A 55,736-nucleotide genomic window follows, 5' to 3' on the forward strand; every position below is an offset into this window, starting at 1 on the left:
GCCCAGGCCGAGTTCGGCCATCATCGCTTGTTGTACTTCCAGGCCCTTGTCACCCAACGAGGCCAGGGTCCCGGCAGCGCCAGCAAACTGGCCAACTTCGACCCGTGGGCGCAACTCGACCAGGCGCTCGGCGTGACGGTCGAACATGCTCAACCAGACCGCGCATTTGTAGCCGAAGGTGATCGGCAGCGCGTGCTGCAGGTGGGTACGGCCTGCCATCGGCGTGTCACGGTATTTTTTCGCCAGATCTGCGAGCAGGCCACGCACGGCCTGGATATCACGCTCGACGATCGCCAGTGCCGCACGCACCTGTAGCACTACGGCGGTGTCCATGATGTCCTGGGTGGTAGCGCCCCAGTGCACGTAGCGGCCGGCTTCGCCGCACGTCTTCGACAGTTGTTCCACCAGCGGCAGGATCGGGTAGCCGACGATTTCTGTCTCGTGCTGCATCAGCGCCAGGTCGAGGGAGTCGTAGGTCGACAGCTTGGCGATCTGCTCGGCAGCTTCGGCCGGGATCACGCCGCAGCGCGCTTCGGCACGGGCCAGAGCGACTTCCACTTCGATGTAGCGCTCGATCAGGGCTTTGTCGGAGAACACGTTGCGCATTTCGGCGGTGCCGAACATGTCGCGGAACAGGGCGGAGTCGAAGACGGTGCTGGACATGGAGTAATCCCGATATGTTTGTTATTGGTCGGACATATTGTTAATGTCCGTACATAATTCTTACGTCCTCGCTGGTACACTGTCAACTCGCTTAAACCAGTGGGCTGATTGAAGGTATGAACCAGACGCGTTATGCGCTCGTTGCCAAGGACTTGATGGAAGGGATTGCCAGTGGCCGATTCCCTCTAGGCAGCCTGTTGCCGACCGAATTCGAGCTATGTGAGCTGTACGCGGTCAGCCGCCATACCATTCGCGCTGCGATTACCCAGTTGCAGAACCAAGGGCTGGTTTCGCGGCGCAAGCGCGTGGGTACGCGGGTCGAGTCGGTGTCGCCCAAGGGCGGGTACTCGCAGTCGCTGGCCTCGGTGACCGACCTGGTGCATCTGGCCGAAACGCAGATGCGCAGCATCCAGCACGTCAGCCATTTTGTGGCTGACATCGCCCAGGCGCGGCGCTTGGGAATGGAGCCGGGCGGGCATTACTTCTGCGTATCGAGCATCCGCGTAGATGCCGACAACCGCCGTGCGCCGCTGTGCTGGACCGATGTGTATGCGCAGGAGTCATACGCCGAGGTGATTGCCTTGGCCGAGGAGCATCCGGACGAGTTGATTGCTGCGCTGATCGAGCGCCATTTTGGTCGCCATATCGACGTGGTCGATCAGCAGGTGCGCGCGGTGCTGTTGACCCCGGAGGTTGCCAAAAACCTCAATGCCGAGCCGGGTTCGCCGGGTTTGAACATCATTCGTCAGTACCGTGATGGCGACGGCGCGCTGATGGTGGTTTCGGAAACCGTGCATCCGGAGGATCGGTTTACGCTGGTGTCGCAGATGAAGCGGGAGCGGTAGAGCCTGTACCGCATTGGCCCGCTGTAGGAGCGGCCTTGTGTCGCGAAAGGGGGGCGAAGCGCCCCCAAAAATTTCAGCTCCGCCGCTGACATCGCCGGGCCCGCTGCGCGCGCCTTTCGCGACACAAGGCCGCTCCTACAGTTGACCACGTATGGCGCAGTCGGCAGCTTCAGTTATCCAGCTCGGCAACTTTGACCGCCGCCGGTTGAAACCACACCGGCCACGAGCTGCGATGTCGCGCTTTCTTTTCGCTCCGAGTAGCGATCCACCAGGTAGCTCTCACGACCGCGAACCAGCAGAGTGAATTTCACCAGTTCCTCCATCACATCGACTATCCGGTCGTAGTACGGTGAAGGCTTCATTCGATCTGCCTCGTCGAACTCCAGATACGCCTTGGGCACAGACGACTGATTCGGGATGGTCAGCATGCGCATCCACCGACCCAGAACCCGCATCTGGTTCACTGCGTTGAAGGACTGCGAGCCGCCGCACACCTGCATCACCGCGAGAGTCTTACCCTGTGTGGGGCGTACGGCACCCATGGTCAGAGGAATCCAGTCAATCTGCGCTTTGAACACCGCAGACATCGCTCCGTGTCGTTCCGGAGAGCACCACACCTGACCGTCTGACCACAGAACCAGATCGCGCAGCTCCTGCACCTTAGGGTGATCGACTGGCGCGTCATCCGGCAACGGCAGTCCGGACGGATCGAAGATCAGCGTCTCGGCACCCATTTGTTGGAGCAGACGTGCAGCTTCATGCGTCAGCAAACGGCTGAACGACCGCTCTCTGGTCGACCCATAGAGCAGGAGAATGCGTGGTTTGATGTTCGAACCATCTGGGAAACCCAATTTTTCAGCGCTCGGCATATCCATCAGCGACAGATCAAGAGCTGGAAAAGTATCGACAGAGTCCATATCAAATTCGCTCATCACAGGGCTCCGATCCGATCCAGAGCCTGCTTCAGATCAGCGCCCTGAAGCGTTTTCAGATTCAAGGTGAAGAGCGCGGTAAATCGCCTCTTGATACGTTCAACGGTCGCATCAAATGCGGCCTGAACCTCCTCATCAGAGCCGTCGACCTCAGACGGGTCGGACAGCCCCCAGTGGCTTTTGATGGCCGGGCCGAAATACACCGGGCAAGGTTCGCCGCCCGCCTTGTCGCACACGGTGATGACGATATCGGGTGGTGTGTCTACGAAGACTTCCGAGCCTTTGCTGTACAGGCCGGACGTGTCGATTCCCAATCCTTGCAGAGTGCTCACCGCTCGCGGATTGAGTTTGCCGCTCGGGAAGCTGCCCGAACTGATGGCCGTGAAGCCGTCTGGGGCGACATGGTTGAACAGCCCCTCGGACAGGACGCTACGACAGCTATTGGCCGTACACATGAACAGAATCTTCATAAAGCAACTCCTAAGCGCTGATGCTCAAGCGCACGGCAAGTGCTGCCAGTGTCGTAAGCAAAATGGGAAAGGTGAGTACGCAGCCAACCTTGAAGTAGTAACCCCAGGTGATGCGGATGTTTTTCTGGGCCAGGACGTGCAGCCAGAGCAGCGTGGCCAAACTGCCGATGGGGGTGATCTTCGGGCCGAGGTCGCAGCCAATGATGTTGGCGTACACCATGGCCTCGTGTGCGAGTCCCGATACCCCACTGCCCTGGATCGACAAGGCACCGATCAGCACGCTGGGCATATTGTTCATCACGGATGACAGCAACGCGGCGGTGAAACCGGTACCCAGCGTGGCAGCCCACAGGCCATGGTCGGCGAAGGTGCCAAGCAGCGAGCTGAGTCCTTCAGTCAGCCCGGCATTCTTCAGCCCGTAGATCACCAGATACATGCCAAGCGAAAACAGGACGACTTGCCAGGGGGCGTTGAACATCACTTTGCGTGTCGAGATCACATGCCCCTTTGCGGCAATGATCAGCAGCACCAAGGCGCATGCGGCGGCGACAGCACTGACAGGAATACCAAGCGGCTCAAGGACGAATAACCCGAGCAACAGAAGTACCAGCACCCACCAGCCTGCAAGGAACGTATGGCGATCTTTGATGGCTTTTTCTGGCCGCTTTAGTTGCTCGGGCGAATACGCCTGCGGCACCTCCTTTCGATAAAACAACCAGAGCATGCTCAGGGTCACCACGACACTGACCAGATTCACCGGCCACATGATCGAGGCGTACCGGGCGAATCCGATATCGAAAAAGTCGGCAGAGACGATGTTCACCAAGTTCGAGACAACCAGCGGCAGGCTGGCAGTGTCGGCAATGAAACCGGCAGCCATCACGAAAGCTAAGGTCGCCGCTGGACTGAAGCGGAGCGCGGTCAGCATCGCGATCACGATGGGAGTCAGTATCAATGCTGCGCCGTCATTGGCAAACAGGGCCGAAACCGCTGCCCCCAAGAGCACCATCAGTGCAAACAGGCGTGCGCCGCTGCCTCCTCCCCAGCGAGCCACATGAAGTGCTGCCCACTCGAAAAAGCCCGCCTCATCCAGCAGAAGGCTGATGATGATCACCGCGATGAACGTTGCCGTGGCGTTCCACACTATGTGCCAGACCACTGGGATATCGCTGAGCGTGATGACACCGGTCAACAATGCGAGTACCGCCCCGGCAGACGCGCTCCAGCCAACGCCAAGTCCACGGGGTTGCCAGATCACCAGTACCAGCGTGACCAGAAATATTGAAATTGCCAACAGCATGTCAGTTCTCCAGAAACACTTAGCAGCAGGAAGCCTGGCGTACTGGGCGACCTTCCATCGAAGCAAGGCGACCTTGGTCATCGCCGAGCCAGGAACGGTTAGCCTCAAGGGTCGTTTGGAGCACCTCCACTGCCCACTGAGGGAGTTCTGGATGAAGGCGGTAATAGATCCATTGGCCCTGACGGCGATCTTCCAGCAGCCCGCAGGTGCGCAACTGAGCGAGGTGCCGGGACACTTTTGGTTGGTGATCGTCGAGCGCCCAAATCAATTCGCAGACACATAGCTCCCCCTCGACAGCGAGCATCAGCATGATTCGGGCGCGAGTTTCATCACCGAGGCATTTGAAGAAAGTGTGGGGCTGAAAGGACATGGCCAACCTGTATATTTGTTTATTCGTATATTCGAATTTACAGATATGAATACCTCAGTGGAAGCAGCTTCTTTGCTTAAGCCGAGCAAGCGCGCGGATGCAGGTCGTGCAGATTGCTTGCTTGGTGAGTTGGCAAGCGCGTCAGTACGTCCTTCAGGTATCTGTACGGATCATGCCCGTTCATGCGCGCCGACTGGATCAAGCTCATGATAGCCGCCGCTCGTTTACCACTGCGCAGCGAACCGGCGAACAACCAGTTGGAGCGACCGTCGATAGGCACAGCACCATCATCAAGCTCCGCGCAGCGCATCCACCAAGGGCTGGAGCTGCACGCCGGTTTGCCCTACCCATTGAGCCAGTGTTGAACGCGGGATGGCCAAGCCTGCTCGGCCAAAAGATCCTTTCTTGCCGGTACAGCGGCAGATGGTCGGAGAACTTGGCGCTGGAGTTGGCAGCCGCAGACACATTCGCTGCTCTCCGGCTCGGCACCAATTCCCCTCAGCTTCAGGTGGCAGCCAACTGCCTCAACCTGCGACTCAACCCTGGCGTGGTACCCGTAACTCGCTTGAACGCCCGACTGAAGGCCGCCTGGGACGTATAGCCCAACCGCTGCGCGACCTCTTCAATAGGTACTCTTTCCAGCGTCAGCCACTGGCTGGCGAGCCGCATTCGCACTTCGGTAACGTAGCGCAGTGGGCTCATGCCAATCGTCAGTTGGAAGCGCTCGGCAAAGACCGAGCGGGAGGTATTGCATTGCTCCGCCAACTGCTCGACGGTCCAGTCTCGGCCCGGTTGCTGATGAAGTGCCAGAAGTGCACCTGCCAGCCGCGGATCGCGCAGAGCGGCAACCAGGCCGGAGGCGTTGCCGCAGGCGCACTCGACCCAACCGCGAACGACCATGGCGGCGACCACATCGGCCAGTCGCGCGAGGATGCCGGCGAAGCCAACGCGTGCGGCGCTGACCTCGCGCTCCATGGTGGTGAGAATAGGCACCAGCCCGGGGTAACGCTGGCCGCCGGCGTCAATAAGCATCAGGCCAGGCATCAGCTTGCCAAGGCCATGGAGGCTGCCCAATTCGAATTCCATGCATCCACTGAACAACAGCGTGGTCGGCATGGAGCCGGGATCGGTTCCGGTGTCCACCGCGCTTACGGTCTCGCCGAGAGGCTCGCCGTCCAACAGATCAATGTCCTGCACGGGTACCTGCGTATGCGAGAGCAAGTGATGGGCCGCGCCATGGCAGATGAAGACGGCGTTACCGGCGGACAGCGCATAGGTCGTCCCGTCTTCCATACGTAGCACCGCGTTGCCGACCGCCAGGAAGTGGAACCAAGCATGCCCGGGTTTGGCAGCGAAGGCCAAGCCGAAGGCTGGGCCCGCCTGGATACGGCGGTACTCGACACCGCGCAGGCGCATGCCGCGCAACAGCTCGTTGATGAGGTCGGAAGAGAGGGCAAATTGGTCTGTCGACATCGGCTCGGTGTTTTAATCAAAAAATTGAGTTTTTCGATCATAGATCATCCGGAATCTCGCGCCTAGACTACCGGTCGCAATTGAAGATTGGGAGATCCATGCAGTGACTGACCTTTTATGCAATGCCGTACCCGACAGCCGTCGCGGCGCCGCGCCGGATGCAGAACCTACAACTCCAGCGTGGATGGCCGTATTCTCGTTGGCGATGGGCGTGTTTGGCTTGCTGACCGCTGAGTACCTGCCGGCCAGCCTGTTGACGCCGATGGCAACCGAGCTGGGGGTGTCCGAAGCGCTGGCTGGCCAAGCGGTAACGGTGACAGCGGTGGTAGCGCTGTTCGCTGGCCTGTTGGTGCCAGGCCTGACTCGAAGTATCGATCGGCGCTGGGTGTTGCTGGGGTTTTCCACGTTGATGATCGCATCCAACCTGCTGGTCGCCGTTTCCTCCAGTTTCGCGGTGCTGTTGTTGATGCGTATCTTGCTCGGCATCGCGCTTGGTGGGTTTTGGAGCATGGCGGCAGCGGTGGCGATGCGCTTGGTGCCCGTGGCTTTGTTGCCGCGAGCGCTCTCGATCATTTTCAGCGGCATCGCCGTCGGGACGGTGGTCGCGGTCCCGCTGGGTAGTTATCTGGGCGGGCTCTATGGCTGGCGCAGCGCGTTCTATGCAGCGGCAGCAGTGGGGGTGGTGACCCTGATTTTCCAGTCGCTTACGCTGCCGAGCCTTGCGCCACGTCGGCCGGCACGCCTGCGTACGGTGCTTGAAGTGCTGCAGCGCCCAGGCATTGCTATGGGGATGTTCGGTTGTGTGCTGGTGCACAGCGGCCACTTCGCGATGTTCACGTATATTCGGCCATTCCTCGAAGATACGACCGGCATTGGCCCGCAGGGCCTGTCGCTGATGTTGCTGGGTTTTGGTGTGGCGAACTTTGTCGGCACGTTGGTGGCCGGGTGGATGCTCACTCGTCACCCATTGGCCACCCTGGTGTTGATGCCAGCGTTGGTAGGCGTTGCGGCACTGGCGCTGGTCTTGTTGCCAGCTTCGGTGCCAGGGCAGGCTGTACTGCTGGCGGTCTGGGGCCTGGCCTTTGGGGGTGTGCCGGTGGCATGGTCGAACTGGGTCGCCAGCGCGGTCCCTGATCAAGCGGAGAGCGCTGGCGGCATGGTGGTAGCGTCTGTGCAGTCGGCCATCGCCACAGGCGCAGCCGCGGGTGGGGCAATGTTCAGCCTCGGTGGCAGCGCAGGCGTATTCGTGGCGGCGGCCGTGCTGATGCTGCTGGCCGCGTTGCTGATTGCACTGCGTGTGCGAGTTCCTGCGGTAGATGGAGCTGTGCTGAAAGGGGGTTTGCCTTGATGGGCATTTTCGCCACAGTTTTATCTCGCTATCTGTATCAGCGGCCCCGTTTGGCGAGAAGCTAAACAAGGTTGCGGTCAATTTCATAGATTTCTTGGCGGACTTCGTCCAGAGAGGTGCAAGGTACATCCATCTCTAGCTTTTCATTTCCACCCGGTTTACAGGGACTATCGCGTATCTGTCCTCCAGAACCGGCTCGTAGCAGTGACGCCAGAACCATGTCCTTCCTTGCCCCTCTAACCGTGATCGGGTATTGAATCTTCATCATTGATCCGAACCATGCCCTCAATGCCTGATCTATTCTCAGTGGCAGGTGGTGCGGATCATCACGGCCTGGCCTTCGCTGTACGAGATCGAGATAAGAATGACTCTGCAAAAGCGCAACAACGTAAACATCTCCGGCAGCGGCAGCGCGACCTTGATCCTTTCGCACGGCTTCGGTTGCGACCAAACCATGTGGAAATTGCTGCTGCCGCACCTTGCTTCGCGTTTTCGGGTGATCAGCTACGACTTGGTTGGTGCAGGCCAGTCGGATCTTGCTGCTTACGACCCTGAGAAGTATTCCTCGCTGTGGGGCTACGCATCGGACCTCAACGAGCTTATCGACGCGTACGCCGAAGGCCCGGTTATCCTGGTTTGCCATTCTGCAAGCGCAATGATTGGTACCCTGGCTCAGCGCCAGCAGCCAGGGCGCGTCGCGGCGATGGTCATGATTGGCGGATCGCCCAGCTATATCGACTCGGGCGACTATGCCGGTGGCTTCCTGGCTGAGGAGGTCGATGCGTTGCTCGAGGCCATCGACGACAACTATCAGGGCTGGTCAACCACCATGGCGCCGGTGTTGATGGGCGAACCTGGGGAGCCTGCGCTGGGTGAGGAGTTGCTCAGCAGCTTCAAGCGTACCGATGGGCAAATCGCTCGGCATTTTGCGCGGGTGATCTTCTTGGCTGACCACCGCGCCGACGTTGTCGGGCTGGACACGCCTACGCTGATTCTGCAGTGCACACGCGATCCGGTTGTGCCGGTTGCGGTGGGTAAGTACCTGAATCGCGTGCTGCCCAACAGCCAACTGAGCCTGATCGAGGGCATGGGCCATTACCCGCAATTGAGCGCGCCGAGTGCGTGCACGGCGGCCATCGATGGCTTCCTCGCCCAGCTCGATTTCGACCATGGATGACACCCTCCTGGTCTGTGACGAATCGTTGTTCGAGCGCGCGCCTTGCGGGCTTGTCGTCATGACCGTGGAGGGCACGATATTGCGTTGCAACCAGACGTTCAGCCGGTGGCTTGGCTATGACATGGCCACGTTGACCGCGCAGAATTTTCATGACTTGCTGACGGTGGGCGGGCGCTTGTTCCAGCGCACCCACTGGGGGCCGTTGCTCAACAGCCAAGGCTCGGTGGCGGAGGTCAAGCTAGAGCTGCGCCATCACGATGGCCATGCGCTGGCGATGCTGCTCAATGGCGTGCGCCGAGAAACCCGCGAGGGTGTGCGTTACGAGCTGGCGCTGTTCGGCACTGCCGAGCGCGATCGCTACGAGCGCGCGGTGCTGGCGGCTCGGCAGCGTGCCGAGGAATTGCTCGCGCAGAAGATCGCTGCGGAAGCGGCGTTGCAGGAGGCCAAGGCAGAATTGGCCGAGGCATTCGAGAAGGCGCAGCGGCGTGCTGCCTTTGCTGAGCAGATGGTCGCGATTGCCAGCCATGATCTGAAGAACCCGATGATGGCCATCAAGATGGCCGCGCACATGCTCGAGCATGGGCAGCGCTCCGAACGGGAGCAGCGCCTACTTGATGGCATCAGCACCTCAGCCGAGCGGGCGCAGCGGATGATTGTTGACCTGCTGGATTTTGCCTCGGTGCGGATTGGGCAGGGCATCAAGATCAGCCGGCATCAGGTCCCCCTCCCTGAGTTTGTGGACCAGTGTGTAAGTGAGCTGAGGATTGCCTTTGCTGATGCGCACATCCGGCATCTGTCGCGCGGGTGCGGCACGCTTGAAGTGGATCAGGATCGTCTGCAGCAGATGATCGGTAATCTGGTTGCCAACAGCGTTGCTTATGGTGATCTGAGTTTTCCGATCACCTTGAGCACTGACCTGTCCGCAGCAGGCGCGACCTTGAGCGTTCACAACCATGGCGAGCACATCGCCGAGGCGGTGATCCCGACGTTGTTCGAGCCCATGATGCGGGCCAATGAGTATGACGGTTCGATTCGGTCGGTCGGACTGGGGTTGTTCATTGTCAAGCAAATTGCCGAGGCGCATGGCGGGACGGTGAGCATGGTTTCGGATGCTGTGGCGGGGACTGCGTTCACGGTTAGCTTGCCCGTGCAGGCCGCTACAAGTTAGTGGGCTGCCAAACCTGGCCCTAGCGCCAGTTGCATCAAAACCGCTCCTTTTGTCGTAACGTGCTATGGCCTGCAAGGCCGCAGTCAGCGGCGTCAGTTATCCACCTCAGCAACCGCTACCTCACGCTGAACAGACTCCGAACCTGCAGCCCGCCGCACCACAACCACCGGCTCAACCTTGACCACCGGCGCCGGTTGAAACCACACCGGCCACGAGCTGCGGTGGCGGTTCTCGACTTCGACGCAAGGGATCAATCGCTCGCGCAGCACATCGGTCTCGCCCACAGTCTTGGCCACGCGGTACTTCACGCCATGCACGCACTCGCGATCACCGAACTCGCAGCGGTTCAGCGAGGTGCCGCCGCAGGGGCCGTTGGCGAGGCCTTTGGGGCAGGATTCTGGGCAAATGTAGAGAGTGTCTTGTAGGCGACAACTGCCGCAGGTGTCGCAACCAACCAACGGTCTTTTGATGCCGCGCTCAAGGCCATGCAGCAGGCTTGCTGCGCCAGGTTTCGACCACAAAGGTCTAGTCACAGCCCAGCCAAACGCACGACTGGCCCGGTTCTCGCGGCCGAACAACAACCCGTGCATGCCCGACAACAAGTGATAGCGAACCTGCTCCCGCAGGCTGGCGCTGACCTGTGACTGGCCAAGCCGCCAGTGCGCGCCGGGCGGGGTGAAGGTCACTGCGGGCAGGTCCGGCATCTGCCAGCTGGCGGTCCAGGCAGGCGCCCATTGTTCCAGGGTATGAACACTTGCCAGCACTTGCTCCAGCTCATGCTCCAGCGCTTGCAACTGGGTAATTTCATGCACACCGGACAGGTGCACGCCGGCATACCCCATCAGCTTCAAACCCACCACCTGCAACGCCAGCCGCTGAATACTCCGCGCCTGGGCATACGCCTTGGACAGCGCCAGCTCGGCAGCCAGTACATCGCGCATCGATGGTGTGACGACGGCGCCGGCAACGTGTTCGAGCATCTGCGCGCGGCCGTGGGTGAGCGCCATAAGGCAGGCGATCAGCGGTTTCGGTGTGCGCTGACGAGCCATCCACTGCAGCGCTTCCTGATGTTTTTGATCGTCGTAGCCTAGCTGCAGGGTTAGGAAGTCAGCACCGGCACTGAGCTTTTTCTCAGCCTTGAGATACTGCGCAGCGCCTTCTTCTTCGCGGTACTTGAACGGGTTGAGAGCTGCACCGAGCAGCCAGTCGGGTCGGGCCTGGCGGGCGATCTGCAGGGCGGCGACGGACTCGAGGTAGCGCACCGGCTGTTGGCCGGGCGTGTGACCGGGCAGACGATCGCCGGTAAGGATCAGCAACTGGTCGAGGCCGGCGGCGTCCATGTGTTGCAGCTGGCTGAGCAGGTCGTGGCGCTCGCGGGCCTTACCGGAGAAATGCAGCAGGGCGGGTACGGGTGTGGCGAGCGAGTTGAAGGCGTCCAGCGGTGACATATCCAACGGGCTGCCGACGCGGTCGCCGATGGACACGGTCAGTGGCCAGCCGCACAGCTGTTTGCGGGCCATGATCGCTTCAAGCGCGGCGAAGCGCTCGGCAGAGGGCTTGGGCACGAATTCCATGATGCAGACGAAGGCGTGCTCATGCAGCGCGGTTTTCAGCAGGCTCATGCGGGGCTCGGCACCGGCAGTGGATCTGGCCGGCATTGTGCGGCAGATGGGTGAGGTTGGCTTGTCTGATTGCGCTGGTGACAGGTGTGGAAAAGACATGCCATGGCGCGGCTGGGCCAATCTTAAGTCGGTGTACGTCAAAGCGCTGTATGAGAATTTCTTGAGATGATCATAAATTATATGAGTTTGTCTCAGCATCGCATTGCGCACAGACTTGCCCCATTGAAATTCAACGGCAAGGAACACCTCACATGGCACTGGCACACAACCTCGGCTTTCCACGCATCGGCTGTGATCCCGAACTGAAGAAGGCCCAACAGGCGTTCCTCACGGGCGCGCTGGATGACGCCGGCCTGCGTGCGGTGGGCCGTGAGTTGCGTGCCAAGCACTGGCAGATGCAGAAAGATGCCGGCATCGAGCTGCTGCCAGTCAGCGACCACGCGCTGGAGCTGACCCAGTGGTTCGACAGCAACAGCCACCACCTGGCCCCGCAGCTCAGCGTTGATCAGCAGTTCGCCCTGAGCTGGGAGCCCCTGCTTGAAGAGGTGAACGAGGCCAAAGCGCTCGGCCATGCGGTCAAGCCAGTCGTGCTCGGCCCGCTGACTTACCTGTGGCTGGGTGAATGCCAAGGTGGCGACTTCGACAAACTGGAATTGCTCGGTCGCCTGCTGCCGTTGTACGACCAGATCCTCAACCAGCTGGCTGTGCAAGGTGTGGAGTGGGTACAGATCGATGAACCGATCCTGGCGCTGGAACTGCCGCAGGCCTGGAAGAATGCCTACGAGCGGGTCTACAACATCCTCCAGCGGGCGCCGCTGAAAAAGCTGGTCGCGACCTACTTTGGCGGCCTGAACGCCAACCTCGGCCTGGCCGCCAATCTCCCGGTCGACGGCCTGCACATCGACCTGGTGCAGGCCCCTGAACAATTCCCGACCATTCTTGATCGCCTGCCGGCGTACAAGGTGCTTTCGCTGGGCGTAGTCAGTGGCCGTAACAGCGGGCACTGGAATCTGGACGATGCGCTGCACGTCCTGCGCCTCGCCGCCGAGCGCCTGGGCGACCGGTTGTGGGTAGCGCCGTCGTGCCCGCTGCTGCACAGCGCTGACGCGCAAGATGATGCCGAGCTCAACAATGAGCTCGCCCTCGCCGCCGACAAGTGCCAGCAGGTAGCACTGCTGACCAAGGCGCTCAACCACACGGACGTAGCCCAGGCTCGTGCCGCGTAGCAGGCGAGCCACTGCTCATATCCAGATACAACCTGGCTTTGCCGCACCTGCCGAGTTCTGTTTCGATGCCGCTCGGCTATCCGGCCTACAGGGAGTGTTGGGATGAAAGTTCTAGTGGTGGGTGCCAGCAAAGGGCTGGGCAAGGCATTGATCGACGGGCTGGGAGCAACGGGCGATACGCTGATCGGGGTGTCACGCACGCAGCCTGAACCGTTGCCGGTTCGCGATGGCATTGCAGTGCAGTGGATCGCAGCGGACATGGGCCAGCCCAAGTTGGCGGCCCAGCAGATTGCACATGCAGTAGAGGCGGGCGGTATCGATGCCCTGATCTACAACCTTGGTTTGTGGGAAACGCAGGCGTTCGAAGCCGGCTACAGTTTTGCAAGCGACGATGATGAGCAGCTGGAGCACATGGTCAGCTGCAATATCACCGCGACAATCCTGCTGATCAAACGTCTGCTGCCGGTTCTGTTGCGCAGCCAAGCGCCGCGCATCATCCTCACCGGCTCGACCTCCGGCCTGAGTCAGAGCGGTCGCCCTGAAGTTACCTTTGGCGCATCGAAATTCGCTTTGCGCGGTATCGCCGAAGCGCTGCGCGAAGGCTACCGAGATCAACAGCTCGGCGTCACCTGCCTCAATCTCGGCTACCTGAATACCGAAGACGGCCTTGAAGTGCCGTTGGCCGAAGCCGCAGCACGCGGGGCAGGGGAGTTGATTCCGGTGCACGATGTGGTGCTGATGGTGCGCACATTGCTCAGCTTGTCGCCAGCCAGCTACGTGCGTGAGCTGACTCTGCCAGCCATCGCTGACGAGCGCTTCTGAACCTTCTTGAGCAACCAGGCTGCCGGCACACGCCGCCAGCCCGGTTCACGCAATCGCCGACCTAGCGCTCGATCGCCAGCGCCACGCCCTGACCACCACCAATGCACAGGGTCGCCAGGCCTTTCTTGGCATCACGCTTGATCATCTCGTGCAGCAGGGTCACCAGCACCCGGCAACCAGATGCGCCAATTGGATGACCGAGGGCAATGGCGCCGCCATTGACGTTGACCTTGTCGGCATCCCATTCCAGCGACTTGCCCACCGCCAGCGCCTGCGCGGCGAAGGCTTCGTTGGCTTCGATCAGGTCCAGATCGGCCAACTGCCAGCCGGCTTTGGCCAGGCAGCGCTGGGTGGCCGACACCGGGCCAATGCCCATGATCGCCGGGTCGACCCCAGCACTGGCGTAGCTGGCAATCCTGGCCAGCACCGGCAGGCCCAGCTCGGTGGCTTTGGCCGCGCTCATCAGCAGTACCGCCGCTGCGCCGTCGTTGAGGCTGGAGGCGTTGCCGGCGGTGACGCTGCCGTCTTTCTTGAACGCCGGGCGCAGTTTGGCCAGTGCTTCGGCGGTGGATTCGGGGCGGGGTTGCTCGTCGCGCTCGACCACCTTTGGCTCGCCCTTTTTCTGCGGCAGCACGATGGGCGTGATCTCGTCCTTGAAACGCCCGGCTTCGATGGCGGCGACGGCCTTGCGCTGGGATTCGGCGGCAAAGGCGTCCTGCTGTTCACGGCTGATGTCGAACTTGTCGACCAGGTTCTCGGCTGTGATGCCCATGTGGTAATCGTTGAAGGCGTCCCACAGGCCGTCGCTGATCATGCTGTCGATCAACTGGCCATGGCCCATGCGCTGGCCGGTGCGGGCCGAGGGCATGACGTAGGGCGCCAGGCTCATGTTCTCCTGGCCGCCGGCTATGACCACATCGGCATCGCCACAGCGAATCGCCTGGGTCGCCAGGTGCAGCGCCTTGAGGCCCGAGCCGCAGACTTTGTTCAGGGTCAGCGCCGGCACGCTGAACGGCAGGCCTGCCTTGACCGCAGCCTGACGCGCCGGGTTTTGCCCGGCACCGGCGGTCAGCACCTGGCCGAGGATCACCTCATCGACCTGCGCCGGGTCCAGCCCGGTCTGCTCGAGCAGGCGCTTGATCACCGCAGCGCCCAGATCGACGGCTGGCACGCTGGCCAGAGCGCCCTGGAAACTGCCGATGGCGGTACGGGTGGCGGCGACGATGACGACTTCATGCATGTTGTTGTTCTCCGATGAAGGTGGCGCGACGAGGCGACGTATTACCACCCAGCATCGGTGTAAACGGTTCATTTGTTAAGTTTGTTTTTCTTTGGCATTGATCCGCAAAGCTAATCAATCACCCCGTTAGACGGCAGGGCACTGATGAGTGACGCAGTGAATGTCACCGCCGCCTGCGGCAATCGCGTCGATGCGCAGCGGCGCAGGGTTTACTGCAGGCGTTGTCGGCGCAGCGGGTCAGGGGCCCGGCGTGGGCGTGCCTGGTGCACCGCGACAGCCAGGATGACCCGCTGGCGCGGGCCTTCATGCAGTGGCTGCGTGAGCAGCTGGGGCGATCTGCGGTTGGAACCACCCCCGTCAGCCCGTAATATGTGTCGGATAACTTGCGGGGGTAGTCTCACCCTCAGATCAAACGGAGCCGGCCCGCGCGGCGCGGCTCCCTAGCCTAAACCTGACGAGGTACAGACATTGGCCATCATTCATCCCAAGGTTCGCGGTTTCATCTGCACCACGACCCATCCGAAGGGCTGCGAGCTCAACGTCCGTGACCAGATCGAAGCCACCCGCAAGCTGGGCGTGCGCGATGATGGTCCGAAAAAGGTCCTGGTGATCGGTGCTTCCAGCGGCTACGGCCTGGCAGCACGCATCACTGCAGCCTTCGGCTTCAAGGCCGACACCCTCGGCGTGTTCTTCGAAAAGCCAGGCACCGAAACCAAGCCAGGCACCGCCGGCTGGTACAACGCTGCTGCATTCGACAAGTTCGCCAAGGCTGAAGGCCTGTACAGCAAGTCGATCAACGGTGACGCCTTCTCCGATGAAGCCCGCGCCAAGGTCATCGAACTGATCAAGAACGAAATGGGCGGCAAGGTTGACCTGGTCATCTACTCGCTGGCCTCGCCTGTGCGCAAGCTGCCACAGACTGGCGAAGTGATTCGCTCGTCGCTCAAACCAATCGGCCAGCCGTACAAGTCGACTGCCATCGACACCAACAAAGACGTGATCACCGAAGCCTCGATCGAGCCGGCCACCGAGCAGGAAATCGCCGACACCGTTACCGTCATGGGTGGTCAGGACTGGCAGTTGTGGATCGACGCTCTGGCTGATGCCGGCGTGCTGGCCGAGCAGGCGCGTACCGTCGCGTTCAGCTACATCGGCACCGAAATCACCTGGCCGATCTACTGGCACGGTGCACTGGGCAAGGCCAAGCAGGACCTGGACGACACTGCCCTGCGCCTGGACCAGAAGCTCGCCAGCGAGATCAAGGGCGGCGCCAACGTTGCCGTGCTCAAGTCGGTGGTCACCCAGGCCAGCTCGGCGATCCCGGTAATGCCGCTGTACCTGTCGATGGTGTTCAAGATCATGCAGGAAAAGGGTGTGCACGAAGGCACCCAGGACCAGCTCGATCGCATGTTCCGCGACCGCTTGTTCCGGGAAGACGGCGCGCCGGCTGAAGTCGACGAAAAAGGCCGCCTGCGCCTGGACGACTGGGAGCTGCGCGACGACGTCCAGGATGCGTGCAAGGCCCTGTGGCCACAAGTGACCACCGAGAACCTGTTCGAAATGACCGACTACGCCGGTTACAAGAAGCAGTTCCTCAACCTGTTCGGCTTCGAGCGCGCTGACGTCGACTACGACGCAGACGTGGCGACCGACGTCCAGTTCGACTGCGTTCAGCTGTAATCTGCGAAGCGTGTGTCTGGTGATGGCGTGGGGCTGAAATTTTGCTAGCGTGAGTGGACTCCAACAAAGAGCCCGCCATGAGCAGCCTGACTCAACCCGCCAGCGCCCTGCGCCACAAAGCCGCCGATGGCTACAGCCTCGGCGGTTTTGTCTGGCGCCATGCTCGACCTGGTCCCCAGCGCCCGCTGGTGATCATCAACCCGGCCACTTCGGTGCGCTGCGCTTACTACTCGCGTTTTGCCGACTACCTGTTTGCCCAGGGCTGCGATGTGCTGTGCTTCGATTATCGCGGCATCGGCGAATCACGGCCGCCGTCGTTACGTGGCTTCACGGCGTCATGGAGCGATTGGGGGCAACTGGATTTCGAGGCCATGCTGCAGTATGCCGCCGAGCACTTCCCCGGGCAGCCAGTGGATGTGGTCGGGCACAGCTTCGGCGGTTGGGCGGTAGGCCTGGCGCCCTCGGCGCAGCAGGTGCGGCGGGTGGTGATGGTCGGTGCGCAGTTTGCCTATTGGCGCGACTATGCGGCGGCGCAGCGCTGGCGCTTGTTGGCCAAATGGCATGTGGCAATGCCGCTGTTGACCAGGGTGATGGGCTATTTCCCGGGCAAACGCCTGGGTTGGCTGGAAGATACCCCGGCAGGGGTTGTCGCTGACTGGAGTACGCCCACGCCTGCGTACGAACAGCGTCCTAGCGGGCGCTTGCTGGCGGCTAAGCCATTCGCTCAGGTGCGCGCGGCAACATTGGCGATCAGCTTGAGCGATGACCCGTTCGGCACGGTGGCTGCTACCGAGCGTTTACTGGCTTATCTGAGCGAGGCGCAACCCGCGCATCTGCGGATTGCTCCGGCAGACATACAGGTCGCCGAGATCGGCCACTTTGCCTTCTTTCATGACCGCTTCAGGCAGGCGCTGTGGCCGATTGCACTGGAATGGTTGCAACACGGCCAGCTGTCACCAGGCACGCCCGGCCAGCGGCTGCGCTGACGCCGCAAGCCAAGGGGCTAAGCAGGCAGCCCCTTTGTCATCAAGCCAGGCGCTTGAGCGGCTGCTGGGCAAACTTCACCCCAGCCAGGCCATACGCGATCAACGCACGGATATTGCCGTGGTCGCTGCCATCTGGCGTGGCGACCACGCTGCGGTAATGCTCACCAAAGGCCAGCAACGCTTCGCGGTCGCTCAAGCCTTCCAGCACGGCCATGCCGAGGGTCTTGCACGAGCCTTCGTTCTGGCCGGCGGCGTTTTCCACGTCACCGTTGGTAAACGCCTGCGGCTGATAGCTGTAGTGCTCGGCGATGAACGCAAGGGTGTCGGCAAAGGCGTGTTCGCCGCTTTCGAGGCTGGCGCGCAGGGTGTTCAAGTCAGTCACGGGGTTTTCCTTGTTCGAACGCCGCTTGCTGATCGGCGCTGGCTTCTTTCTGGTATTGGGCTTTCCATTCGGCGTAAGGCATGCCGTACACCGCTTCGCGGGCGTCATCCAGGCTGATGTCGACCTGCTGCTCATCGGCAGCCGCCTTGTACCACTTGGACAGGCAGTTGCGGCAGAAACCGGACAGGTTCATCAGGTCGATGTTCTGCACATCGGTGCGTTTTTGCAGGTGGTCGACCAGCCGGCGAAACGCGGCGGCTTCGAGTTCGAGCTGTTGTTGTGGGGTCATGGGCTTCTCTCAGATCATGCGGTTCTTCAGGTGGCGGCCACCGTTGATGACCACCTGGCTGCCGGTGCTGTAGTGGCTGTCGAGCAGGTACTTGACCGCCTCGATCAGCGGCCCGGCGCCGGGTTCGAATTCCAGCAGGGCCTTTTTCAGGGTCTGCTGGCGGTAGGCTTCGTCGCCGCCTTCCTTGAGGATCAACAACCCCGGCAGGATACCGTTGACGCGCACCGTCGGCGCATACTTTTCGGCAAACGACAGCACCATGTTCTGCAGTGCGGCCTTGGTCGCGGCGTAGCCGATATGGCTCTTGCTGCCGCGCGAGGAGGTTTCGTCACAGATGTGGATGATGTCGGCCTTGGCGACCTTGCGCAGCATGTCGCCAAGGGCCAGGTTGAGGTGATAGGGCGCCTCGACGTGCAGGCGGAACATCAGCTCAAGATTGACCAGGTCGTCATCCAGCCACACCGAGGCGTTGTGGATGATCGCGCGCAGGCCGTCGTAGTGGCTGCTCAAGTGATCGATCAGGGCGTCGCGGTCGGCCTGCTGGCACAGATCGGCGCGAAACTGGACGATGTTGGGGTGCGCAGATTGCGCATGGACATGGCGACTGGCAGCGACCACCGTATGGCCGGCCTGTGCCAGTTCAAGTGCCAGAGCCAGCCCTACGCGTTGGCTGGCTCCGGTGATCAGAATGGGGCTGTTCATGTTCAGGGCGGTCTACTTGTCTGTGCAGGCAGTGATGCCCCAGCATACCCGAACTGCTTCCCTCTGGGGGGCGCCTCAGCGGCTGCGCAGCCCGCGCGTGGGCTCTGCGCGGGCGGCTGGCGCCGGGTGTAGCCAGCTGGCCAGCAGCCGCGTCGACAGCGGGATGAATACATAGACCATGACTGGCGTCAGGCCCAAGGTGCTGAGCAGCACCCGCGGCAGCAGGTCGAGTGCGCTGAGCCAGTGGCCGAAGACCAGGTTGAACAGCAGCGAGACCGGGAAGAACGCCAGCCAGATTGCCACGGCCTGCTTCCAGCGCGGCGGCTTTTGCACTGTATTGGCGCCGAACCAGTCGTCGATGCCGCTGACGCGCTGCTCCCTGGGGCGTTCGAACAGGCCGTCGCCGCGTTGCAGCCAGGCGCGGCGCGAGGCCGAATGCTCCCAGGCATGCATGGTCTGCTCGCTGGTGAAACGGAAGATGATCTGGAATTCGTCACCATCACCGGGCGGGGCGAGGATGCCCGAGCCGAGGTAACCGGTGAAGTCAGTGGCCAGCTGCTCGCCTTCATGCAGCCAGGTCAGCAGGTCCTGGTAGCGGCCATGGGCGGCGCGGCGCGACACCATCAGGGTAACGGGTGGGGTAGACATTGTGTATCTCCTGGCGACAGGACTGGCGGGTAGCCGGCCCTTAGGCTTGCGCGCCCGGGGTGGTGGGCGACGCAGGCATGCATGCAAGAATCAGGCGCGGATTATCGCGGATAAACTGTGACTCGTCAGTGTCAGCGGGCGAACGGTTGGTTATTTGTTTGCCCGTCCCGGCGTAGAATGTGCTTTGTTTAATCGAATCCGGGTTTTCACCACGCATGAACGAGCAGGCACTCCCTATAGCCGATCTGGATCACCAAGAGCTGTTTCCAATCCGCGAGGTTTCGCGCCTGACCGGGGTCAACCCGGTGACGCTGCGTGCCTGGGAGCGTCGCTACGGCCTGATCCAGCCAACTCGCACCGACAGCGGCCACCGCTTGTACTCGCAGGCCGACGTCGACGCGGTACGCAGCATCCTCGGCTGGCTTGAGCGCGGCGTGGCGGTGAGCAAGGTCGGCAGCATTCTCGCCCGTGGCCAGGCGCTGGCGCAGGACAGCAGTGCTGCAAGCAATGCCGATGACCTGGTCAGGTGGCGTACCCAGGTACGCGAGGCAGTGCAGTGCTTTGACGGCGCTAGGCTCGACCGTTTGTTCGATCAGGTATTTGCCAGTACTACCCAGGAGCGGGTGTTCAACGACGTATTCATGCCGGTTTGGCACACCCTGCGCGGGGCGCCGCGCGGTTTTGGCCAAGCCAGCGAGTGGGGTTTTCTCGACCAGTTCTTGCGCGGGCGGGTGCTGATGCGCCTGCAGCTGGCGCGGGCACCGCGGCGCCAGCGCGTCGTGCTGGCGCCGCTGTCAACCGCGCTGCAGGAGCTGGAGTTGCTGGTGGCCGGGCTGCTGCTCGGCAGCGAAGAAGTCGGCGTGGTACTGCTGCCGGCCAGTCAGCCGCTGCAGGAGCTGGCGCTGATCTGTCGGCAGCTGGAGCCGGATGCGGTGGTGCTGTTCTCCAATCAGCGGCCAACTGCCGAGTTGGGTAAGCGCCTGGCACGTTTAGGGTTGGGTTGCCCGTTACTGCTGGCGGGGGAGGCGGCGGAGTTTGCTCAGGACACGCTGGCCGGCAGTGCGGTGGTCTGCCTGGGAGCCGAGGTCAGCCTGATGCGCCGACGCTTGCGCCAGTATCTGGCCGGTCAGCTCGATACCTGAAGCTTAAGCGTGCAGTTCGGGATGGGCGCTACGGTGGGCCTGGAGGATGTATTCGCGTAAGCGCTCGATCTCTTCTGCCGGGCTGCGGCTGAGGTCGTACGCGGCCAGGTTTGCACCGATACGCCGGCGCAGCACGCCGTGCAGGCCGATCGGCGCGATGCCGTCAGGGGCGAAGCTCAGGTCGAAGCGCTTGGGCGCCTGTTTCAGGCCGCGCACTTCAAGCAATACACCCTTGAACGAGATGTCCCGGACCCACAGGTTGCTGCGTTTGCCTTTGCTTTCGAGCAGCGCCGAGGGCTCTTCGAGTGACAAGCGCCATGGCCGCAGTTGCGGCCCGTCTTCCTCGTAGATTTCCGGGGAGCCAAGCTGCAGGTGCAGGGCGTGGAATTCGTCTTCGACCAGTTGCAGCGGGAAGCTGATCTGCTGGTTGTTGAAATGCGCCTGCAGGGTAACCTGATCACTGGCCGCAAGGCGCGTCAGCAAGGTCTGCAGCTGGCGATCGCCGTTGACCAGCAGGCCGGACATAGGGTCAGCCAGGTTCAGTTGCGGCGAGTGCTGCAAGTCTTGGATGAAGCTCATCTCGGCCTGAGTGAGCAGGGTATCTGCTTGCATGGTCGCATCCGAATGTGGCGATTTTTTCAACAGTGACAGGATGGACAGCGGCGGCGGCGGTTGGTTCATTTGAGCAGCTCGGATTTCAGATCGGCGAACTGCGCCTGGCATTGTTCCAGGCTGCGCTGCAGTTCGACCTGGCGGCTGACGTCCTTCTGGATACCAATGAAATAGCGGCGCTGGTCGGCTTCGTTGTACACCGGCGTGATAGACAGCTCATTCCAGAACGCGCTGCCGTCCTTGCGGTAGTTGAGCAACACTTCGCGGCACGGTTTGCCGTCGAGCATGGCCTTGCGGATGCGTACGCGGGCCAGTTGGTCGCGGTCATTGCCCTGCAGAAAGCGGCAGTCCTGATAGAGGATTTCGTCGCGGCTGAAACCGGTCAGGCGCTCGAAGGCGGCGTTCACGTAGATCAGGATGGTGTCGTCACCTTCCTGTTCACAGACCACGATGCCGTCATTGGAGGCATCGACCATCGATTGCAGCAGTTGAGCGTTGATCATGTGCGGACCAGAGATTGGATAGCGGCGACTTACGCCTCAAGCGGCCTTTTGCCATTGCAGGATGCTAGTATCCTACGTTTTTACTCAGTTTCGGAATCCTCCCGCAGATGAAAGTCGTCATTATTTCCGGTTCAGTGTATGGCACCGCCGAAGAAGTTGCCCGTCATGCCGAGGCGTTGCTCAAAGCCGCTGGCCTTGAAGCCTGGTACGCGGCGCGGGCCAGCCTGGCCGACATCGAAGGCTTTGCCCCGCAAGCCCTGCTGGCTGTGACCTCGACCACCGGCATGGGTGAGCTGCCGGATAACCTTATGCCGCTGTTCTGCGCTATTCGCGACAGCCTGCCAGCGGCATGGCGCGGCCTGCCCGGCGCAGTGATCGGCCTGGGCGACTCCAGCTACGGCGACACCTACTGCGGCGGCGGCGAGCAAATGCGCGAGCTGTTTACCGAACTCGGTGTGCACGAAGTGCTGCCGATGTTGCGTCTGGATGCCAGCGAAACGGTCACCCCGGAGGCTGACGCCGAGCCTTGGTTGGCCGAGCTGGCCGCCGCACTGAAGGCCTAAGCTTGCTCGCGCAGCAATGCCAGCCAGGCTTGCGCTGCCCGTGACAGATACGCGCCGCGGCGCCAGATAAAGGCAATGTCCCAGCGCAGCGCCTCGGGTGCCAGTAAGGGCAGACGGACCACCCCAGGGCGCTCCAGCGCGCGGGCGACTACCCGCGGCAGCAGCACCACCCCTTGGCCTGCTGCCACCAGTGCCGCGAGAAAGTCCGCCTGACCGCTGCGCCCGCCTTCCTTGGGGGTGAAACCCAACTGCTGGCAGGCGCTGAGCAGGCGGTCGTTGAGGACGAAGCTGCGCTGATAGAGCAAGAACGGCGTCTCGGCCAGTTGGCCCAGGTCAACCTCGGTCAAGCCTGCCAGGGCGTGTCCGGCGGGCAGCAGGGCATCCAGCGGCTCGTTGCAGAAGGGCTGAAAGGCGAAGGCGTCGTCGTTTGGCGTCAGGCTGCCGCCCAATTCCAGCTCACCGCTGCGTACCGCCTGCTCAATGGTGCGGCTGCCGCCCTCGAGCAGGTGAATGACGATGTTCGGATGGCGCCGCCGGTACTCGGCGAACAGCCCGGCAAACAGCGCATCACTGCCCAGCAGTGGCAGGCCCAGGCGCAATTCGCCACGGTGCATCTGGCTCAGATCATCCAGCTCGCTCAACAGCTCCTGGCGCTGGCGCAGCAGTGCTTCGCCGCGCTCGAGGACGATGCGCCCGGCGGCGGTCAGGTGCATCTGCGAGCCCTGCCGTTCGAGCAGTTGCTGGCCGATGTCATCCTCCAGCTGAGCCACCTGCTTGCTCACCGCTGACTGGCTAATATTCAGCGTCTGCGCGGCCTGGGTAAAACCACCACGATGAACCACTTCGACAAAGCTGCGTAGCTGCTTGAATTCCATCGCCTGAATTCCTTTTTGGAATGGCAGGCAGTCTAACAATTCGCTTCTGGCCTAGGCACGGCAAATTTACAATGGGCACCCGTCGAGGAACCCATTGATGAACGCTGTATTGCTTAAAAAACTCACTCGGCTGATCTGCGAGCTGGCGGTGCTGTTTGCCTTGTTCCTGTTCGGCAGCCAGCTTGCGGCCTGGTCTGGCTGGCCCATTCCGGGTGGTGTGTTCGGCCTGGCCCTGCTCTTGATCCTGTTCGCCAGCGGCCTGCTGAAACCGGCCATGCTCCAGGCCGGTGCGGGCTGGCTGATGGCCGAAATGCTGTTGTTCTTCATTCCGGCGCTGATGAGCCTGCTCGATTACGGCAGCCTGCTGCGCGATGAAGGCTGGCGCATCCTCCTGGTGATCGCGGTGAGCACGCTGCTGGTAATGGTGGTCACTGCCGTGACGGTCGAGCTGGTGTGCCGCTGGAGCCTGCGCCATGAGCCTTGAACCGATGCCGCTGTTCTGGCTGGCGCTGACACTGGCCGCTTATCTAGGCAGCCGCTGGCTGTACCGGCGCAGCGGGCGTTATCTGCTGTCGCCGCTGATCCTGGTGCCGGCTTTGCTGCTGGCGGTGGCCGTGCCACTGCACACCGCCTATGCCGAGTACGCGCGCAATACCCATTGGCTGATGGCCGTGCTTGGCCCGGTGACGGTGGCCTTTGCCGTGCCGATCTGGCAGCAACGGGGGTTGCTCGCGCGGCATTGGCCGGCGTTGCTGCTGGGCATGCTGGCCGGCAGCTGCGTGTCGATCGGCAGCTCCTGGGGCCTGGCACACCTGATGGCGCTGGACGATGCAGTCAGCCTGTCGCTGCTGCCGCGCTCGATCACCACCCCGTTTGCCATGCCGCTGGCCCACGATCTGGGCGGCGTGCCGGAGCTTACTGCGGTGTTCGTGATGTTCACTGGGGTGCTCGGGGCACTGTTCGGCGGCACCTTGCTGCGCTGGCTGCCATTGCGCACGCCACTGGCCCGTGGCGCGCTGTTTGGCGTCGGCGCACATGGCGCTGGCGTCAGCCGGGCGCAGGAAGTGGGCCGCGAAGAAGGCTCGGTGGCCGGCCTGGTCATGGTCCTGACCGGCTTGCTCAACTTGTTTGCCGCGCCATTGCTGGCGGCGTTGCTGTGACCGTTCGTGCCACTGACCTGTACGGTCATCAAGCTGGCTGCCAAGGCGAGTTCCGCCGACCGAGGCGCTGACTATGCTGTGCAGGACGCAACATAAAGAGCACATGTAAGTGCCAAGGTGACATGCAATGACCGCAGCCTTGCCGTATTCGACCCACGCAGCTTTGATCCAAGCTACTACTCCAGGACAACTCTGATGCCTTTGGCCGAAATTCCATTGTGCGTCTGGCGTACCCGGGGTCAGGATTTCTCATTCCAGGGCCAGAGCATCCGCTACTGGACGGCAGGGCAAGGCGAGCCTCTGCTGCTTCTCCACGGTTTCCCCACGGCCAGCTGGGACTGGCACTATTTATGGGGGCCATTGACCCAGCGCTTTCGCGTAGTGGCCTGCGACATGCTCGGCTTTGGCGACTCGGCCAAGCCGCTCGGCCATCGCTACAGTCTGATCGAGCAGGCCGATCTGCAGCAGGCCTTGCTTGCTCACTTGGGCATCGACGAGCCAGTGCACCTGCTCGCCCACGACTATGGCGGCAGCGTCGCTCAAGAGTTGCTTGCACGGCACTATGAGCAGCGCAGCAACATCGCCAGCTGTGCCTTCCTCAACAGCGCGCTGTTCCCCGAGCATTGCCCGCTGCTGCTGGTGCATAAGCTGTTGCTCAGCCCGCTTGGCTGGCTGATCGGCCGCTCGTTCGGCCGGGATGACCTGGTGCGTACCGTCACCCAGATCTACGGGCCCTGCACCCACCCCAGTGAAAGCGCTCTGGACGACAGCTGGAGCCTGATCACCGCCAACCGTGGCACGCATATCCTGCACCGGCTGATCAACTACGTGCATGAACGGCGCCAGCAGCGTGAGCGTTGGGTGGGCGCGCTGCAGGCTGATGGCGTGCGTTTGCGCCTGATCAACGGCTCGGTTGATCCACTGTGCGGTGCCCACATGGTCGACGCCTTCCGCCAGCTCGTCGTGGATGCCGATACGGTGCAGTTGCAGGGCATTGGTCATTACCCGCACATCGAAGCGCCGGTGCAGGTGTTGCGCCATTACCTGAGCTTTCGCGAGCAGCCGTTGAGCTTTGTGCCGCAGAAAGTGGCCTGGTGTTGATGGAGCCGCCGGGCTGAAAAACAAAAAACCGATGTCAGCGAACTGACATCGGTTTTTCATGCAGCCTGGTTTTCAACAATAAAAAGCGACAGGCTGGATCACGCGTGGATCAGTTGCCGTAAACCGGCAGCTTTTTGCAGATGGCCTTGACCTTCTCACGTACCGCGTCGATCACGGCCTGGTTGTTCAGGTCGGCGAGGATGTCGCAGATCCAGCCAGCCAGCTCGCGGCATTCGGTTTCCTTGAAGCCGCGGGTGGTCACGGCCGGGGTGCCGAAGCGCAGGCCCGAGGTGACGAACGGCGAACGTGGGTCGTTCGGTACCGAGTTCTTGTTGACGGTGATGAAAGCGTTGCCCAGGGCAGCGTCAGCATCTTTACCGGAGATGTCCTGCTTGATCAGCGAGAGCAGGAACAGGTGGTTTTGAGTACCGCCGGACACCACGTCGAAGCCGCGCTCGATGAACACCTCGGCCATGGCCTGGGCGTTTTTCACCACTTGCTGCTGGTAAGCCTTGAACTCAGGCTGCAGCGCTTCCTTGAAGCAGATCGCCTTGGCGGCGATGACGTGCTCGAGCGGGCCGCCCTGGGCGCCTGGGAACACTGCCGAGTTGAGTTTCTTCTCGATGTCGGCGTTGGCACGGGCCAGGATCAGGCCGCCACGTGGACCGCGCAGGGTCTTGTGGGTGGTGGTGGTGACCACGTCTGCGAACGGCACCGGGTTCGGGTACACGCCAGCGGCAACCAGGCCAGCAACGTGGGCCATGTCGACGAACAGGTAGGCACCGACCTTGTCGGCGATGGCGCGGAAGCGCGGGAAGTCGAGAACCTGCGAGTAGGCCGAGAAGCCGGCTACGATCATTTTCGGCTTGTGTTCAACAGCCAGGCGCTCGACTTCGTCGTAATCGATCAGGCCATTGCCGTCGATGCCGTACTGCACGGCGTTGTACAGCTTGCCCGACGAGCTGACGCTGGCGCCGTGGGTCAGGTGACCGCCGTGGGCCAGGCTCATGCCCAGGATGGTGTCACCGGCCGACAGCAGGGCCAGGTAGACCGCAGCGTTGGCCTGGGAACCGGCATGCGGCTGGACGTTGGCGTAATCGGCGCCGAACAGCTCTTTGGCGCGATCGATAGCCAGTTGCTCGACCACGTCGACGTATTCACAGCCGCCGTAGTAGCGCTTGCCTGGGTAGCCTTCGGCGTACTTGTTGGTCAGTACCGAACCTTGGGCTTCCATCACCGCGGGGCTGGTGTAGTTTTCCGAAGCGATCAGCTCGATATGCTCTTCCTGACGCTGAGCTTCTTGCTCCATGGCGGCAAAGAGATCGGCGTCGTACTTGGCAATGGTCAAATCACGGCTGAACATGGCGGTCCTCAAGGATCGGGGCTGAATTGGGTGTGCATTCTAACCGATTGGCCGAGGCGTGGCATATGAACTGGCGTCATGTCGCAGACCAATGCCATTCACGTCGTAAAATGACCGGGCGGACATACCGCTCGGCTCACTGGAACATGAACAGCGTCTCGTTGCTGAACTGCGCTTCGAACTGCTGCGGCGGCATTGGCCGGCCGAACAGGTAGCCCTGCACTTCGTCGCAGTCGTGCTCGCGCAGAAACTCCAGCTGCTCGTGGGTTTCGACACCCTCGGCGATCACCGCCAGGTTGAGGCTGTGGGCCATGGCGATGATCGCCCGGGCGATCTGCGCATCTTGCTCGCCGGAGGGCAGGCCGTCGACGAAGGTGCGGTCGATCTTGAGCACATCGATGGGGAACTGCTTCAGGTAGTTGAGCGATGAGTAGCCAGTGCCGAAGTCATCCACGGCGATGCTCAGGCCAAGGTTTTTCAGGCTGTCGAGAATCTGCATGGCCTCATGCACTTCGCGCATCAGGATGCTTTCGGTCAGCTCCAGCTCCAGGCACGCCGGCGGTAGCTCGGTTTCTTCAAGAATGGTCGCGATGCGCGTGCCCAACTGGCCGTCGGAGAACTGCCGCGCCGAGATGTTCACCGACACTTTCGGTACGCGCACCTTGGCCTGATGCCAGGCCTTGAGCTGGCGGCACGACTCGCGCAACACCCAGTCACCGACATCCACCACCAGCCCGACCTCTTCCAGCACCGGGATGAAATCGCCCGGCGGCACCAGCCCGCGGCGTGGGTGGCGCCAGCGCAGCAGCGCTTCGGCGCCGGTCAGGCGTTTGCCGTCGCCACTGAATTGCGGCTGGTAATAGAGGATGAATTCGTTCTGTTCGAGGGCATGGCGCAAATCGCTTTCCAGTTCCAGGCGCTCGAGGGCACTGGCGTTCATCTCGGTCTGGTAGAACTGGAAGTTGTTCTTGCCGCGCTCTTTGGCGTGGTACATGGCGGTGTCGGCGTTTTTCATCAGCTGGCTGAGTTCGCTGCCATCCTGCGGGCTCAGGGCGATGCCGATACTGGCGGTGACGAAGAACTCGCGGTTCTCCAGTACGAACGGCCGCACCAGGCTGCCAAGAATGCTCTCGGCAACATGAATGGCGCGGTTCAGGGCCTGCTCGCGGCTGGCGCGCGGCTGCAGCAGCAGGGTGAATTCGTCGCCGCCCATGCGCGCTACGGTGTCGTCGTCATCGACGCACTCGAGCAGGCGCTGGGCCATGTCCTTGAGCATGCGGTCGCCGGCGGCGTGGCCGAGCGAGTCGTTGATCGGCTTGAAGCGGTCCAGGTCGAGGAACATCAGCACCACCCACGACTTCTGCCGCTCGGCCTGCTGCAGCGCCGTGTACAGGCGGTCCTGGAACAGGGTGCGGTTGGGCAGGTGGGTCAGGGCGTCGTAATAGGCCAGGCGGTGAATGCGCTGTTCGCTGGCCTTGCGCTCACTGATATCGGTGAAGAAACACACGTAGCTGGCCAGGTCGCCCTCGTCGTCGAGCACCGCGGTGATGCCGACCCAGGCCGGGTAATGCTCGCCGTCACGGCGTTTGAGCCAGACTTCGCCCTCCCAGCTGCCGCGCTGGTTGAGTTGCTTGAGCACGTAACGCAGGTGCGATTCCTGCTGGTCCTCGACGGTGAGCAGGCGTGGCAGTTGGTCGAGCACTTCGCTGACCGCATAACCACTGACCCGGCTGAAGGCGTCGTTGGCCTGAACGATGTAGCCGGCCGGGTCGGTGATCAGAATCGCCGAGGTCGAGTGCTCGAATACCGTTGCCGCCATGCGCAGGTCTTTTTCTGCACGGCGTTGCTGGCTGATGTCGCGGCCGACCCCAAGGATGCCCTCGAAGCGCTCGTGCTCATCCCACACCAGCACCAGGCGCAGCTCAATCGGGATCTTGCGGCCATCGGCGCGCAGGCAGTCGAACAGGAACAGCTGGGTCGGCAGCTCGGTGCGCAGCAGGGCCAGTTGCGCGCGGTCATCGATCGCTTTGCTGACCTGCTCCATCAAACTGTAGACACCGCTCAACTGGGCCGGGTTGGCGACCACCGACTGCCAGCCATTGGCGAATATCCACTCTGCCTCATAGCCGAGCACCGCGCGCACCGACGGGCTGACGTAATTGAGCAGCAAGCGGCTGTCGGTGGAGAAGATCACGTCGCTGATGCTCTCGGCGAGCATGCGGTAGCGTTGCTCGCTGTCACGCAGCGACGCGCTGGCCTCGATCTGTACGGTGACGTCCTTGCCGACGCCGACGATGCGCGTGACCTGGCCATCGTTGTCGCGGGTCAGCACCTGTTCGCGGATGTCATAGCAACGCCAGCCGCCGTCATGGTGGCGGAAGCGCAACTGGCAGTGCAGCGCCTCGCGGTGGCCGCTGTCGCGTTGCAACTGCAGCTGGCTGCGATAGTGCGCGGCGTCTTCGGGGTGCAGCAACAGCTCCCAGAAGCGCTCGCCCATCTGCGCCAGCTCGGCGCGGTCGTAGCCCAGGGTCTGGCCCAGATGCCGGTTGCTGAAGATCATCCGCTGGCTGGCAACGTCCTGCACGTAGAGCTGATCGGGCACGGTACGGACCACGTCCGACCAGAAGCTTTCGCGCTCCAGCAGCGACAACTCGACCTGCTTGCGGCTGGTGATATCGCTGATGCTGAGGATCACCGCCTGATAATCGCGGCGTTGCTGTGGCAGGCGCACCATCAGCCACAGGTGCAGGTCGCCTCCCAGTGGCGCCGGCAGGCAGACTTCCAGTTCAAGCACGCCGCGCTGTTCGATCAGGGCGTCGATCAACTGCATGCCGACGCTCTCGCGGCCATGCCCGGACGCCTCGATCAGGCGCTGCCAGGCGCCTTCGTGGCATTCGACACTGAGCAACTGGCGCGCCACCTGGTTGATCTCGGTGATTTTCAGCTCCTGCAGCAACGAGCGGCGCAGGTTTGGTTCCAGCGCCAGGCTCTGCCTCAGTGCAGCCAGGTTGCGCAGGTGATAGCGGTCGAGCTGACCGGGCAGGCTCGACAGGTCGAGCACGCACAGGGCAACCCCGGTGCCTTCGAAAATCTCGTGATAGCGGCGGCGGTCTTCCTGCAGCGCGCGCTGGCGCCGGCGCATGTTGATCAGTGCCAGCAACGGCAGCAACGCACAGATCACCACCAACAGGCACTTGCCCAGCATTGGCAGCAGCAGTTGCTGGCGAGTCAAGCCTTCGTCATACAGGCCGCGCAGTTGCCAGGTACTGTTATCGAGGAAGGCGAGCATCACGCTTTGTAGCGGTTCACCGCTGGAAGCGGCGGGCTCATGGCGCTCGAGCACCGCACCGTCGCGGCTGCTTTCCAGCAGCCAGAGCGGGTGGTCAGGGCCGTCCAGATGCTCGGTCAGCGCCGGGTAATAGTCAGGGCTCAGACGCAGCAGCCAATACCCGACGCCTTGTTCCGGCGTTTGCCGCAGCAGCAGATAGATCGTGCCGTTGTCCGCAGCATTGGCAAAGAAATGGCTGCGGCCGCGATTCAATTGCAGCAACTCGTCAATCAACTGGCGGTCAGGGCTGCCGACCAGGCTGTCGGCCACGACCTGGCCATTCTGGTTCAACCAGGCCACATGGCGCAGGCTAGGCAGGCGCGTCTGCAGGGTTTGCAGCAGCGACGGCAATGCTTCAGGCGTCGGCGCTTTGACGTAGGGCTGGACTAGGTTCAGCGCTTGCTGAGCCTTGAGCGCCAGATTCAGGTTGAGGTTGTCGGCCAATTTGGCGCTGGCGACAACCGTGTGTTCGCGCATTTCAGCCTGGGTATGGCGGAACTGCGCGAACAGCTGCCACAGCAGCAAACCCAGCAAAACCAGCGCAAGCATGGCCAGCGCGCCCTTGAGCGAGCCGCGCAGGGATACACTGCTCGAAGTGGGAGCAGGGCGCAAAACGGGCGGTTGGTTGAGATTGGTCAAGCGATGGTCCTGCAATTGGGCGGCGACGGCAGGGGCGCAACATGCATGGGTCGTGCCTGAGCCTGGAGTGGCGCGCACTTATAGTTGTGGACACATGAAGGCGGCTAGCATGCCTGCAATTGTGGCGAAGTGCCAGCTCCGCATTCAGCCTGTCGCCGATGCGTTGATCGGGTCCGGTTCGGCAACCTCTTGCTGGCTGTGCGAGAATGCCCGCCGCTTGACTGTTTACGCTTCTGGAGATGTACGGTTTTGGTTACCCACTATTCCCTCAACGGCCTCGATTCCGCCTGCGGGCGCAGCAGCCAGACCCTGGTCAGCACCGGTGTGGCCGATGCCGTTTCGTGTAAATCCTGCCAGCGCTCGCTGGTCAAACCTGATGCCAACGCGGCAGTGGTGCGCAAGAGTCCGTCGCTGGCTGAGCTGCGCAAGTCGGCGAAGGCTGCCAAGGCTGCCAGTGAGCCTGGTTTTGCGGTCGCCTCAGTGGTGTTGCCTGCAGCGGCTCCTTCGGTAGCCACGCCGCAGGTCAATCCTGCGCTGGCGTCTGTGCTCAAGCAGCCAGTGTCGAGCCAGCCAGCGCCTGCGGCCAGCTTCAATGCCAAGGCCGCCTGGGCGGCGCAGCTGGTCAAGCAGGCCGGCAATCGCCCGCCGCGCGGCAAGCAGGCCAAGCAGCGGCGTGGTTGAGGCTGCTGGCTTGACAGCTGTGTGATTGGGGCTGCAAAGCAGCCCCTGCACCTCAAGCCCTGACATCTGGCCAACGCCCGCAGTTGGCGTAGAATGGTCGCCTTTGTTCACTGACACCCTGTAAGCACATCCCCCTGGCATCAGCCGGGTAGTTCGGATGTCTTCACCTATCTATAGAGGGCTTGGTTTTGGCTCAATACGTCTACACCATGCATCGGCTGAGCAAGGTCGTGCCGCCGAAGCGCGAAATCCTGAAGAACATTTCGCTGTCGTTCTTCCCCGGCGCCAAGATCGGCGTGCTCGGCCTCAACGGTTCGGGCAAATCGACTTTGCTGAAGATCATGGCTGGCGTCGACAAAGAGTTCGACGGTGAAGCCCGTCCGATGCCTGAACTGAACGTCGGCTACCTGCCTCAGGAGCCGCAGCTGGACCCAACCAAGACCGTGCGTGAAGTGGTCGAGGAAGCGGTCAGCGTGATCAAGGACGCCCAGGCGCGCCTGGACGAGGTCTACGCTGCCTACGCCGAACCGGATGCCGACTTCGACAAGCTGGCTGCCGAACAGGCCAAGCTCGAGTCGATCCTGCAGGCCGCCGACGGCCACAACCTCGAGCGTCAGCTCGAAGTCGCTGCCGATGCCCTGCGTCTGCCGGCATGGGATGCCAAGGTCGAGCACCTCTCCGGTGGTGAAAAACGCCGCGTCGCTCTGTGCCGCCTGCTGCTGTCGGCCCCCGACATGCTCCTGCTCGACGAACCAACCAACCACCTGGATGCTGATTCGGTGGCCTGGCTCGAGCGCTTCCTGCACGACTTCCCGGGCACCGTGGTCGCGATTACCCACGACCGGTACTTCCTCGACAACGTTGCCGGCTGGATCCTCGAGCTCGACCGCGGCGCCGGTATCCCGTACGAAGGCAACTATTCGGGCTGGCTGGAAGCCAAGTCGGACCGTCTGGCGCAAGAGTCCAAGCAGCAGAGCGCTCACGAAAAAGCCATGAAGGAAGAACTGGAGTGGGTGCGCAAAGGCGCCAAGGCCCGCCAGTCCAAGTCCAAGGCCCGTCTGGCACGCTTCGAAGAAATGCAGTCGCAGGAATTCCAGAAGCGCAGCGAGACCAACGAGATCTATATCCCGGCCGGTCCACGTCTGGGCGACAAGGTCATCGAGTTCAAGAACGTCAGCAAGAGCTATGGCGATCGCGTGCTGATCGAGAACCTCTCATTCGCCATGCCTAAAGGCGCCATCGTTGGCGTGATCGGCGGTAACGGTGCCGGTAAGTCGACCCTGTTCCGCATGCTGATGGGTAAAGAGCAACCGGACTCGGGCACCATCGAGATCGGCGAAACCGTGCAACTGGCCTGTGTTGACCAGAGCCGCGAGGACCTCGACGGCAGCAAGTCGGTATTCCAGCAGATTTCCGACGGCTCCGACCAGATCCGCATCGGCAACTATGAGATCCCGGCGCGTACCTATGTTGGCCGCTTCAACTTCAAGGGCGGGGATCAGCAGAAGTTCGTCAAGGACCTGTCCGGTGGTGAGCGTGGCCGTCTGCACCTGGCGCTGACCTTGAAAGAAGGCGGCAACGTCCTGCTGCTCGACGAACCGTCCAACGACCTCGACGTCGAAACCCTGCGTTCGCTGGAGGAAGCGCTGCTCGACTTCCCAGGCGCAGCCATCGTGATCTCTCACGATCGGTGGTTCCTGGACCGTGTCGCCACGCACATCCTCGCCTACGAAGACGACTCCAACGTGCTGTTCTTCGAAGGTAACTACACCGAGTACGAAGCTGATCGCAAGAAACGCCTCGGTGATGCAGCGGCCCAGCCGCACCGTGTTCGCCACAAGAAGCTGGCGCAGTAACAGCTTCATCCGCTGCACAAGATTGGGGCCCTGCGGGGCCCCTTTTTTGTGCCTGCTTAAGCTAAGGTCAGGCTGCTTTCACAAGCATTCCGCGTGGTCCTTTGTATACATTTATATAAAACGCACCAATTTATTTCAAAAAAACGACATTTCGCCCTGTTGCAGTGCGAGCGGTTCTTGATAGAGTCGGGAAAAAATATAAGTCCAACCCTCTCTTGGTGAGATGTCTAGCATGATCGAATCCGTCGACGATTTCCTCGCGCGCCTGCAGCAGCGTGACCCAGGCCAACCCGAATTCCACCAGGCAGTGGAGGAGGTCCTGCGTACGCTTTGGCCCTTCCTCGAGGCCAACCCTCACTACCTGCAAGCCGGCATTCTCGAGCGTATCGTCGAGCCTGAGCGCGCGATTCTGTTCCGTGTCTCCTGGGTCGATGATCAGGGCAAGGTCCAGGTCAACCGCGGCTACCGTATCCAGATGAACAGCGCCATCGGCCCCTACAAAGGCGGCTTGCGCTTCCATCGCTCGGTCAACCTCAGCGTGCTCAAGTTCCTCGCCTTCGAGCAGACCTTCAAGAACTCGCTGACCTCGCTGCCCATGGGCGGCGGCAAGGGCGGCTCGGACTTCGATCCAAAGGGCAAGAGCGACGCTGAAGTGATGCGCTTCTGCCAGGCCTTCATGAGCGAGCTGTACCGCCACATTGGTGCTGATTGCGACGTGCCGGCCGGTGATATCGGCGTTGGTGCACGCGAGATCGGCTTCATGTTCGGCCAGTACAAGCGCCTGGCCAACCAGTTCACCTCGGTGCTGACCGGCAAAGGCATGACCTACGGCGGCAGCCTGATCCGCCCGGAAGCGACCGGCTACGGCTGCGTGTACTTCGCTGAAGAAATGCTCAAGCGTCAGGGCCTGCGTATCGACGGTCGCCGGGTGGCCATCTCCGGCTCCGGCAACGTGGCTCAGTATGCAGCGCGCAAGGTCATGGACCTGGGCGGCAAGGTCATCTCGCTGTCCGACTCGGAGGGCACGCTGTACTGCGAAGCCGGCCTGAACGATGCCCAGTGGGATGCATTGATGGAGCTGAAAAACGTCAAGCGCGGGCGTATCAGCGAGCTGGCCAGCCAGTTCGGCCTGGAGTTCCGCAAGGGGCAGACGCCATGGACCCTGGCCTGCGACATCGCCCTGCCATGTGCTACTCAGAATGAGCTGGGCGCCGAAGACGCGCAGACTCTGCTGCGCAACGGCTGTATCTGTGTGGCAGAAGGCGCCAACATGCCGACCACGCTCGAGGCTGTGGATATCTTCATCGACGCGGGCATTCTGTATGCCCCAGGTAAGGCTTCGAACGCCGGCGGCGTTGCCGTCAGCGGCCTGGAAATGTCGCAGAACGCCATGCGCCTGCTGTGGACCGCGGGTGAGGTGGACAGCAAGTTGCACAACATCATGCAGTCGATCCACCATGCTTGCGTGCATTACGGCGAAGAAGCCGACGGTAAGGTCAACTACGTCAAAGGCGCCAACATTGCCGGCTTCGTCAAAGTCGCTGACGCGATGCTGGCGCAAGGCGTGGTCTGACATACGCTTGTGTAGGAGCGGCCTTGCCGGGGCGCCGGACCGGTCGGAAAGGGTCGCGTAGCGGCCCCGGGATCTATACAACGCCGCTGAATTGCTGGGCCCGCTGTGCGGGCCTTTCCGACCGGTCCGGCGCCCCGGCAAGGCCGCTCCTACACAGCGTCCGGCGTTATAGCGGTAATAACGATCATCTGGTCTCCGGCCGGGCGCCGCCACAGGACTTCATCCCCCGGCGCCGCGCCTAGTAATGCGCGCCCCAATGGCGAACCCCAGTTGATCAGGCCTTGCCTGGCGTCTGCTTGATCCTCGCCGACCAACTGCACGCTGTGTTGTTGCTCATCCTCATCGATAAACATCACGCCGCTGCCAATCTGCACCTTCTGCTCGGAGGTCGCCGGTGGCACCACCTGTGCGCTCTGCACGCGCGCGGCGAAGTAACGCAGTTCGCTTTGGGTATTTGCCACCTGCTGCTTGTCGGCCCGCTCGCCCTCTGCCAGCAGTTGCTCTCGCTGGGCGTTCAGCGCGGCCACGCGCTGCTGCAGCAAGCGCAGGCCAGCAGCGGTGACGTAGTTGGGTTGCTCGCTGACCCGCCGCTGAACCGGCTGTTCGGCCTGGGCGGCGGCGTGGTCTTCGTTGACAAATGCTCGGCTCATGCTCGGCCCTCCTCAGGCATGAGACCTCTGCCACAGGCTGGTCGTTTCAGTGCAAGCCAGTTCGGGGCCTAGTTATGACGGTAGGCCCGCGCGGTGTCGCGATCCTTTTCATGCTGCCAGTCGCGGTCACGCTCGTTCCAGTAGTGTTCGCGGTAGTCACGCAAATCCTGATTGGCCTGCATGCTCTGGCACTGCCGAAAGCCATCGTCCCATCCGGTTTCATACTGGCGCTCGGCGAGATAACGCGGCACGTTCTTGCGAAAGTCCCCGACCATCAAGCCCGCCGCCTGGCGGCCGCTGCTGCAGCCGTCGCCGTAACCATCGGCGTAGGCGGGCGGATAGCCGTGCTCGATCATCTGCTCGTGAGCTGACTGGCAGCCCGTGAGCAACAATGCTATTCCGATTCCAAGCCAGTACCGCGACATGTGCCAGACCTCCACGTAATAGAGAGAGTCTAGGCGCCGGATTGTCGCGCTGATGTCAAAACAATGTTGGATTGCTGTACGGCCAAACCCGGCCTGAACGCAACCCTGTGCGCTCAGACCGGGGCCGGCTGCATCAGTAGTGGTACCACTTCAACTCGAGCATCACCTCGTTTTGCGCTGTGGCCAGGTGGCTGTATTCACGCTTGGCGCTCAGGCGCAGGCCCAGGTCCTGGCTGATTTCCCACTGCTGATTGAGGCTGAGGCTGCGGCGCACTTCGCCATTGGTGAAGTAATCGCCCTTGGCTTCGACGGTCATGTTGCCCAGCCCATTGCGCCAGAGCAGGCCACCATTGAAGCCTGCAGCCGGGCTGATGAACTCGGCAAAGTCGTTGTGGTGTTCGACCCGTACCGTGCCCAAGGCAAAGCCGAGCAAGCCGTCGGCCAACTGCCAGGTGCCGCCGGCGCCGCCGTTGACGTGGCTGACCAGCACCTCATCGTCATGCTTGCCCGGTACCCGCTCAAGGCCACCGGCAACCTGCCACGACAGCGGTTTGAGCAGCTCGTTGCGCGGCGTCAGGGAGCGGATGGTGGCGAGGTCGAGTTGCTGTACCTGCCAGTCGTTGCCTTCGTACTGGCGCAGCTTGAGTTGGAGAATCTCGATCTGCGCGCCGAGTGGGAAGCCGTAGGCGTTGTCGTTGAGGTCGTGGTAAGCCATGCGCAGGCCGTACTCGGCAAAGGCGCGGTCTTCACGGGTGCCAACGCCAACCTGCCAGGTGCGCGACTGGTGGCCGTTTTCAGGCAGGCCCGGGCGTTCTACTTCGAGTGGCTCAGGTGGATTGCGGTTGATTGCCTGCAGCAGCTCGAAACTGCGCTTGGCCTGAGCCGGGTCGCGTTCCTGGCCGTTGGCGCGATAGCGCTCCAGACGGTAGGCGGCGTCTTGCACCAGGGCCTGACGAGGCTTGGGCAGGGCGTTGAATTCGGCGCTCTGCAGCTGCGCGGTGTCGGCGCTAATGGCCAGCACTTGCTGTTTTTCCTGATGATCGAGCGAATCTGCGCGGGCCAGCAGTTCACGTTCACGCGAGGGCCGGTAGCGGACACTGGAAACCAGCCCGGATTGCTTGACTGCCTTGACCGTGTCGGTAGGGATCGCGGTCAGCGGGAACTGCGAGGTCAGGTCCAGCCCGGGGCGGGCGACCTGCAGCAGTTCGAGCAGGCGATACGAGCAGTTTTCGTCAAAGAAGAAATAGTCGAACTGGACCTGTTTGAGTTCCCACACGTGTTCGACCATGCGCCCGGTCTCGGTCGGCGTCAGGTCCAGCTGGTACTCCCACAGGTCGCGGTTTTCCAGGCTGCGATACTCGGACAACTTCTCCTGGTACGGCATCAGGGCGAATAACCCGGGGTAGCCGCCTGCCAGGCCTTTCCAGGCATAGAGAATGCTGTTGTCGCTGCCTTCGATGTAGGCCCCGAAGTTGATCGCGTAGCTGAGCAGGGTGGTGTCGTCGTCGCGGGTCTTGGCCTGGTCGATACGCAGCAGGGTATGGCCGAACATCGACGACGGGCTGTTCAGGTAAGCCGCGGGGAATATCAGTACTGCGCTGTGCGGGTCTACCGACTGATACCACTGGCGGAATTCGGCGCAGTCGGGCTGCGGCAGGTCTTGCAGATCGAGTTGCTCGCGCAGCCAGCGGGTGCGCGCGGGGTAGACGCATTGGGCGTGCTTGTCGCCGAGGCTGGCCGGGGCGTACAACGCTTGTACAGTGGCCGCCAGTTCGCGGTCGGGATGGTGCCCGCCGTCTTCGGCGAGGAAGAATTTGGCATCGTCGACATAACTGCGCCAACCGCCCAGTTTGCCGGTCTCGTAGTGGCCGAGGGCAATCCAGTAGGGCGTGGCCGCCAGCTGTTGCAGGCGCGCAGGGTCGACGTGGGGTGCAGCGTTGAGCTGGGCGCTGCCAAGCAGAGCCAGAAGGGCAAGGCGTTTGAGCATGTCGGGCAACTACTTCTTGAAGGATGCCGATGATGATGCCAGTCCCGCCCCGGTGAGGGGCGGGAAGGGCCGGACTCAAGCCTCGGTAGCGTACTTGGCCAGTTGCGGGTCGCTTTTGAGCACCGCGAGGGTGTTGTTGTGCACGGTTTCAGCAGTGGCGTCGGCGCTGTTGAAGATCTCGCCGAAGTGCTGGTGGGTAACCGCGGCGAAGTGCGCGCGATCTTCAGGTGCAACGCCGAGAACCACGGCGTAGGTGGTCAGAGCTTCGCCCTGGCCTTGCGCCATATCTTCGGAAAGCTCGTTCATCATGCCGTTCATGGCGAACCAGGACTTGCCGCCGTAGGTCAGCGAGGCCTTGGTCGAGCAACCGTTGGTGCCCGAGGTCATGCCGAAGGTGGCGTTGCCGGAAGTACCGTTGGTGGTGGAAGCCAGGAAGTGAGCAGGAGTCCCGCGCTGGCCTTCGAACAGCATGTTGCCCCAGCCGCAGTTCGGGCCACCAGGCGCTTCTGCCATGGCGTTGATCGAGATTGCGGTGAACAGAGTACCCAGAAGAATCCGTTTCATAGCTTCGTTCTCTTTCTTAGTAGACTTACCAATGGTCAGGGGTTCTGGCAATTCCTTGCCAGCTCGGAACAGCATAATGCTACCCCGCGCAATGTTGGAGTTTAGGCACGATCCAAAGGTTGCGTGGCTTATTACAAAAAATTGCATGAGTAATTGCCAGAGGTTGGCTGCGACATAAAGTCCCGGTGAGCCTTGCAACGTGCGGTCAGGCAGCGCCAGAATGCTTTCATCGCCCCGCCGAAGTAAGGAAACCCAATGCCCGATCCTGTCGCTGCGCGCCTGCGTCTTGCGCCTGAAGCCCTGACCCGGCGTTTTTCTCCCGAGCAGTTTGCTTTCACCAATACTGACGATCTGGAACCGTTTCGCGGCGTTCTGGGCCAGGAACGTGCTGTCGAGGCCCTGCAATTCGGTGTGGCCATGCCGCGCCCTGGTTACAACGTGTTTGTCATGGGCGAGCCGGGTACCGGTCGCTTCTCTTTCGTCAAACGCTACCTGCGCGCCGAGGGCAAGCGCCAGAAGACGCCGGCTGACTGGGTCTACGTCAACAACTTCGAGGACATGCGCGAGCCGCGTGCGCTGGAACTGCCGTCGGGCACTGCCGGCGAGTTCATCAGTGACATGAACGGTTTGATCGACAACCTGCTGGCGACCTTCCCGGCAGTGTTCGAGCACCCGTCCTACCAGCAGAAAAAAAGCGCCATCGACCGCGCCTTCAACCAGCGCTACGACCGTGCCCTGGACGTTATCGAACGCGCCTCGCTGGAAAAGGACGTGGCCCTGTACCGCGACGCCAGCAACGTTGCCTTCACGCCGATGAGCGACGGCAAGGCGCTGGACGAAGCGGAGTTTGCCCAGTTGCCGGACGAAGTGCGCGAGCGCTTCCACGACGACATTTCGCAGCTTGAAGAGCGTCTCAACGAAGAGCTTGCCAGCCTGCCGCAATGGAAGCGTGAGTCGAACAACCAACTGCGCCAGCTCAACGAAGAAACCATCACCCTGGCACTGCAGCCGCTGTTGGCACCGCTGTCGGAAAAATACGCTGAAAACGCAGCAGTCTGCGCCTATCTGCAATCGGTGCAGTTGAACCTGCTGCGCACCGTGGTTGAAGAACTGGTCGATGACGCCAAGGCCGACCCGGTCGCGCGCAAGATGCTCGAGGAGTATTACGCGCCAAGCCTGATGGTCGGTCACCCCAACAGCGGTGGCGCGCCGGTAGTGTTCGAGCCGCACCCGACCTACGACAATCTGTTCGGTCGCATTGAATACAGCACCGACCAGGGCGCGCTGTACACCTCCTACCGCCAGCTGCGTCCAGGTGCCTTGCACCGGGCCAATGGCGGCTTCCTGATCCTTGAAGCAGAGAAGATGCTCGGCGAGCCGTACGTCTGGGACGGCCTCAAGCGTGCGTTGCAGTCGCGCAAGCTGAAGATGGAGTCGCCGCTGGGTGAGCTGGGCCGCGTAGCCACGGTCAGCCTCGCGCCGCAGATGATCCCGCTCAACGTCAAGTTGGTGATCATTGGCTCGCGTCAGCTGTACTACGCGCTGCAAGACCATGACTCGGACTTCCAGGAGATGTTCCGGGTGCTGGTCGACTTCGACGAAGACATGCCCATGGTCGACGAGAACCTTGAGCAGTTCGCCCAGTTGCTGCGTACCCGCACCAACGAAGAGGGCATGGCGCCATTGACCAGCGACGCGGTTGCGCGTCTGGCCACCTACAGCGCTCGCCTGGCAGAAAACCAGTCACGCCTGTCGGCACGCATCGGCGACCTGTTCCAGTTGGTCAGTGAGGCGGACTTCATCCGCCAGTTGGCCAACGGCGAAATGACTGATGCCGGGCACATCGAACGAGCCCTGAAAGCCAAGGCGACTCGTACCGGGCGCGTCTCGCAGCGGGTGCTCGACGACATGCTGGCCGGGATCATCCTGATCGACACAGAAGGTGCGGCGATCGGCAAGTGCAACGGCCTGACCGTGCTCGAGGTGGGTGATTCGGCGTTCGGTATGCCGGCGCGGATCTCGGCCACGGTGTATCCGGGGGGGAGCGGTATCGTCGACATCGAGCGTGAGGTCAATCTGGGCCAGCCGATTCACTCCAAGGGGGTGATGATCCTAACCGGGTATCTGGGCAGCCGGTACGCCCAGGAATTCCCTCTGGCGATCTCGGCGAGCATCGCCCTTGAGCAGTCCTACGGCTATGTCGATGGCGACAGTGCGTCGCTGGGCGAGGCCTGTACGCTGATCTCGGCGCTGTCGCGCACGCCGCTCAAGCAGTGTTTCGCCATCACCGGCTCGATCAACCAGTTTGGCGAGGTGCAGGCGGTTGGCGGGGTCAACGAGAAGATCGAGGGCTTCTTCCGCCTGTGCGAAGCGCGCGGCCTGACCGGCGAGCAAGGGGTGATCATCCCGCGCGCCAATGTCGCCACGTTGATGCTCGATGAGCGTGTGTTGCAGGCAGTGGAGGCGGGTCAGTTCAACGTCTACGCGGTCAGCCAGGCGGATGAAGCGTTGAGCCTGCTGGTCGGCACCGATGCCGGTACGCCGGATGAGAACGGTGAATTCCCCGAGGGCAGTGTCAATGCCCGAGTGGTCGAGCGGCTCAGCGAGATTGCCGAAATGATCAGCGAGGAAGACATCAAGGACGCTGAGAAGGAGCGTATGGAGGAGATGATCGCTCAAGCTAAACCGGCGTAAGTCAAAAAAACGGCGCTGGCGGCAATGTGCTACCGTTCGGCGCCGGTTTTCCATCTTTTTCCGTTGATCTTCTATGCTGGAACTTAGGGAGAGCAACAGCGTTCAGGATGGAAACAGCCTGCACTGATTGGCTGAAATGGTTACCTCGGAGGGGACGCCGCCATGCGCAACCTCAGCCTCACCCGCCAGTGCCTTGGCCTGGTGACTCGTATTGAATGCAGCATTCGTCCGCTGTCTGGCGACAACGGCATGTGGACGCTGCTGTTTGCGGCCGGCATGGCCGGTGAGCAGCCCTCGGCGATCAAGGCCCAGGGGCCGTTTCATGGACCGCTGGTGGCCGAGTCGGTGCTCAACGCGATTGTCGACAGCCTGACCTTGCATGGTTACCACGTCGCTGAAGACCCGCAGATCTGGTGTGTGCACCTGCAAGGGCAACTGCGCAAGATCAACGGTGAACGCTGCCGCAATCTGGGCGACTATCAGTTTCATCCTGAAACCTGACCCGCCTGCTTGAGCGATTTGTACCCTGCGGCAACCGACCGCAGGCTTTTGCTGTAACAGGTGGGTGGCTATACTCGCGATCGCTTTCCGCTCACCTGACGAGTTTTATCCTCCATGGAACGTTTTCTCGAGAACGCGATGTACGCATCGCGTTGGTTGCTTGCCCCGATCTACTTCGGCCTGTCGCTTGGCCTGCTGGCGCTGGCGCTGAAGTTCTTCCAAGAAGTCCTGCATGTGCTGCCCAATGTGTTCGCTCTCAGTGAGGCCGACCTGATCCTGGTCATCCTGTCGCTGATCGACATGTCGCTGGTTGGCGGCCTGCTGGTGATGGTGATGATCTCTGGCTACGAGAACTTCGTCTCGCAGCTGGACATCGACGACAGCAAGGAAAAGCTCAGCTGGCTGGGCAAGATGGACTCGACCTCGCTGAAGATGAAAGTCGCCGCGTCGATCGTGGCAATTTCTTCAATTCATCTGCTGCGGGTGTTCATGGATGCGCAGAACATCTCCACCGACAAGCTGATGTGGTACGTGATCATCCACATGACCTTTGTCATTTCCGCATTTGTCATGGGTTATCTGGACAAGCTGACCAAGCACTAAGCACTGCTCTGGCGCATTGCTCATGCCGCCCGACCGTTGCCCAACGGCCGGGCGGTTGTGTATCTGCGGTGCGCAGTGGCCCGGTAGCTGATCTGCTGCGCTGCAGTGTGCTAGGCTGCTCGCCCTTTTGATCAAGGGCGCGGCTGCACTGCGCCCTGCTGCGGAGCAAGTCAATGTCCGAACTCATTCTGTCCACCGACGAAACCCGCGTCAGCTACGGCATTGGCCGTCAGCTCGGCGGTCAGCTGCGTGACAACCCGCCACCAGGCGTCAGCCTGGAAGCCATCGTCGCCGGCCTGACCGACGCCTTCAATGGCGTTGAAAGCCGCGTCAACGAGGCCGACCTGTCGGCTGCGTTCAAGACCATCCGCGACATCATGCAAGCCGAAGCCGCTGCCAAGGCTGAAGTCGCTGCTGCTGTGGGCGTCGAGTTCCTGGCTGAAAACGCCAAGCGCGAAGGCATCACCACCCTGGCTTCGGGCCTGCAGTTCGAAGTGCTGACCGCCGGTGTTGGCGCCAAGCCAAGCCGCGACGACACTGTACGCACCCACTACCACGGCACCCTGATCGACGGCACTGTATTCGACAGTTCCTACGATCGTGGTCAGCCTGCTGAATTCCCGGTTGGTGGCGTGATCGCCGGCTGGACCGAAGCTCTGCAGCTGATGAATGCCGGCAGCAAATGGCGCCTGTATGTGCCGAGCGAGCTGGCTTACGGCGCTCAAGGCGTTGGCAGCATCCCGCCGCACAGCGTTCTGGTGTTCGACGTCGAGCTGCTCGACGTTCTGTAAGACTGTCTGGGCCGCCTGGTGCGGCCCTTTCGCTTGACCTTCAGTTCCAGTCCGTCCCGCCAGGGCGCAATGCCCGTGCATAGCAGAACAGAAACAAATTGCGTACCAGCTCCTTGAGCACCACCGGCTCGCTTGAATTAAGCCCATGCAGGTCCAGGTCACCCTGGTCGCGTAGCTCGTTGAGGGCGTCCTGTTCAAGTACCGCGCACACTTCACCGGTCTCGCGGTGGAGGATTCTCAGGTAGGGATGGGGGCGGTCCAGCCAGGCGTCGATCAGATAAGTCATGGCTACTCTCCTTGGATAGCTGTTTCCAATGAGAATAATTCTTATTATCAAAATAGCAAGTAACTATTGGTTTTTTTCGCCAATGGTCGGTCGATCCTGTTGCAGGATCTGTCGGGGCCACCGAGGGCAGCCCCAGACCAGAGCAAGTCAGACCTTGCGCACGAACTCGGACTTGAGCTTCATCGGGCCGATGCCGTCGATCTTGCAGTCGATGTCATGGTCGCCGTCGCACAGGCGGATGTTCTTGACCTTGGTGCCGACCTTGACCACCAGCGAGGTGCCCTTGACCTTGAGGTCCTTGATCACGGTGATGGTATCGCCGTCCTGCAGGACGTTACCGACCGAATCCTTCTTCACCACGTCATCGCTGGCTGCTTCGGCATCGCCGCTGGCCGACCACTCGTGGGCGCATTCAGGGCAGATCAGCTGGGTGCCGTCTTCGTAGGTATATTCGGAATTGCATTTGGGGCAGGCAGGCAGAGTGCTCACTACGGGTCCTTTGGCAGGGCTGGAAAAGCCTACATTGTATAAGGTTTTGCCCGTGAGCGGGGCGATGAGATCAGTTCTCGTCATCCAAGGTTGTGCGCGGTCCGTGTAGGAGCGGCCTTGCGTCGCGAAAGGCCCGCAAAGCGGGCCCGGCGATTCTGTGGTGTGATACATATCTTTGGGGCCGCTGCGCGACCCTTTCGCGACACAAGGCCGCTCCTACAAAGCGCGACTTGCAGCTTAGTGAGTACGGGCTACCGCAAACTCGCTGAGTTCGACCAGTGCATCGCGGTATTCGCTGGCTGGCAGTACTTCCAGGCAGGCGATGGCGCGGGCGACGTAGTCGCGGGCCATCTGCGCGGTGTAGGCGAGGGCGCCTGAGTCGTGCACGGCAGCGCGAATCTGCTCGAGATCTTCCAGGCCACCCTTCTGGATCGCCTTGCGCACCAGTGCGGCCTGCTCGGGCGAGCCTTCGCGCATGGTGTAGATCAGCGGCAGGGTCGGCTTGCCTTCGGCCAGATCGTCGCCGACGTTCTTGCCAAGTGTCTCCGAGTCGCCCTGATAGTCGAGCAGGTCGTCGACCAGCTGGAAGGCCACGCCAAGGTGATCACCAAAGGTGCGCAGCGCTTCACGTTGCTCGTCGCTGGCACCGGCCAGCGCAGCGGCGCTGTGGGTCGAGGCTTCGAAGAGCATCGCGGTCTTGCCGCGGATGACTTCCATGTACACCTCTTCGCTGGTGCTCGCATCACGCACCCGCGACAGCTGCAGCACTTCGCCTTCGGCGATCACGCGAGTGGCCTTGGCGAGGATCTGCATCACCGACATCGAACCCAGTTCGACCATCATTTCGAACGAGCGCGAATAAAGGAAGTCGCCCACCAGCACGCTCGGCGCGTTGCCCCACAGCGCGTTGGCGGTGGAGCGGCCACGGCGCATGCCGGACATGTCGACCACATCGTCGTGCAGCAGGGTGGCGGTGTGGAGGAACTCGATGGTCGCTGCCAGCAGGCGCAGGTCGTCGCTTTCGCGACCCAGCGCCTTGCCGCAGAGCAGTACCAGCAAGGGCCGCAGGCGTTTGCCGCCGGCCGACGTGATATAGTCGCCGATCTTCGATACCAGCGGCACGCGCGAGGTCAGCTGCTTCTTGATGATCTCGTCGACGGCGCTGAAATCATCAGCTACCGCGCGGTAGAAGGTTTGGGGTTGCATCGGCTGCTCCATTGGGGTTGCGCGGCATGCTAGGTCGAGGGTTGCGGTGTGTCAAGGCACGCTGCCAGCCGCGCCGGGGCGGGACTTGCAAGGCCATCCTGGGTTGCGTACAATCGCGCACCCTAACTTTCCTGGGCAGCACCTGCCTTACGCAATTGCGCCGGGCCGTTCCAGCCTTGTGCAGCCATGCCAGCCAATACTCAATATATAAAGAGCTGGGTGAGCAGGATTATCGGAGAAATACCATGTCTTACGCAGTAATTGTTACCGGCGGCAAGCAGTACAAAGTCGCTGAAGGTGAATACCTGAAGATCGAGAAACTGGAAATCGCCACTGGCGAATCCGTGACCTTCGATCGCGTCCTGCTGGTTGCCAATGGCGACGCAGTCACCATCGGTGCTCCAGTTGTTGCTGGCGCTACCGTGGTTGCCGAGGTCATCTCGCAAGGCCGTCACGACAAGGTTCGCATCATCAAGTTCCGTCGTCGTAAGCACCACATGAAGCGTATGGGCCACCGCCAGTGGTTCACCGAGATCAAAATCACCGGCATCCAGGCTTAATTTCCTAGATCCCCTGAATTTATTTGGAGAATTGAACCATGGCTCACAAGAAGGCTGGTGGTAGTACTCGTAACGGTCGCGACTCAGAATCGAAACGCCTTGGCGTGAAGATGTATGGCGGCCAGGTCATCAAGGCCGGCAACATCATCGTCCGTCAGCGTGGCACCCAGTTCCACGCCGGCTACGGCGTTGGCATGGGCAAGGATCACACCTTGTTCGCCAAGATCGAAGGCGTGATCAAGTTCGAGAAGAAAGGCGAATTCAACCGCCGTTACGTGAGCGTCGTCGCGGGCTAATCGCGCTGTCGCTGGAGAAGCCCCGTCACGCGACGGGGCTTTTTCGTTTGTGGTGAGCCTCTTGCAAAGCTGTTTGTCTCGGCTGCCGGCGTCGGTCTCTGCGTCTCGGGGTCGCCGCGCTCATTTTTGCAAGAGCCTCATGTTTTTGAGTCATTTCAACTCGTCTGCTGACGAGAGGCGGTTTCTATGAAGTTTGTTGACGAAGTATCGATCCGGGTCAAAGCCGGTGATGGCGGTAACGGTTGCATGAGCTTCCGCCGCGAGAAGTTCATCGAGAACGGTGGCCCCAACGGTGGTGATGGCGGCGACGGTGGCTCGGTGTACATGATTGCCGACGAAAACCTCAACACCCTGGTCGACTATCGCTACACCCGTCACTTCGACGCCCAGCGCGGCGCCAACGGCGGCAGCACCGACTGCACCGGCAAGAAGGGCGAAGACATGATCCTGCGGGTGCCGGTTGGCACCACCGTGATTGATGCCTCGACCCAGGAAGTGATCGGCGACCTGGTCAAGGCCGGGCAAAAGCTGATGGTCGCCCAAGGCGGCTGGCACGGCCTGGGCAACACCCGTTTCAAGTCCAGCACCAACCGTGCGCCACGCCAGACCACCCCAGGCAAGCCGGGTGATCAGCGTGACCTGAAACTGGAAATGAAAGTCCTCGCTGACGTCGGCCTGCTCGGCCTGCCCAACGCTGGCAAAAGTACCTTCATCCGTTCGGTATCGGCCGCCAAGCCGAAAGTCGCCGACTACCCGTTCACCACTCTGGTGCCAAACCTGGGCGTGGTCAGCGTCGACCGCTGGAAGAGCTTCGTCATCGCCGACATCCCCGGCCTGATCGAAGGCGCCTCGGAAGGTGCCGGCCTGGGTATCCGCTTCCTCAAGCACCTGGCGCGTACTCGCATCCTGCTGCATCTGGTTGACCTGGCGCCGCTGGACGAGACCAACTCGGCCGACGCTGCCGAAGTCATCGTCAACGAGCTGACCCGCTTCAGCCCGTCGCTGGCCGAGCGTGAGCGCTGGCTGGTGCTGAACAAGTCGGACATGCTGATGGACGACGAGCGTGACGAGCGGGTCAAGGAAGTGGTCGAGCGCCTGCAGTGGAAGGGCCCGGTCTATGTGATCTCGGCAATCTCCAAGCAGGGTACCGAAGCCCTCAGCCGCGACATCATGCGCTATCTCGAAGACCGCGCCGACCGCCTGGCCGCCGACCCGGCCTACGCCGCGCAGCTGGCCAGCCTCGATCAGCGCATCGAAGACGAAGCGCGTGCTCAGTTGCAGGCCCTGGACGATGCCCGTACCTTGCGCCGCACTGGCGTCAAGAGCGTGCACAGCGTTGGCGAAGACGATGTCTGGGATGATGATTTCGAGGACGACGAAGACGGCCCGGAAATCATTTACGTGCGCGACTGACCGCTTGCAGTACACTAAACGCCGCTCTCAGGAGCGGCGTTTTAGTATCTACGAATCGACATGGGTTGGATGAAGATGCGAAGCAAGGTGACGGGCGCGAAGCGCTGGGTCGTGAAGATCGGCAGCGCCCTGCTGACCGCCGATGGCAAGGGTCTGGACCGCGGTGCCATGGGCGTTTGGGTCGAGCAGATGGTGGCCCTGCGTGAAGCAGGGGTGGAGTTGGTGCTGGTCTCTTCCGGGGCCGTAGCAGCGGGCATGAGCCAGCTTGGCTGGAACAAGCGACCGAGTGCCATGAACGAGCTGCAGGCCGCCGCCTCGCTGGGCCAGATGCGCCTGGTGCAGGCGTGGGAGTCGAGCTTTGGTGAGCACGGCAAGCACACCGCGCAGATCCTCCTGACCCACGACGATCTGTCTGACCGCAAGCGTTACCTGAATGCCCGCAGCACCCTGCGCACTCTGGTCGATCTGGGTGTGGTGCCGGTGATCAACGAGAACGACACGGTGGTCACCGACGAGATCCGTTTCGGCGACAACGACACCCTTGCAGCGCTGGTGGCCAACTTGGTCGAGGCGGACCTGCTGGTGATCCTCACCGACCGCGATGGCATGTTCGATGCCGACCCACGGCACAACCCCGACGCCCAGCTGATCTTCGAAGCGCGCGCCGATGACCCGGCGCTCGACGCCGTGGCCGGCAGCACCGGCGGTGCGCTGGGCCGCGGCGGCATGCAGACCAAACTGCGTGCGGCGCGCCTGGCGGCGCGTTCCGGTGCGCACACCATCATCATTGGCGGGCGCATCGAGCGCGTGCTGGATCGGCTCAAGGCCGGTGAGCGCCTGGGCACGCTGCTGTCGCCAGAGCGCGGCATGCTCGCGGCACGCAAGCAGTGGCTGGCAGGCCACCTGCAGACCCGCGGCACGCTGGTGCTCGACGAGGGTGCCGTGCAGGCACTGCGCCAGGCCAACAAGAGCCTGCTGCCGGTTGGGGTCAAGACTGTTCAGGGCAGCTTCCGTCGCGGCGAGATGGTGATCTGCGTCGGCCCGGACGGCCATGAAGTGGCCCGCGGGCTGGCCAATTACAGTGCATTGGAAGCGCAGAAGATCATCGGCCAACCGTCCGATGCAATCGAAGCGTTGCTTGGCTACAGCGCGGAGCCCGAGCTGGTGCACCGCGACAACCTGGTTCTGGTGTAAGGGGATGACTGTGCTGAAAAAGCTGTTTGCCGTGGCGGTGTTGATGATGCCGATGGTCGCGGGCGCTGAAGAAATCGGCCAGGTCTCGACCGTGTTCAAGTTTGTCGGGCCGAATGACCGGATCGTCGTCGAAGCCTTCGATGACCCCAAGGTTGAGGGTGTGACCTGCTACCTGTCGCGGGCCAAGACTGGTGGCGTCAAGGGCGGCCTGGGCCTGGCCGAGGATCGTGCAGAAGCGTCGATCGCATGCCGTCAGGTTGGGCCGATCAACTTCAAGGGTGAACTCAAGGACGGTGACGAGGTGTTCAAGGAGCGCACCTCGCTGGTGTTCAAGACCATGCAGGTGGTGCGTTTTCTCGACAAGAAGCGCAACACCCTGGTGTACCTGGTCTACAGCGATCGCATGATCGAAGGCAGCCCGCAGAACGCGGTGACCGCGATTCCGATTCTGCCTTGGGCGCAGTAGCAGGTAGTACGTATTTCGGGGCTGCTTTGCAGCCCTTTCGCGACACAAGGCCGCTCCTACAACAGCAGATCGCTGCTTTCCTGTAGGAGCGGCCTTGTGTCGAGAAAGGGCCGCGCAGCGGCCCCACTAGCGCAGATCACAGATCAGGCCAACTCTTCGGCCACATCCTCACGCACAATCGCCTTCTCTGCATCGATCCGGCTGATGTACTTCCAGTCCGATTCGTCGATGTAGATGCCATTCGGCCCGCTACCACCTTCCAGATCGATCGCCACGTGCGCCGACACCTGTGGCTTGACGCTGGCCAGAATCGGCACGAAGCCCAGCTGCTGGCTGGTCTCGAGCAGCGCCGCCTGGTTGCGTTCGTCGATGTCGGCGGCCTCGTCGAGGTAGTACGGCAAGCGAATGCGTCCGGCCAGGTCGCGGTCCATCAGGTGCAGCAACAAGTACATGTTGGTCAGCGCCTTGATGGTCATGGTGGTGCCGTTGGAGGCAGCGCCATCGATGTCGGCGTGGATCACCGGCTGGCTGTTGATCTTGGTGATCTCGAACGCCAGCTCGAACAGGTCCTTGAGGCCCAGTTGGTTGTGGTTGGCTGCCACCAGCCGGGCCAGGTACTCCTTGGCCTCTTCGTTCTTGTGATCCTGGTCGCTGCTCTGGGTCAGGTCGAACACCGACAGGGTCTCGCCTTCTTCGTACTGGCCAGCGCTGTGGATGATCTGGTCGATGTGCTTGAGCGCTTCCTTGTTCGGCGCCAGCACCACGCGGAAGCTTTCCAGGTTGGACACCTGGCGCTTGTTGATCTCGCGGTTGAACAGCGCCAGCTGGTGCTCGAGGCTGTCGTAGTCGCTGCGGATGTTGCGCAGTGTCCGGGCGATGTCGGTAACCGCCGCACGGCGCGCCTTGGCCAGGGTCAGGGCTTCTTCGGTGCGGTGCGAGTAGGCGTTGATCAGCAGCTGCAGGCGGCGCTCGATGTCGTCTTCGCTGTCGAACTTGGCCACCCCTTTGAGGCGTACCTGGGCGTACAGCGCCTCGATCTGGTTATCCGCCCGTTGCAGCGCCTGCCAGCTGTCCTGGTAGTCATTGAGCAGCGGCAGCAGGTTGTCCATCGAGTCGTCCACCGCTTCCATGAACGGCGTGCCGAACGGCATGTCGTTGGGTAGCAGCTGACGGCGGCGCAGGGCGTCTTCGAGGGTGCGCTGCTTGGCTTCGAGGTCGGCCAACTGACGGCCGACCAGTTGCAGCTTGGCCGACAGTTGCTGGACGCGCTCGGTGAAAGCGTCGCTGGAGCGCTTGAGCTCGTCCTGGGCCGCTTCAAGCTGGGCCAGTTGCTCAAGCTTTTCTGGCTCTTCGGCGGCCAGGGTTTCGCTGCGGCGGAAGTCTTCCAGGGCCTTTTGCGCATCCAGTACCTGCTGGTACAGGGCTTCGGTCTGGGCTTTGCTGGCGGTGCGGTCGGCGGCGACCGCCTGCTGGGTCTTGAGCTGCTTGAGCTCGCGGTCGAGGCGGTCTTTCTGGTCGCGCAGAGCCGCGCGGTCAGCCAACGCTTGCAGCGCCGGCGGCTCGATGTGCGAGAGGTCGATGGACAGGCCCGGGGCTTCGAAACGCTCGCCCTTGAAGCTGTCGAGCACCGCTTCCAGTGACTTGACCCAGAGGTCGCTGTCATCCAGTTCGATGCCGCGCTCGCCCAGCGGCAGGCTGAACAGTGCGCCGTTGAACAGGCGCATCAGGCGGTCGACGTCGCCTTGCGATAACTCTTCGCGCAGGCGTGCGTAGCTGTTGTTGTCGGCATGATCGAGCTGCTGCTTGACCACCTTGACCCGCTTCTCCAGATCCCGCACACGTTCGTCGAGGTCTTCGGCGGAGAACTGCCGCGATTGCGCCAGGGCGCCGGCAAGTTCGTCGTGGGCGTCCTTGGCGGCAAGCAACTGCTGCTCGAGGACGCGTACATCATCGACCAGCGCAAAGCGATTCTTCAGCACCGACAGTTCGCCCAGCCAGCGCTGGATACCGCTGATCTCGCGCTCCAGGCGCATCAGCTCCTGGGTACCGCCGCGTTGGTCGTTCTGCAGGCGGTCCTGCTCACTGCGGTAATGCTCGGACTGGATCACCAGTTCTTCTTTACGCGCCATGGCATATTCCTGCCAGGTGCCGAGCAGGTTATCCAGCAGCGGCGACAGGCGATGCAGCTTGCCACGCAGGATGTCGCGCTGGGCGACGCCGCCGGCCAGGGCTTCGACCAACGGCCCGGCGGCGACCAGGGCGTTGTAATCGCCTTCCATGCGGCGTACGTCGCGGAAGGCCTCTTCGCAGGCAGCGATGTAGTCGACGCTGCCCGAGCGCAGGCTGTGCTCGAAGGCATCGAGGAACAGCTGCTTGAGCTTGGCTGCAGTGATTTCGCGCATGTGCAGCAGGTTGATGAACAGGGCGCGGAAGGTCTTCAGGCTCTGCTCGCTGGTCGAGCGCAGCGGGATCAGGGTCAGGTCCAGTGGCACCGAAGTATGGCCACCGACCAGCAGACGGCGCAGTTCGTCGGGCTTGAGCTCATAGGCCTTGAGGCCATTGCGCTCAAGGTTGGTGAACAGCTCCTTTTGGCGCAGGCAGGTGTCGTCTTTCTGGTAGTGAGCCAGGTCCAGCTGGCCTTGGTAGGCAAAGAACTGGTGACCGAAGCCGCCGCCCGGGCCGCGGCCGACCACGCCAATCACGTGCGGGCCATGGGGCAGGTCCAGCTCGCAGAGGATGTAGCTGGTGTCGCTGGCGAAGTAGAAACGGCGCGACTGCTCGAGGCTGTACTTGCCGAAGCTCATGTCCGACATGCGCGCCAGAATCGGGAACTGCAGGGCGTTGATCGACGCCGACTTACCCAGGTTGTTGGCGCCATAGACCGACAGCGGGTGCTCCAGCGGGAACAGGCCGAGGCTGTAGCCGGCGGTGTTGAGCAAGGCGAAGCGGCGGATGCCGTAGCGTTGCTGGCTCATGCGTCAATCTCCTGTTGCTCTTCGCTGATGGCGCGGGCAAGGGCGTCTTCTTCGCTCTCGTCGCCGGCAAACGGGCTGAGGTCGAGCGGGTCGTCGGTTTCCAGTTGCTCGGCGCTGTCGTCGTCGGCCAGCACCGGTACCGGCAGTGGCAGGGCGCTGTGCAGGGTCGCGGCCAGGTCGCGGTCCTGCTGCACCGACAGGCACACATCGATGAAGCGGTGCATCGGCGGCAGGAAGCGGTAGATGCCGCCTTCTTCATGGGCGAAGCCCAGTTGGGTCATGCGCCGGAGGATCTTTTCTTCAAGCTCGTCGACGGTCTGTACTTCGGCCTGGATGAACAGGTCGCGGTACTTTTCCAGCAGCGACGGCAGCTCATCGCGGCCGATGCTGCCGCCATCGAGCACGGCGATCGGGTCGCGGCCCTGGTCAGCCAGGTGCTCGACCAGGATGAAGGTGAACAGCGAAAGGCGCTGGGCGGTCTTGTTGACCTGCGCAGCGGCCAGCTCTGGCACGAAGTAATAGAAACCGCGGGTATCGCACACCAGCTCGAAGCCAAGCGCCTTGAACAGGGTGCGGTACTGGTCCTGGAAGTTCGACAGCTGGGCGTACAACTCGGGGTCGCGGCGGCTGACGTGGAAACCTTTGAACAGCTCGCGGAAGATCGGCGCGAGCTGGGACAGTTCGGAGAGATCAAGATGCATTGGCTGGGCTCGCAGTGGATGCAGGCGATGATTCGGTCAGGGCGAAGGAGCGCAGGCTCACCCGGTGTTCGGTGGTGAGATAGTCGCGCCGTTCGAGGCGCTCGCGGCTGAAGCGCTTCTCGCGCGACAGGCGCGAGAACCAGTACAGCAGCTCGTCGGTGGCGCCTTCGGGCTCCTGCTCCAGCAGCCAGACCATCAGGTCGGGCAGCGGCAGCGCGCTGGCACAGCGTTCGAGCATCTCCTTGACCGTGCGCGGGGCACGTGGCGTCGGGCCCTTGTCGGTGCGGTGGGCCTTGGGGAAGCGCGCCGGCTTGGGCTCGAAGCGGGCCAGCGCGTAAACGTAGGCCTCGACCTGGCTGGCGCTGCCGAGAAAGGTGCTTTGCGGTCGAGTGAACATCGGCATGGCCGCGTGCGGCACGGCATCGATGCCCTTGCGCCGGATCACCGACAGGGCCAGCGCCGCGCCGCGGGTCACGGCGTTGTGCCGGCGCGCTTCTTCGCGCAGCGGCAGCAGCAGTTCGCGGGCATGGCGCAGGGTCAGCTGGGCGCTGGTCTGCATCTCGAGGATGCGCGCATGGGTGCGCAGGAGCATGTCGTCGTCGACCAGGTGGCCGAGCCGCGCCTGCTCGCCGAGCAGGCGCAGCAGCACTGTCTCGACCTTGCGCACGCCTTGCTCGAAGGCGCCGTCGGCGTTGACCAGCTGGATCATCGGCTCGACGTACTCGTCCCAGGTTGCCAGTACTTCGGCGTAGCGCTGGCGCAGCGGGATCTGCCGGTTGCTGGTCTTGGCCCGTTCGGCTACCGCGACCAGCGCCTGCTCGTCGTTGTCGAGTTTCTTCAACACGTCGCGCACGCGCATGTCGAGCAAGCGCAGCTGGCGCGCCAGGTCATCGCTGTCGCGGTTATCGAAAGCGTCCTGAATATGCCCGGCCAGGCGCTCCAGGTGGCGCAGATAGGCTTCGATTTCCAGGCACAGGCCGAGCCGGTGCTCGCGGCGCAGGTAGGCCAGGAAGTCGTGGATCTGCGCATTCAGCTCGAAGCGGTTCGGGCTTTTTGCCACCGGTACCAGAATATCCAGGCGGATCCACACATCGAGCAGCTGGGTGATGTCCTGCGGGGTGCTTTCTACCTGCTGGCGGCCGAGTTGCTGGCGCAGTTCGATCAGGCTCAATGTGCCCTGGTCGAAACGCTCGCACAGCGGCTCGATCAATGCCCAGTGTTCGGCGAGGGCGCGCAGGACGCGCTTGGGTTCGATCATTGGCGGGTCGACTCGTTGCCAAATTAAAGCCGGCGATTGTACTGCATCCAGGGGGGAGGAATTCACCCCTTGGTCTGTAATGAGATTGCGTCAGGGATTTACCGGGTTGGCCCAGGGTTTTGCCGGCTGGCAAATTTCCGCCAACCTGTAGCGGCGCGGGGCGGTCAACGGCGTTAGAATGCGCGACTGACTTTTCCCGGATGACCGTGCTGTGCTGATCGAGTCCCGCCGCCGCGCTTACCTGTCCGCCATGCAAGTGGTGCACTGGCTGCCGCGTGCCGAACTGCCGTTCGCTGCGCCGTCGCGCCCCGAGCTGCTGCTGCCGCAGGCGCCGGTCGAGGAGGTCGAACTCGAAGCCTTGGCGCCAGCGTCTGCCGCCGCGCCGATCGCGCCGCAGGCACGCAGCATCGAACGGCCGAAAATCGAGATTCCGCGCCCAGCCAGCAGCGTCAAGCCAGCGGTCAAGCCGACCGAGACCGAGGCTGAGCCAGTGGTGGCCCGTGCGGCGCCGGTGCCACCGCCACGGTTTGCCCTGCAGTTGCTGCGCGCCGGCAGTTGCCTGGTGCTGGTCGAGCTGGCCACCGGGCAGCCGTTCCAGAGCCGCGACCCATCCTACCTGCTGCTCAAGGACATGCTCCGCGCCGCCGGCCTGCCGGATGCGCCGCAGATCATCGGCGAGCCGATCCGTTGGCCGCTGCTGGTGCGCGGCAACATGGACCAAGGCCCCGAGGCTGCGCGTGACTTCGTCCAAGGCTTTATCCAGGCACGCCTGGAAGAATCACCCTGCACCTGCCTGTGGCTGATCGGCCTGCCGGCGCTGCGCTTTGCCGCCCAGGCCGAGGCACCGGCCTATCACCAAGAACTGCAGGTCGAAGCGCTGGGCACTGCCTGGGCGCTGCCTGGCCTGGAACTGTTGATGGACGAGCCGCAGCGCAAGGCGGACGTCTGGCAAGCGATGCGCCAGCTGATGGCGCGCTGGAAGAGCGTTGAATGAGTGATTCGATCAGTTTCCGCCCGATGACCGAGGCGGACCTGGATGCGGTGCTGAAGATCGAGTACGCCGCGTTCAGCCATCCCTGGACCCGCGGGATTTTTCTGGATGCGCTCAAGTCATACCAGATCTGGTTGATGTTCGATGGCGCCCAGCAGGTGGGTCATGGTGTGATCAACGTGATCATCGACGAAGCGCACCTGCTCAACATCACCGTAAAACCGGAAAACCAGGGCCGCGGCCTGGGCCTGCGCCTGCTGGAAAAACTCATGGCCGAGGCCTACAAGCTCAATGGCCGCGAGTGCTTCCTCGAGCTGCGCGCGAGCAACCAGTCGGCCTATCGTCTTTATGAACGCTTCGGCTTCAACGAGATTGGCCGGCGCCGCGACTACTATCCAATGGCTGGTGGCCGCGAAGATGCCCTGGTAATGGCCTGCACCCTGTTCGACGAGTGACCTTGCGCCGTCAGGTCCAGTCACACAGGCATAACCTGATGAGGCAAGACCATGCACGACCTGCAGGAACTGATCGACAACAACGAGCGCTGGGCTGACGCGATCACCCAGCGTGACCCGGACTTCTTCGCCAAGCTGGCCCGTCAGCAGACGCCGGAGTTTCTCTGGATCGGCTGCTCCGACGCACGCGTGCCGGCCAACGAGATCGTCGGCATGCTACCGGGCGATCTGTTCGTCCACCGCAACGTCGCCAACGTGGTGCTGCACACCGACCTTAACTGCCTGTCGGTGATTCAGTACGCGGTCGAAGTGCTCAAGGTCAAACACATCCTGGTCACCGGCCACTATGGCTGCGGCGGCGTGCGCGCGGCCATGCAGGACCGTCAACTCGGACTGATCGACGGCTGGCTGCGCTCGATTCGTGACCTCTACTACGAAAAACGCGGTGAGCTGGCCAAGCTCGACACGGACGAGGCGCGGGTCGACCGCATG

The 55,736-nt window shown here is 62.2% G+C and carries 54 protein-coding genes and 3 pseudogenes (2 of these 57 running past the window's edge); 28 read left to right on the plus strand and 29 right to left on the minus strand.

Translation table 11 applies throughout. The features are described from left to right. Nucleotides 1-663 carry the start of a class-II fumarase/aspartase family protein gene (locus tag AC58X1_RS23510; RefSeq protein WP_101316314.1) on the minus strand. The gene continues 693 nt to the left of window position 1, outside the view, so only the first 663 of its 1,356 coding nucleotides appear in the window; the start codon lies at nt 661-663; its stop codon lies off the left edge, out of view. 116 nt (nt 664-779) lie between these two features. Between AC58X1_RS23510 and AC58X1_RS23515 the strand changes: the two genes are divergently transcribed. After that, nucleotides 780-1,508, plus strand: coding sequence for a GntR family transcriptional regulator (locus AC58X1_RS23515; RefSeq protein WP_150569996.1), 729 nt, complete (start codon nt 780-782; stop codon nt 1,506-1,508). Nucleotides 1,509-1,681: 173 nt separating this feature from the next. Here the strand turns inward: AC58X1_RS23515 and arsH are convergent, their stop codons facing one another. From arsH to AC58X1_RS23550, 7 genes and pseudogenes are all read right to left on the minus strand, one after another. After that, nucleotides 1,682-2,425, minus strand: a complete 744-nt coding sequence (gene arsH, locus AC58X1_RS23520; protein ID WP_497429607.1) for an arsenical resistance protein ArsH — start codon at nt 2,423-2,425, stop codon at nt 1,682-1,684. 14 nt (nt 2,426-2,439) lie between these two features. Continuing rightward, complete coding sequence (locus AC58X1_RS23525) at nt 2,440-2,910, minus strand: arsenate reductase ArsC (RefSeq protein WP_150569998.1); 471 nt, start codon at nt 2,908-2,910, stop codon at nt 2,440-2,442. Nucleotides 2,911-2,920: 10 nt separating this feature from the next. Then, on the minus strand, nt 2,921-4,210 hold the full coding sequence (locus AC58X1_RS23530; protein WP_101316322.1) for an arsenic transporter: 1,290 nt from the start codon (nt 4,208-4,210) through the stop codon (nt 2,921-2,923). Between the two features lie 19 nt (nt 4,211-4,229). Further along, nucleotides 4,230-4,580, minus strand: coding sequence for a metalloregulator ArsR/SmtB family transcription factor (locus tag AC58X1_RS23535; RefSeq protein ID WP_259077667.1), 351 nt, complete (start codon nt 4,578-4,580; stop codon nt 4,230-4,232). A gap of 76 nt (nt 4,581-4,656) precedes the next feature. Next, a pseudogene (locus AC58X1_RS23540) lies at nt 4,657-4,896 on the minus strand (transposase domain-containing protein); the annotation flags it as partial. Then, nucleotides 4,880-5,021: pseudogene (locus AC58X1_RS23545) on the minus strand (IS66 family transposase); the annotation flags it as partial. The pseudogenes AC58X1_RS23540 and AC58X1_RS23545, both read right to left, overlap by 17 nt. Nucleotides 5,022-5,084: 63 nt before the next feature. Continuing rightward, a complete protein-coding gene (locus tag AC58X1_RS23550; protein ID WP_101316326.1) occupies nt 5,085-6,053 on the minus strand; it encodes an AraC family transcriptional regulator in 969 nt (322 codons plus the stop codon). A 103-nt stretch (nt 6,054-6,156) separates the two neighbouring features. Here AC58X1_RS23550 and AC58X1_RS23555 point away from each other — a divergent pair, with 103 nt between their 5' ends. The 3 genes from AC58X1_RS23555 to AC58X1_RS23565 all read left to right on the plus strand — a co-directional run bounded on the left by AC58X1_RS23555 (nt 6,157) and on the right by AC58X1_RS23565 (nt 9,746). Continuing rightward, a complete protein-coding gene (locus AC58X1_RS23555; protein WP_497429555.1) occupies nt 6,157-7,401 on the plus strand; it encodes an MFS transporter in 1,245 nt (414 codons plus the stop codon). Between the two features lie 364 nt (nt 7,402-7,765). Then, complete coding sequence (locus AC58X1_RS23560; RefSeq protein ID WP_101316330.1) at nt 7,766-8,578, plus strand: alpha/beta fold hydrolase; 813 nt, start codon at nt 7,766-7,768, stop codon at nt 8,576-8,578. After that, nucleotides 8,571-9,746 (plus strand): PAS domain-containing sensor histidine kinase, encoded by a 1,176-nt coding sequence (locus tag AC58X1_RS23565; RefSeq protein ID WP_497429556.1) that lies wholly within the window; start codon nt 8,571-8,573, stop codon nt 9,744-9,746. The genes AC58X1_RS23560 and AC58X1_RS23565 overlap by 8 nt, the downstream gene beginning before the upstream one ends. Before the next feature lie 92 nt (nt 9,747-9,838). On the opposite strand, the gene AC58X1_RS23570 is transcribed toward AC58X1_RS23565, so the two are convergent. Then, nucleotides 9,839-11,368 carry a methylenetetrahydrofolate reductase C-terminal domain-containing protein gene (locus AC58X1_RS23570; RefSeq protein ID WP_497429557.1) on the minus strand — a complete coding sequence of 510 codons (1,530 nt, stop codon included), beginning with the start codon at nt 11,366-11,368 and terminating at the stop codon, nt 9,839-9,841. Between the two features lie 251 nt (nt 11,369-11,619). On the opposite strand from AC58X1_RS23570, the pseudogene AC58X1_RS23575 reads away from it, so the two are divergent. Together AC58X1_RS23575 and AC58X1_RS23580 are read left to right on the plus strand one after the other, a co-directional pair. Further along, a pseudogene (locus AC58X1_RS23575) lies at nt 11,620-12,591 on the plus strand (5-methyltetrahydropteroyltriglutamate--homocysteine S-methyltransferase); the annotation flags it as partial. Between the two features lie 105 nt (nt 12,592-12,696). After that, the gene (locus tag AC58X1_RS23580; protein WP_188035313.1) at nt 12,697-13,416 is read left to right on the plus strand and encodes an SDR family NAD(P)-dependent oxidoreductase; all 720 of its coding nucleotides are present in this window, start codon (nt 12,697-12,699) and stop codon (nt 13,414-13,416) included. 61 nt (nt 13,417-13,477) lie between these two features. On the opposite strand, the gene AC58X1_RS23585 is transcribed toward AC58X1_RS23580, so the two are convergent. After that, the gene (locus tag AC58X1_RS23585) at nt 13,478-14,656 is read right to left on the minus strand and encodes an acetyl-CoA C-acetyltransferase (protein ID WP_101316341.1); all 1,179 of its coding nucleotides are present in this window, start codon (nt 14,654-14,656) and stop codon (nt 13,478-13,480) included. 468 nt (nt 14,657-15,124) lie between these two features. On the opposite strand from AC58X1_RS23585, the gene fabV reads away from it, so the two are divergent. After that, nucleotides 15,125-16,336: an enoyl-ACP reductase FabV gene (gene fabV / locus AC58X1_RS23590; protein WP_150570007.1), complete on the plus strand. Its 1,212-nt coding sequence runs from the start codon at nt 15,125-15,127 to the stop codon at nt 16,334-16,336. Nucleotides 16,337-16,413: 77 nt separating this feature from the next. Then, nucleotides 16,414-17,322: an alpha/beta hydrolase family protein gene (locus AC58X1_RS23595; RefSeq protein WP_497429558.1), complete on the plus strand. Its 909-nt coding sequence runs from the start codon at nt 16,414-16,416 to the stop codon at nt 17,320-17,322. Nucleotides 17,323-17,362: 40 nt separating this feature from the next. On the opposite strand, the gene AC58X1_RS23600 is transcribed toward AC58X1_RS23595, so the two are convergent. From AC58X1_RS23600 to AC58X1_RS23615, 4 genes are all read right to left on the minus strand, one after another. Next, nucleotides 17,363-17,704, minus strand: coding sequence for a HopJ type III effector protein (locus AC58X1_RS23600; protein ID WP_178080741.1), 342 nt, complete (start codon nt 17,702-17,704; stop codon nt 17,363-17,365). Further along, complete coding sequence (locus tag AC58X1_RS23605; RefSeq protein WP_150570009.1) at nt 17,697-17,993, minus strand: DUF1244 domain-containing protein; 297 nt, start codon at nt 17,991-17,993, stop codon at nt 17,697-17,699. Before AC58X1_RS23605 ends, AC58X1_RS23600 begins: the two co-directional genes overlap by 8 nt. A 9-nt stretch (nt 17,994-18,002) precedes the next feature. Further along, complete coding sequence (folM, locus tag AC58X1_RS23610) at nt 18,003-18,695, minus strand: dihydromonapterin reductase (protein WP_220633058.1); 693 nt, start codon at nt 18,693-18,695, stop codon at nt 18,003-18,005. A 75-nt stretch (nt 18,696-18,770) separates the two neighbouring features. Beyond that, nucleotides 18,771-19,343, minus strand: a complete 573-nt coding sequence (locus AC58X1_RS23615; RefSeq protein ID WP_220633059.1) for a putative antibiotic biosynthesis monooxygenase — start codon at nt 19,341-19,343, stop codon at nt 18,771-18,773. Nucleotides 19,344-19,558: 215 nt separating this feature from the next. Here AC58X1_RS23615 and AC58X1_RS23620 point away from each other — a divergent pair, with 215 nt between their 5' ends. Then, the gene (locus AC58X1_RS23620) at nt 19,559-20,485 is read left to right on the plus strand and encodes a MerR family transcriptional regulator (RefSeq protein WP_497429559.1); all 927 of its coding nucleotides are present in this window, start codon (nt 19,559-19,561) and stop codon (nt 20,483-20,485) included. 3 nt (nt 20,486-20,488) lie between these two features. On the opposite strand, the gene AC58X1_RS23625 is transcribed toward AC58X1_RS23620, so the two are convergent. Further along, complete coding sequence (locus tag AC58X1_RS23625) at nt 20,489-21,097, minus strand: hypothetical protein (protein ID WP_101322937.1); 609 nt, start codon at nt 21,095-21,097, stop codon at nt 20,489-20,491. 65 nt (nt 21,098-21,162) lie between these two features. Then, nucleotides 21,163-21,600 carry a PAS domain-containing protein gene (locus AC58X1_RS23630; RefSeq protein ID WP_101316355.1) on the minus strand — a complete coding sequence of 146 codons (438 nt, stop codon included), beginning with the start codon at nt 21,598-21,600 and terminating at the stop codon, nt 21,163-21,165. A gap of 107 nt (nt 21,601-21,707) precedes the next feature. Here AC58X1_RS23630 and AC58X1_RS23635 point away from each other — a divergent pair, with 107 nt between their 5' ends. Further along, nucleotides 21,708-22,163: a flavodoxin gene (locus AC58X1_RS23635; protein ID WP_103435991.1), complete on the plus strand. Its 456-nt coding sequence runs from the start codon at nt 21,708-21,710 to the stop codon at nt 22,161-22,163. Here the strand turns inward: AC58X1_RS23635 and AC58X1_RS23640 are convergent. After that, a complete protein-coding gene (locus AC58X1_RS23640) occupies nt 22,160-23,038 on the minus strand; it encodes a LysR family transcriptional regulator (RefSeq protein WP_181089097.1) in 879 nt (292 codons plus the stop codon). The genes AC58X1_RS23635 and AC58X1_RS23640 overlap by 4 nt on opposite strands. Nucleotides 23,039-23,135: 97 nt before the next feature. Here AC58X1_RS23640 and AC58X1_RS23645 point away from each other — a divergent pair, with 97 nt between their 5' ends. The 3 genes from AC58X1_RS23645 (at nt 23,136) to AC58X1_RS23655 (ending at nt 25,299) form a co-directional block, all read left to right on the plus strand. Continuing rightward, a complete protein-coding gene (locus tag AC58X1_RS23645; RefSeq protein ID WP_101316361.1) occupies nt 23,136-23,522 on the plus strand; it encodes a CidA/LrgA family protein in 387 nt (128 codons plus the stop codon). Next, nucleotides 23,512-24,198, plus strand: coding sequence for an LrgB family protein (locus AC58X1_RS23650; RefSeq protein WP_101316363.1), 687 nt, complete (start codon nt 23,512-23,514; stop codon nt 24,196-24,198). Before AC58X1_RS23645 ends, AC58X1_RS23650 begins: the two co-directional genes overlap by 11 nt. A 195-nt stretch (nt 24,199-24,393) precedes the next feature. After that, nucleotides 24,394-25,299, plus strand: a complete 906-nt coding sequence (locus AC58X1_RS23655; protein ID WP_101316365.1) for an alpha/beta fold hydrolase — start codon at nt 24,394-24,396, stop codon at nt 25,297-25,299. A gap of 109 nt (nt 25,300-25,408) precedes the next feature. Here AC58X1_RS23655 and glyA read toward each other — a convergent pair whose 3' ends face one another. Next, entirely contained in the window at nt 25,409-26,662 is a 1,254-nt protein-coding gene (gene glyA / locus AC58X1_RS23660; protein ID WP_101316367.1) for a serine hydroxymethyltransferase, read from the minus strand. A gap of 136 nt (nt 26,663-26,798) precedes the next feature. Continuing rightward, nucleotides 26,799-30,629: a sensor domain-containing protein gene (locus AC58X1_RS23665; protein WP_497429560.1), complete on the minus strand. Its 3,831-nt coding sequence runs from the start codon at nt 30,627-30,629 to the stop codon at nt 26,799-26,801. A gap of 249 nt (nt 30,630-30,878) precedes the next feature. On the opposite strand from AC58X1_RS23665, the gene AC58X1_RS23670 reads away from it, so the two are divergent. The 3 genes from AC58X1_RS23670 to gdhA all read left to right on the plus strand — a co-directional run bounded on the left by AC58X1_RS23670 (nt 30,879) and on the right by gdhA (nt 34,739). Beyond that, entirely contained in the window at nt 30,879-31,310 is a 432-nt protein-coding gene (locus AC58X1_RS23670) for a hypothetical protein (protein ID WP_150570014.1), read from the plus strand. Between the two features lie 188 nt (nt 31,311-31,498). After that, nucleotides 31,499-33,166: an energy-dependent translational throttle protein EttA gene (gene ettA, locus AC58X1_RS23675; protein ID WP_103435998.1), complete on the plus strand. Its 1,668-nt coding sequence runs from the start codon at nt 31,499-31,501 to the stop codon at nt 33,164-33,166. Between the two features lie 232 nt (nt 33,167-33,398). After that, nucleotides 33,399-34,739: an NADP-specific glutamate dehydrogenase gene (gene gdhA, locus AC58X1_RS23680; RefSeq protein WP_101316375.1), complete on the plus strand. Its 1,341-nt coding sequence runs from the start codon at nt 33,399-33,401 to the stop codon at nt 34,737-34,739. Between the two features lie 149 nt (nt 34,740-34,888). Here gdhA and AC58X1_RS23685 read toward each other — a convergent pair whose 3' ends face one another. From AC58X1_RS23685 to AC58X1_RS23700, 4 genes are all read right to left on the minus strand, one after another. Next, complete coding sequence (locus AC58X1_RS23685) at nt 34,889-35,389, minus strand: GreA/GreB family elongation factor (RefSeq protein WP_497429561.1); 501 nt, start codon at nt 35,387-35,389, stop codon at nt 34,889-34,891. Nucleotides 35,390-35,457: 68 nt separating this feature from the next. After that, the gene (locus AC58X1_RS23690) at nt 35,458-35,814 is read right to left on the minus strand and encodes a hypothetical protein (protein WP_150570016.1); all 357 of its coding nucleotides are present in this window, start codon (nt 35,812-35,814) and stop codon (nt 35,458-35,460) included. Nucleotides 35,815-35,947: 133 nt separating this feature from the next. Beyond that, nucleotides 35,948-37,801: an Lnb N-terminal periplasmic domain-containing protein gene (locus AC58X1_RS23695; protein ID WP_181089105.1), complete on the minus strand. Its 1,854-nt coding sequence runs from the start codon at nt 37,799-37,801 to the stop codon at nt 35,948-35,950. Nucleotides 37,802-37,876: 75 nt separating this feature from the next. Beyond that, nucleotides 37,877-38,365, minus strand: coding sequence for a DUF3015 domain-containing protein (locus tag AC58X1_RS23700; RefSeq protein ID WP_101316383.1), 489 nt, complete (start codon nt 38,363-38,365; stop codon nt 37,877-37,879). Nucleotides 38,366-38,620: 255 nt separating this feature from the next. Here AC58X1_RS23700 and AC58X1_RS23705 point away from each other — a divergent pair, with 255 nt between their 5' ends. The 4 genes from AC58X1_RS23705 to bamJ all read left to right on the plus strand — a co-directional run bounded on the left by AC58X1_RS23705 (nt 38,621) and on the right by bamJ (nt 42,954). Continuing rightward, entirely contained in the window at nt 38,621-41,059 is a 2,439-nt protein-coding gene (locus AC58X1_RS23705) for a Lon protease family protein (protein ID WP_103436004.1), read from the plus strand. Nucleotides 41,060-41,221: 162 nt separating this feature from the next. Beyond that, the gene (locus tag AC58X1_RS23710) at nt 41,222-41,560 is read left to right on the plus strand and encodes a PA4575 family protein (protein WP_101316388.1); all 339 of its coding nucleotides are present in this window, start codon (nt 41,222-41,224) and stop codon (nt 41,558-41,560) included. Nucleotides 41,561-41,674: 114 nt separating this feature from the next. Continuing rightward, on the plus strand, nt 41,675-42,163 hold the full coding sequence (locus AC58X1_RS23715) for a TIGR00645 family protein (protein ID WP_101316390.1): 489 nt from the start codon (nt 41,675-41,677) through the stop codon (nt 42,161-42,163). 173 nt (nt 42,164-42,336) lie between these two features. Further along, nucleotides 42,337-42,954 carry a BamJ family beta-barrel-assembly machinery protein gene (bamJ, locus tag AC58X1_RS23720; protein WP_101316392.1) on the plus strand — a complete coding sequence of 206 codons (618 nt, stop codon included), beginning with the start codon at nt 42,337-42,339 and terminating at the stop codon, nt 42,952-42,954. Nucleotides 42,955-42,994: 40 nt separating this feature from the next. Here the strand turns inward: bamJ and AC58X1_RS23725 are convergent, their stop codons facing one another. The 3 genes from AC58X1_RS23725 to AC58X1_RS23735 all read right to left on the minus strand — a co-directional run bounded on the left by AC58X1_RS23725 (nt 42,995) and on the right by AC58X1_RS23735 (nt 44,935). Further along, the gene (locus tag AC58X1_RS23725; RefSeq protein ID WP_101316394.1) at nt 42,995-43,240 is read right to left on the minus strand and encodes a PA4570 family protein; all 246 of its coding nucleotides are present in this window, start codon (nt 43,238-43,240) and stop codon (nt 42,995-42,997) included. A gap of 147 nt (nt 43,241-43,387) precedes the next feature. Further along, on the minus strand, nt 43,388-43,729 hold the full coding sequence (locus AC58X1_RS23730; protein ID WP_101316396.1) for a zinc ribbon domain-containing protein YjdM: 342 nt from the start codon (nt 43,727-43,729) through the stop codon (nt 43,388-43,390). Between the two features lie 237 nt (nt 43,730-43,966). Continuing rightward, a complete protein-coding gene (locus AC58X1_RS23735) occupies nt 43,967-44,935 on the minus strand; it encodes a polyprenyl synthetase family protein (protein ID WP_101316398.1) in 969 nt (322 codons plus the stop codon). 245 nt (nt 44,936-45,180) lie between these two features. Between AC58X1_RS23735 and rplU the strand changes: the two genes are divergently transcribed. The 5 genes from rplU to AC58X1_RS23760 all read left to right on the plus strand — a co-directional run bounded on the left by rplU (nt 45,181) and on the right by AC58X1_RS23760 (nt 48,864). Continuing rightward, nucleotides 45,181-45,495 (plus strand): 50S ribosomal protein L21, encoded by a 315-nt coding sequence (gene rplU / locus AC58X1_RS23740; RefSeq protein ID WP_101316400.1) that lies wholly within the window; start codon nt 45,181-45,183, stop codon nt 45,493-45,495. A gap of 38 nt (nt 45,496-45,533) precedes the next feature. Next, a complete protein-coding gene (gene rpmA / locus AC58X1_RS23745; protein WP_101316402.1) occupies nt 45,534-45,791 on the plus strand; it encodes a 50S ribosomal protein L27 in 258 nt (85 codons plus the stop codon). Nucleotides 45,792-45,977: 186 nt separating this feature from the next. After that, nucleotides 45,978-47,204 (plus strand): Obg family GTPase CgtA, encoded by a 1,227-nt coding sequence (gene cgtA, locus AC58X1_RS23750; protein ID WP_101316404.1) that lies wholly within the window; start codon nt 45,978-45,980, stop codon nt 47,202-47,204. Between the two features lie 75 nt (nt 47,205-47,279). Further along, nucleotides 47,280-48,398 carry a glutamate 5-kinase gene (gene proB, locus AC58X1_RS23755; protein ID WP_101322938.1) on the plus strand — a complete coding sequence of 373 codons (1,119 nt, stop codon included), beginning with the start codon at nt 47,280-47,282 and terminating at the stop codon, nt 48,396-48,398. Between the two features lie 4 nt (nt 48,399-48,402). Then, nucleotides 48,403-48,864 (plus strand): CreA family protein, encoded by a 462-nt coding sequence (locus AC58X1_RS23760; protein WP_497429562.1) that lies wholly within the window; start codon nt 48,403-48,405, stop codon nt 48,862-48,864. A 143-nt stretch (nt 48,865-49,007) separates the two neighbouring features. Here the strand turns inward: AC58X1_RS23760 and mksF are convergent, their stop codons facing one another. From mksF to mksB, 3 genes are read right to left on the minus strand one after another with little or no spacing between them, the layout of a single operon-like run. Then, complete coding sequence (gene mksF, locus AC58X1_RS23765; protein WP_497429563.1) at nt 49,008-51,839, minus strand: Mks condensin complex protein MksF; 2,832 nt, start codon at nt 51,837-51,839, stop codon at nt 49,008-49,010. Then, nucleotides 51,836-52,540, minus strand: a complete 705-nt coding sequence (gene mksE, locus AC58X1_RS23770) for an Mks condensin complex protein MksE (RefSeq protein WP_497429564.1) — start codon at nt 52,538-52,540, stop codon at nt 51,836-51,838. Before mksE ends, mksF begins: the two co-directional genes overlap by 4 nt. After that, entirely contained in the window at nt 52,530-53,798 is a 1,269-nt protein-coding gene (gene mksB, locus AC58X1_RS23775) for an Mks condensin complex protein MksB (protein ID WP_101316412.1), read from the minus strand. The genes mksE and mksB overlap by 11 nt, the downstream gene beginning before the upstream one ends. A gap of 211 nt (nt 53,799-54,009) precedes the next feature. On the opposite strand from mksB, the gene AC58X1_RS23780 reads away from it, so the two are divergent. The 3 genes in view from AC58X1_RS23780 to can are tightly spaced (at most 51 nt apart) and all read left to right on the plus strand, a layout consistent with a single transcriptional unit that may run on beyond the window. Further along, complete coding sequence (locus tag AC58X1_RS23780) at nt 54,010-54,792, plus strand: energy transducer TonB (protein WP_497429565.1); 783 nt, start codon at nt 54,010-54,012, stop codon at nt 54,790-54,792. Then, nucleotides 54,789-55,244 (plus strand): ribosomal protein S18-alanine N-acetyltransferase, encoded by a 456-nt coding sequence (gene rimI / locus AC58X1_RS23785; RefSeq protein WP_101316416.1) that lies wholly within the window; start codon nt 54,789-54,791, stop codon nt 55,242-55,244. Before AC58X1_RS23780 ends, rimI begins: the two co-directional genes overlap by 4 nt. A gap of 51 nt (nt 55,245-55,295) precedes the next feature. Beyond that, nucleotides 55,296-55,736 carry the 5' portion of a carbonate dehydratase gene (gene can, locus AC58X1_RS23790; RefSeq protein ID WP_101316418.1) on the plus strand. Its footprint extends 198 nt past the window's final position, so 441 of the gene's 639 nt are visible here — the first part of the coding sequence; it begins with the start codon at nt 55,296-55,298; its stop codon lies off the right edge, out of view.

The sequence above is a fragment of the Pseudomonas sp. PGPR N4 genome, from assembly GCF_059693665.1.

Coding starts and splice junctions, on each gene's coding strand:
- AC58X1_RS23725 (WP_101316394.1), bottom strand. CDS start 43,240: ATGACTTATCTGATCGACGCCTGGCTGGACCGCCCCCATCCCTACCTG.
- AC58X1_RS23655 (WP_101316365.1), top strand. CDS start 24,394: ATGCCTTTGGCCGAAATTCCATTGTGCGTCTGGCGTACCCGGGGTCAG.
- AC58X1_RS23735 (WP_101316398.1), bottom strand. CDS start 44,935: ATGCAACCCCAAACCTTCTACCGCGCGGTAGCTGATGATTTCAGCGCC.
- AC58X1_RS23525 (WP_150569998.1), bottom strand. CDS start 2,910: ATGAAGATTCTGTTCATGTGTACGGCCAATAGCTGTCGTAGCGTCCTG.
- bamJ (WP_101316392.1), top strand. CDS start 42,337: ATGTCCGAACTCATTCTGTCCACCGACGAAACCCGCGTCAGCTACGGC.
- AC58X1_RS23605 (WP_150570009.1), bottom strand. CDS start 17,993: ATGACCCCACAACAACAGCTCGAACTCGAAGCCGCCGCGTTTCGCCGG.
- gdhA (WP_101316375.1), top strand. CDS start 33,399: ATGATCGAATCCGTCGACGATTTCCTCGCGCGCCTGCAGCAGCGTGAC.
- AC58X1_RS23685 (WP_497429561.1), bottom strand. CDS start 35,389: ATGAGCCGAGCATTTGTCAACGAAGACCACGCCGCCGCCCAGGCCGAA.
- rimI (WP_101316416.1), top strand. CDS start 54,789: ATGAGTGATTCGATCAGTTTCCGCCCGATGACCGAGGCGGACCTGGAT.
- AC58X1_RS23640 (WP_181089097.1), bottom strand. CDS start 23,038: ATGGAATTCAAGCAGCTACGCAGCTTTGTCGAAGTGGTTCATCGTGGT.
- AC58X1_RS23635 (WP_103435991.1), top strand. CDS start 21,708: ATGAAAGTCGTCATTATTTCCGGTTCAGTGTATGGCACCGCCGAAGAA.
- AC58X1_RS23595 (WP_497429558.1), top strand. CDS start 16,414: ATGAGCAGCCTGACTCAACCCGCCAGCGCCCTGCGCCACAAAGCCGCC.
- AC58X1_RS23650 (WP_101316363.1), top strand. CDS start 23,512: ATGAGCCTTGAACCGATGCCGCTGTTCTGGCTGGCGCTGACACTGGCC.
- AC58X1_RS23620 (WP_497429559.1), top strand. CDS start 19,559: ATGAACGAGCAGGCACTCCCTATAGCCGATCTGGATCACCAAGAGCTG.
- AC58X1_RS23625 (WP_101322937.1), bottom strand. CDS start 21,097: ATGCAAGCAGATACCCTGCTCACTCAGGCCGAGATGAGCTTCATCCAA.
- mksB (WP_101316412.1), bottom strand. CDS start 53,798: ATGATCGAACCCAAGCGCGTCCTGCGCGCCCTCGCCGAACACTGGGCA.
- mksE (WP_497429564.1), bottom strand. CDS start 52,540: ATGCATCTTGATCTCTCCGAACTGTCCCAGCTCGCGCCGATCTTCCGC.
- cgtA (WP_101316404.1), top strand. CDS start 45,978: ATGAAGTTTGTTGACGAAGTATCGATCCGGGTCAAAGCCGGTGATGGC.
- proB (WP_101322938.1), top strand. CDS start 47,280: ATGCGAAGCAAGGTGACGGGCGCGAAGCGCTGGGTCGTGAAGATCGGC.
- AC58X1_RS23565 (WP_497429556.1), top strand. CDS start 8,571: ATGGATGACACCCTCCTGGTCTGTGACGAATCGTTGTTCGAGCGCGCG.
- arsH (WP_497429607.1), bottom strand. CDS start 2,425: ATGGACTCTGTCGATACTTTTCCAGCTCTTGATCTGTCGCTGATGGAT.
- AC58X1_RS23530 (WP_101316322.1), bottom strand. CDS start 4,210: ATGCTGTTGGCAATTTCAATATTTCTGGTCACGCTGGTACTGGTGATC.
- AC58X1_RS23585 (WP_101316341.1), bottom strand. CDS start 14,656: ATGCATGAAGTCGTCATCGTCGCCGCCACCCGTACCGCCATCGGCAGT.
- rplU (WP_101316400.1), top strand. CDS start 45,181: ATGTCTTACGCAGTAATTGTTACCGGCGGCAAGCAGTACAAAGTCGCT.
- AC58X1_RS23695 (WP_181089105.1), bottom strand. CDS start 37,801: ATGCTCAAACGCCTTGCCCTTCTGGCTCTGCTTGGCAGCGCCCAGCTC.
- AC58X1_RS23760 (WP_497429562.1), top strand. CDS start 48,403: ATGACTGTGCTGAAAAAGCTGTTTGCCGTGGCGGTGTTGATGATGCCG.
- AC58X1_RS23690 (WP_150570016.1), bottom strand. CDS start 35,814: ATGTCGCGGTACTGGCTTGGAATCGGAATAGCATTGTTGCTCACGGGC.
- glyA (WP_101316367.1), bottom strand. CDS start 26,662: ATGTTCAGCCGTGATTTGACCATTGCCAAGTACGACGCCGATCTCTTT.
- rpmA (WP_101316402.1), top strand. CDS start 45,534: ATGGCTCACAAGAAGGCTGGTGGTAGTACTCGTAACGGTCGCGACTCA.
- AC58X1_RS23715 (WP_101316390.1), top strand. CDS start 41,675: ATGGAACGTTTTCTCGAGAACGCGATGTACGCATCGCGTTGGTTGCTT.
- AC58X1_RS23515 (WP_150569996.1), top strand. CDS start 780: ATGAACCAGACGCGTTATGCGCTCGTTGCCAAGGACTTGATGGAAGGG.
- AC58X1_RS23630 (WP_101316355.1), bottom strand. CDS start 21,600: ATGATCAACGCTCAACTGCTGCAATCGATGGTCGATGCCTCCAATGAC.
- AC58X1_RS23550 (WP_101316326.1), bottom strand. CDS start 6,053: ATGTCGACAGACCAATTTGCCCTCTCTTCCGACCTCATCAACGAGCTG.
- mksF (WP_497429563.1), bottom strand. CDS start 51,839: ATGAGCCAGCAACGCTACGGCATCCGCCGCTTCGCCTTGCTCAACACC.
- AC58X1_RS23645 (WP_101316361.1), top strand. CDS start 23,136: ATGAACGCTGTATTGCTTAAAAAACTCACTCGGCTGATCTGCGAGCTG.
- AC58X1_RS23705 (WP_103436004.1), top strand. CDS start 38,621: ATGCCCGATCCTGTCGCTGCGCGCCTGCGTCTTGCGCCTGAAGCCCTG.
- AC58X1_RS23535 (WP_259077667.1), bottom strand. CDS start 4,580: ATGTCCTTTCAGCCCCACACTTTCTTCAAATGCCTCGGTGATGAAACT.
- AC58X1_RS23710 (WP_101316388.1), top strand. CDS start 41,222: ATGCGCAACCTCAGCCTCACCCGCCAGTGCCTTGGCCTGGTGACTCGT.
- AC58X1_RS23570 (WP_497429557.1), bottom strand. CDS start 11,368: ATGAGCCTGCTGAAAACCGCGCTGCATGAGCACGCCTTCGTCTGCATC.
- AC58X1_RS23580 (WP_188035313.1), top strand. CDS start 12,697: ATGAAAGTTCTAGTGGTGGGTGCCAGCAAAGGGCTGGGCAAGGCATTG.
- folM (WP_220633058.1), bottom strand. CDS start 18,695: ATGAACAGCCCCATTCTGATCACCGGAGCCAGCCAACGCGTAGGGCTG.
- AC58X1_RS23700 (WP_101316383.1), bottom strand. CDS start 38,365: ATGAAACGGATTCTTCTGGGTACTCTGTTCACCGCAATCTCGATCAAC.
- AC58X1_RS23615 (WP_220633059.1), bottom strand. CDS start 19,343: ATGTCTACCCCACCCGTTACCCTGATGGTGTCGCGCCGCGCCGCCCAT.
- AC58X1_RS23560 (WP_101316330.1), top strand. CDS start 7,766: ATGACTCTGCAAAAGCGCAACAACGTAAACATCTCCGGCAGCGGCAGC.